This is a genomic window from Moritella sp. PE36 (assembly GCF_000170855.1).
GTDB lineage: Bacteria > Pseudomonadota > Gammaproteobacteria > Enterobacterales > Moritellaceae > Moritella.
In genome coordinates this window covers 1-57,671 of sequence record NZ_ABCQ01000006.1, presented here as the reverse complement: position 1 = coordinate 57,671, position 57,671 = coordinate 1, and the positions used below count along the sequence as shown (strand labels likewise).

Genomic DNA, 57,671 nt, shown 5'->3' with positions numbered 1-57,671 from the left:
TTATAGCCGTTATTATCAGCCAATCCCAATGGTATTACGTGGTTATGGCGCCGGTTCAGAGGTGACTGCAGCAGGTGTATTTGCCGATGTATTACGTACCCTTAACTGGAAGCAGGAGGTTTAATGATGAGTCTTGTCGCATATGCTCCGGCATCTATCGGTAACGTAAGTGTAGGGTTTGATGTACTGGGTGCTGCGTTAGCACCGATTGATGGCACTTTGGTTGGCGATCGCGTTTATATCGCCGCGACCGAGGGTGAGTTCACATTAGCATCTAGTGGTCGCTTTGCCCATAAACTGCCGGATGATTACCGTGAAAATATTATTTATGACTGCTATTTAAGTTATGCCAAAGCATTAGAAAAACGTGGCTTAACGATTAAGTCACTGCACATGGAACTGGAAAAGAACCTGCCAATTGGTAGTGGTCTGGGTTCGAGTGCTGCATCGATTGTGGCGGGTTTAGAAGCGTTAAATGCATTCCATGATAACGAACTTGATGACAACGAAATGGTGTTGTTAATGGGGGAATTAGAAGGCCAACTCAGTGGCAGTGTCCATTATGATAATGTCGCGCCGTGTGCGCTGGGTGGTTTGCAATTAATGCTCGAAGCCAATGGTGTTGTTAGTCAGTCTATACCTTGCTTCGATGAATGGTATTGGGTCGTTGCTTATCCAGGCACCAGTATTTCGACAGCAGCTGCGCGTGAAATTTTACCAACTGAATACAGCCGTGCCGATTGTTTAACTTATGGCCGCAACTTGGCTGGGTTCATCCACGCTTGTTATAGCAAACAACAAGATCTTGCCGCAGCAATGCTAAAAGACGTGATTGCAGAACCGTATCGTGCGCAGTTGATTCCAAAGTTTGATGAAGTGCGTGACTATGCCAAAGAGTTGGGTGCATTAGCAACGGGTATTTCCGGCTCCGGACCAACGGTATTTAACGTGATGACTGACTTAGCGCAAGCTGAAAAATTACAAACCTGGTTAGAAGCTAACTTTATCCAAAACGGTGATGGTTTCTGCCACATCTGTAAACTGGATAAACAAGGCGCACGTATCGTCGGTACGGCGCTGTAATAAGCACAAATAATGTTTTAGGGAATGAACAACAATGAAATTATATAGCATTAAAGATCACGCAGAGACCGTTAGCTTTGCACAAGCAGTAAAGCAAGGGTTGGGTAAAAATCAAGGCCTGTTCTTTCCGAGCGAAATTAACCCGATTGACGATATCGATGCCTTACTAGAGATGAACCTAGTGGATCGTAGCCGTGTTATTTTACAATCACTGATTGGTGATGAATTTAGCGAACAAGAATTACATGACATTGTTGCAACTGCGTTTAACTTCCCTGCGCCAGTGACAAAAATAAATGACAAAATTAGCGCATTAGAGTTATTCCACGGTCCGACGTTAGCATTTAAAGATTTTGGTGGTCGTTTCATGGCCCAGTGTCTGTCGCGTCTAAGCTTTGATAAAAAAGGCAATGGCGACAAAATTACTATTTTAACGGCGACATCGGGTGATACCGGTGCTGCGGTTGCGCATGCCTTTTATGGTATGGACAATATCGACGTTGTGGTGATGTATCCAAAAGGTAAGATCAGCTTCTTGCAAGAACAGATGTTCTGTACGCTCGGCGGTAATATCCGCACCATCGCAATTGACGGTGATTTTGATGCCTGCCAGGCATTAATGAAGCGCTCTTTTGATGATGAAGAATTGCGTAAGGAAATTGGCCTTAACTCAGCGAATTCCATTAACATCAGCCGTCTAATGGCGCAGATCTGTTATTACTTCGAAGCATTCGCACAACTGCCAAAAGCGCAGCGCGCACAAACAGTAGTGTCAGTGCCAAGTGGTAACTTTGGTAACCTAACTGCAGGTCTATTAGCAAAAACATTAGGCCTACCGGTTAAACGCTTTATTGCCGCAACCAATATTAATGATACGGTGCCGCGTTATTTAGCAAGCGGTGAGTGGGATCCAAAAGCAACCCAAGCAACGCTATCTAATGCGATGGATGTCAGTGTACCAAGCAACTGGCCACGTATCGAAGAACTGGCGCGTGTTAAAGGTTGGGACTTATCTGAGTTAGCGTCTGATTTCTTATCAGATGAAGATACCAAGCAAGCCGTTGCCGCGTTAGATGAACAAGGTTACTTATGTGAACCCCATGGTGCGATTGCCTATGACCGTTTAACTGCACAACTGAGCGAAGATGAATTCGGTTTATTCCTTTGTACTGCGCACCCTGCGAAGTTCAAAGAATCAGTTGAAGAGATCCTAGGTCGCGATATTGGTTTGCCACAAGAATTGGCTGATTGTGCCGACAAGCCAAATTTATCGATTGATATGGCCAATGATTTTGCCGCATTACGTGCATTCTTGATGGCGTAGTCTAGTCTTAATTACGCGTTCTCACATTTGTGAATATGCCTTGTTTTTATGTCCTCATTGGTGGCATGAGAACAAGGTATTTTTTTGTCCTTATTTTAGGGTCGAGTTAGCGATGAGGTTAAGTTATTAAGCTTAATTTTAGGACTTAAACGCTAAGATTACTAAAGGTTATGTTATTTCAGCACTGCAATATCAGTAAATAGCGCTTGAATATCTCCCATAACAGGGGTAGCGTTGCTCACTCGAACTAAAATAATAATCTCGATTCAAAATAAGGCACTTATGGGTAAGGTATTAAAAGATCTGCTTGGACAGTTAACGTTAGAAACCATTGAAGAAGGAATTTATCGTGGCCAAAGTCAAGATTTAGGGTTTGGCGCAGTATTTGGCGGTCAAGTAATGGGACAAGCATTATCGGCAGCGAAAGAAACCGTTTCAGCCGATCGTAAGGTGCATTCTTTCCATTCTTACTTCCTGCGTGCTGGTGATGTTAAAAAGCCGATTGTTTATGAAGTCGAAAATATTCGCGATGGCGGTTCAATTACCACCCGTCGTATTCGCGCAATCCAAAATGGCAAAGCTATTTTCTACATGACGGCGTCTTATCAGGTTGAACGTGAAGGTTACGACCACCAAGATGAAATGCCAGATGTGCCGCCACCGGAAGAGCTGATGTCAGAGCAAGACCATGTATTATCACTGCGTGATGAATTACCCGATGACATTTGTGCCAAATTTGTTTGTGAAAGACCGATTGAAATGCGCCCTGTGCATTATCTTGATCCACTTAATGAAGAGAAGTCTGCGCCTGAGCGTTATATTTGGTTTAAAGCCAATGGCCAAATGCCAGACGATGCCCGTATTCATAAGTACTTATTAGCATATGCGTCAGATTTTTGTTTCTTACCAACCGCATTACAACCACATGGTAAAGGCTTTATGAGTCCCAACATGCAAGTGGTGACCATCGACCATTCAATGTGGTTTCACCGCGATTTCCGTATGGATGACTGGTTATTATATGCGGTAGATAGCTCGAGTGCGTCTGGTGGTCGCGGACTGGTACGTGGTCGATTCTTTACCCGTGATGGCAAAATGGTCGCAACAACAATGCAAGAAGGGTTAATTCGTAATCGAGAGATCGCTTAATTACGTACTTAATTACGTAATAGGACAGCATTTCGCTTGAAAGTACCGAAATGTTGTTTTATTACGAAAATTTGTGGCCGGGATCATGCTTTCCTGAAAATTATATACATTTCCTATCCCAACATATTCGCTTATGCCTAATTTTAATCTACAATGAAGTTCGTTTCTTGTTACTAGGTATTCACCCCCTATTATGTCAGTTAGAGTTGCTATTAATGGTTATGGACGAATTGGACGCAGTGTTGTTCGAGCGTTGTATGAAAGTAACCGTCAGGATGAAATTAAGATCGTTGTTATTAACGAGCTAGCAGAGCCTGAAGCGATCGCGCATTTAACTCAGTATGACTCGACTCATGGCCGTTTTCCCTTCCCAGTACAGCTGGGCGATAACATATTACAAATCAAAAATGATTGTATTCATTTAGTCCGTCATCCCGAACTTGCTGATTTACCTTGGCGGGAACATGATATTGATATCGTACTCGATTGTACTGGTATCTATGGTACGAGAGCGGATGCCGAAGCACATATTGCTGCGGGCGCTAAAAAAGTCATCTTTTCCCATCCGGCCAGCGCCGATGTTGATGCGACCGTGGTATATGGTATTAACCATACCGAATTAACCGGTGATGAAACTTATATTTCTGGTGCATCTTGTACAACTAATTGCATGATACCAGTGATCAGTATCTTGGATGCCGCCTTTGATATCAAATGTGGCACGATCACCACGATCCATTCGGCAATGAATGATCAACCCGTCATTGACTCTTATCATACTGATTTGCGCCGTACCCGTGCTGCGAGTCATTCTATTATTCCGGTTGATACTAAATTAGCCGCAGGTATAGAACGTATTTTACCTAAATTTGCCAATAAATTTGAAGCCATTGCGGTACGAGTGCCAACGCTTAACGTGACGGCGATGGATCTGAGCATCACAGTCGATAAAAGCGTCACCATCCAAGATATTAATGATTGCTTACACGCGGCGGCTGAAACTGAATTACGCGGTATCTTGGGTTATACCGAGGCTCCACTGGTATCAATAGACTTTAATCATGATCCACGCTCTAGCATTATTGATGGTACTCAAACTCGAGTCAGCGATGGTCATTTAGTCAAATTATTAGTCTGGTGTGATAACGAATGGGGCTTTGCCAATCGTTTACTTGATACCACGTATTACGTCGCTACATTAGCGAAAATGACGTGAAATAAATCGAATTGAATTGAATTAAAAATAATTTTATAAAATTGATAGATTTAAGGATTAAACAATGAATATTATTAAAATGACAGATCTTGATCTTGCAGGTCAACGTGTATTAATTCGTGCTGACTTAAACGTACCGGTTAAAGATGGCAAAGTAACATCAGACGCACGTATCCGTGCATCACTACCAACAATCAAATTAGCATTGGCTGCAGGCGCAAAAGTGATGGTTACATCACATCTTGGCCGTCCAACTGAAGGTGAATTCGCTCAAGAGTTCTCATTAGAGCCAGTGGTAAACTACCTTAAAGAAGCGTTAGAAAATAACGTTGTTCTAGCACGTGATTACTTAGACGGCATCGAGCTGAACGTCGGTGAGTTAGTGGTACTAGAAAATGTTCGCTTTAACAAAGGCGAAAAGAAAAACGAAGACGCATTATCAAAAGCATACGCAAATCTATGTGACGTATTCGTAATGGACGCATTTGGTACCGCTCACCGTGCACAAGCATCAACATACGGTGTTGGTATGTTTGCGCCAATCGCCTGTTCTGGTCCGCTACTTTCTGCAGAACTTGAAGCGCTAGGTAAAGCAATGGACAAACCAGCTCGTCCATTCCTCGCTATTGTAGGTGGTTCTAAAGTATCAACTAAATTAACAGTGCTTGATTCATTATCAACAATTGCTGATCAGCTAGTCGTTGGTGGTGGTATTGCCAATACATTCATCGCAGCACAAGGTCATAACGTCGGTAAATCACTGTGCGAGCATGATCTAATTGATACCGCTAAAGCATTAATGGCGAAATGTGATATCCCGGTAGCAACCGATGTATTAGTGGCGACTGAGTTCTCTGAAACGGCTGAAGCGACATTGAAACCCGCATCAGAAGTAAATGATGACGAAATGATCTTCGATTTAGGTCCAGATTCTGCAAATCAACTTGCAGAGATGATCAAAGCAGCGAAAACAATTATCTGGAATGGCCCTGTTGGCGTATTTGAATTTGCTAACTTCGCTAAAGGTACTGAAATCATTGGTCGTGCTATTGCAGAAAGCGACGCATTCTCTATCGCTGGTGGCGGTGACACATTAGCAGCTATCGATCAATTCGGTCTGGCTGATGGTATTTCTTATATCTCTACTGGTGGCGGTGCGTTCCTTGAGTTTGTCGAAGGTAAAGTACTACCAGCAGTTGCTATGTTAGAAGAACGTGCGAAAAACGCGTAATTAATAGTTAACTTTTAACTGTTAATAAAAATAAATAATAATGAATCGTTGTTTTGCTGCTACGGCTATCACTATAGATTAACGGTAGCGGCAAAAAATATTTTAAAAATTCGTGCTGAATGATTCAGTACTTAAATATGTAAACAATAAGGCTAATATTATGTCTAAGATCTTTGATGTTGTAAAACCAGGTGTTGTAACAGGCGATGACGTGCAAAAAGTTTTTGCAATCGCAAAAGCAAACAACTTCGCATTACCTGCTGTGAACATGGTAAGCACTGATTCAATCAACGGTACATTAGAAGCTGCTGCAAAATGTAACTCACCAGTGATCATCCAGTTCTCACACGGTGGCGCTGCATTCTTCGCTGGTAAAGGTATTGGTCTTGAAGGTCACGGCGGTTCTATCATGGGCGCTATCGCCGGTGCTAAATACGTACACGTTATGGCTGAATCTTATGGTGTTCCAGTTATCATCCATACAGATCACGCGGCTAAGAAACTACTACCTTGGATCGACGGACTACTAGACGCTGGTGAAGAATTCTTCGCACAAACTGGTAAGCCACTATTCAGCTCACACATGTTAGATCTTTCTGAAGAATCACTAGAAGAAAACATCGCGACTTGTGGTGAATACCTAGCGCGCATGTCTAAAATGGACATGACTATCGAAATCGAACTAGGTTGTACTGGTGGTGAAGAAGATGGCGTAGATAACTCTGATATGGACGCATCTGAGCTTTACACTTCTCCAGAAGACGTTGCATATGCTTACGAAAAACTAACGGCAATCAGCCCTCGTTTCACTATCGCTGCCTCTTTCGGTAACGTACACGGTGTATACAAGCCAGGTAACGTTGTGCTTACGCCAACTATCCTACGTGATTCACAAGCATACGTTTCAGAGAAATTTGGCCTACCAGCTAACTCGCTAAACTTCGTATTCCACGGTGGTTCAGGTTCAAGCGAAGCTGAAATCCAAGAATCAATCGGTTACGGTGTTATCAAAATGAACATCGATACTGATACACAGTGGGCAACTTGGGAAGGTATCAAGAACTACTACGAAGGTAAAAAAGAATTCCTTCAAGGTCAAATTGGTAACCCAACTGGCGCTGATGCTCCAAACAAGAAACATTATGATCCACGTGTATGGTTACGCGCCGGTCAAACAAGTTTAGTAGCTCGTTTAGAACAAGCTCACAAAGACCTAAACTGTGTAGACGTACTTTAATTTATAAGTTCGACGATTTATCCTTGCGATAGATCGCGTTGCTAAAGATTAATAAATGAAAAACCTGCTAATTTAGCAGGTTTTTTTTATTTATGATTAAACTATATATTCAGCGTAATCCGCGTAGCCTACTTCTGTACCACCGTACATCGTTGTCGGGTCCACCTCATTGAATGTCCAATCATGTTTAATGCGAGCGGGCAAATCTGGGTTGGCAATAAATGGACGGCCAAACCCAAAAATATCACCGTAACCGAGGTTAAGGATATGCTTGGCTTTTTCTACCGAGTACTTACCTGCATACATGATGATGCCAGTAAATGTGTTACGTACATCTTGATAGAAAGCGTCAGGTAAATCAGGGGCATTATCCCAATCCGCTTCTGCTAATGACAGGTAACCAATACCGATATTTTCGATTGTTTTAATTGCTTCGATATACGTTTCATGTGGATTATCTTCAACTAAGCCAAGATAAACGCGTACATCGTCAGTGCTGGAAAACAGTGGCGCAAATCGAACACCGACATTTTCTTTTCCTACTTCATCGGCTACTGCCTGCGTGATTTCTTTTAAGAAGCGTAAACGATTTTCTAAACTACCACCGTATTCATCGGACCGTTTATTACTGTGCTCCGAGATGAATTGATTCACTAAGTAACCGTTCGCACAATGTAATTCAACCCCATCAAAACCAGCTTTCATGGCATTCTTCGCGGCTTGTGCATACAGCGTAACAAGTTCTTTTACTTCCGCGGTTGATAGCTCACGTGGCATGCTTGGGTCTGCCAATGCACCTTCACCTGGCGCTGTTTCAATGAACACTTTCACGTTATCCGCTAGAATAGCTGATGGTGCGACGGGCGCTGCGCCACCGGGTTGTAAACTGGTATGGGAAACACGGCCGACATGCCACAGTTGAGCAAAGATAATGCCGCCTGCATCATGTACAGATTTGGTTACTTTTTTCCAACCTTCTACTTGCTCATCAGAGTAAATTCCCGGTGTCCAAGCGTAACCCTGACCACGCGGTTCAATCTGAGTGCCTTCGGTTACCATAAACCCAGCTGACGCGCGCTGAGTGTAATACTTAGCCATTAATTCATTCGGAATATTGTTCGGTTGTGTACTGCGTGAACGTGTTAATGGTGGCATTACAATGCGGTTTTTTAACACGTGAGCGCCTAATTTGGTTGGCGTGAATAATACGTCATTTTTCATCATGGTCTTTATCTCGTGAGTGGCTTATGAGTTGAACTATATCGCCGCTTAGGTACAATGAAAATCAAGTGAAGTGTGTATGAGAAACAAATATGGCTGATATCAGTAAGCTGGAAATAAAACAATTAAGGGTACTTGCTGCATTATTACAGTTACATAGCTTAACGAAAGCGGCTGTGAAGCTCGGTATCACTCAGCAAGCGGTGAGTGAGCAATTGAAAAAACTGCGGGATATATTCCAAGATCGGCTATTTATTCGTGGCAGTCATGGCGTGGTACCCACCCCAAAAGCGCAAGAATTAGCCCCCAAAATCCAACAGATATTAATGGCCATTGGTGAATTAACTGAATTAGCAGAGTTCGATCCGCAACGATTAAATGGGGTATATAAAATCAGTGCTTCGGATTATGCGATGCGCGTTATTTTACCTTCTTTATTAGTGCAGATCAGACAACATGCCCCGCATTTAAAAATCATCATTCGTCGCTTTGAATCGGATAATTTAATTCAATTAATGGCCACCGGTGAGATTGATTTAGCGTTAACCTTTCCCGCGTTTATTCCGATAACCTGTCCGTCGATGCTGCTGTATGAAGAGCGTCATGTGTGTGTGGCAGCGAAGGCGGTTGCCAGTGAATATCAGGGACTGAGTTTAAAAGAGATTGCCGCAGCGCCACAATTGGTGATTTCACCTTCGCGAGCGACGCTAAAGGGATCGGCAGACGAATGGTTCGCGGCAAAGGGTTTTCAGCGTAATATTATTATGTCACTGCCGAGTTTTTCAGCCGCGCCAGATTGCATTGAGGCGATGGGGGTATTGGCATTTTTACCATCCCGTATGTTACCCAATGACAAATTAGTGGAAGTCGTATTACCTGAGCCATTACCCAATTTTGAGGTTGTAGCGGCATGGCATCAACGCTCGAATCAAACTCAGATCCATCAATGGATCACGGGTTTACTGCGTGAGTTATATCCACAAAAATAAGCCCTATCTCAAACGGATGTTGCCAAACAAGTCGGAATTAGACAAGACACGGTTTCTAAATTCGAACTGCATGTCGCTCCTCGAGGTGAAGGTTTATCATCAGATTCGGAAGATGCTAAAGGTGGTGTCGCTTGGAAAAAGGAGTGATAAATGGATAATTTGAATGTAGCAATGAATTATTGGAAGTCACTTTAGGCGGATTGCAGTCATCCTTTTAATTGTTAATTCATACTTGTATCATTTTACAAAATGATATCATGGGAGCCTTACCTATAACTGAATAACTTAAGGATAAGTATGATGTACAAGGAAATTAGAACGTTTAAATCCCATGAATTATTATTTAGTAAAGATGAAACAGTTCGTATTTTAAAATTCATATTTAAACCGTCTGAGTATGAGGCTATCGATAGCCTTGAGATAACTGTTCGAGTCAGAAATTTTGCTCAAGGGCTATTAATTGAAGCCATTGATGCATCATATGCGATGGGTTTTGTTCACGCTTTATTCAAAGCTTCTGCTAATCCTACAAGTGGAATTGTCAGTTTACTTAAAAAATTTGGAAAGGATGCCGCATCTCATTGGTTTAAACATGTCCAAGCATCAGACTTACAAAATATAAAAGTATATCAGCATATACTTGATAGTATCGCTCTAAAATCAAAGCGATTTTTACATATTATGTTAGTACAAGTTGAAGATGATAGTCCGCTGAGAGTTGCAGCTATACATAATGCCCCATCTGGTAATTACGTAAAAGTATGGGGGTAATACTGTGATGAATAAAGTGTCTAAAGTTATTTTAACGTTTATCTTTACACTCGGAGCTAGTGTATTTGGTCTTGCTTTATATGCAATGGTGGGGATGTCAGCTTTTACATTAATTCAATGCAGTAGTGGTGAAGGTGGTATTTATATACCAAGTCGTGTTTGTGAATATTACCTTAAGGACTACCGTTTAAATCAAGATGATATTGAAGAATTATCAGTTGGTGGGTTAGATCCTATTTTGAACTTGGATAATGAAATTTTTAAATATGAACTGGCAACTGTACTAATAAATAAAGGTTTAGATGTTAATGGTATTAATTTCTATTATGCGGATGAAAAAATGGACTTAACACCTTTGCATGCAGCTATTATTGAGCAGGATGTGAAGCGAACTCAATTTTTAATTGAATCAGGGGCTAACATGGCTCTAACGAGCAATTCGTTAGGAAATAAGACTCCATTGCAGTACGCACATGTTTTATATCAAGAACAACAAACAGATGAACTGAATACAATCATCAACTTACTTACGCCTTGATTATTTATAATATAGTCCTAAATGTCTAAGCTCATTCTAGGGCGGGACTCTAGCAAAAAAGCCTGTCAGCGCAAACTGACAGGCTTTTTTATTCCTTCCCATATTAGCTATAAAAAGCTAAGGGGAGGGCTTCTATCTAGCGTAATAAACGCGAACGGATAGTACCGCTAATCGATTTAAGTTTTGCTAAACCACGTTCAGCATGTTCACTTTCAACATCAATAACCACATAACCAATATCGCCTGCAGTTTGTAGGTATTGACCCGAAATATTCACCCCTTCTTCAGCAAACGCTTGGGTGATCTGGTTTAAGATACCTGGTTGGTTCTGGTGAATATGCATCAGACGGCTTGAACCTGCATGGCCTGGTAGTGATACTTCAGGGAAGTTAACAGCAGACAGGGTTGAACCATTATCCGAATATTTAGTCAGTTTACCAGCCACTTCATAACCGATATTTTCTTGTGCTTCCTGGGTACTACCACCCACGTGTGGTGTTAGGATCACATTATCAAACTGGCGTAACGGCGAGATGAACTCGTCATTATTTGATGCTGGTTCGGTAGGGAATACATCAATTGCTGCACCCGATATTTTCTTGCTTGCCAGTGCTGAGACAAGCGCATCAATATCAACCACTGTGCCGCGTGAAGCATTAATGAAGATCGCGCCATCTTTCATTTGTGCGAATTCAACTTCACCCATCATCAGTTTGGTTTGTGGGGTTTCTGGTACGTGTAGCGAGATAATGTCAGACGTAGCTAATAAATCTTCCATGCTTGTGAGCTGCTCGGCATTACCCAGTGAAAGCTTGGTTTCAACGTCATAATACTTCACGCGCAGACCTAAGTTTTCAGCCAAAATACTTAATTGAATACCGATATGACCATAACCAATAATACCCAATTGTTTGCCACGTGCTTCGTAAGAGCCCGTTGCAGATTTTTGCCATTCGCCACGGTGTGCTTTCGCATTTTTCTCTGGAATACCGCGTAATAATAATAGGATTTCGCCGAGTACTAATTCAGCCACACTGCGGGTGTTCGAGAATGGTGCATTAAACACAGGGATCGCCGCTTTCTGAGCTGCAGCAAGATCAACCTGATTTGTACCAATACAAAAACAGCCAATACCAACCAATTTTTTTGCTGCTGCAATGACGTTTGCATTTAAATGAGTGCGGGAACGGATACCGACAAAATGCACATCTTTAATTTTTTCACACAGTTCTTCTTCACTTAATGCTGTCTTAATCGATTCGATATTGGTGTAACCGGCATTAGTGAACGTATCGACTGCACTTTGATGTAGTCCTTCAAGAAGTAATATCTTGATCTTATCTTTCTGAAGAGAGAGGTTGGTCATGTAAATTCCTTTATCACATATTTTGCAAATCGCACTAAATGATAAAGTAGCAGGTTTTATTTCATTAGTGAATATTTGTGACGAAAATCAAAGAAAATAGTTAATTTGTGATTTACAGCTACCTGATTTGTTTGATAATTGCAGAATTTGGATTATAAAAATGTTTATTTATCAAATAAAGTTGAATATAACTAATTGTTATACTTATATAATATGTTTTGTTTATATTCAGAAAGGAAGGGGACTGGTGTCGTTAGGTAACACCAGTTTTATATTATTACTTAGTTGTTTTCACGCCATTTTGTGTGCCAGTTAGCACAATGTCCGCGCCGCGAGCAGCGAATAGACCATTTGTTACTACGCCCACCAAGCCATTAATTGCAATTTCTAGTGCTTTCGGATCGGTGATCTGCATGTTGTATACATCCAGAATAATATTACCGTTATCAGTCACGACACCTTCACGGTAAACCGGATCACCACCGAGTTGAACTAACTCACGACCCACGTAAGAGCGGGCCATTGGGATCACTTCAACGGGTAATGGGAAATCACCTAATACGGCAACATTCTTAGTATCATCAATAATACACACGAATTGGTCTGCTACTGCAGCAACGATCTTTTCACGTGTTAGCGCTGCGCCACCACCTTTGATCATGTTGTTGTTGCTATCAATTTCGTCAGCCCCATCAACATAGATATCAAGGTGCGGGACACTGTTTAAATCAAATACTTCAATTCCCATTGCTTCTAAGCGCTTAGTTGATTCGATAGAACTTGAAACGGCACCTTTAATGTCTTCGCGAATAGTACCTAATGCATCAATAAAATGATTAACGGTTGAGCCGGTACCGACACCGACGATGCTATCTTTTTTAACATATTCTAATGCTGCCCAGCCTGCTGCTTTTTTTAATTCATCTTGAGTCATGTTATATCCATTATTATTGATTGGCTTGATACGGTGATCGACTTGTATTGTAAATTATCGATCTGATTATATACTTAAATTCCCCTAATATGCCAATGGGGTATGGCTAACAAAACGCTAATGTTCTGGATGGCGTAATTATTTCTTTAATCGGCATATCCCACGGCGCAATGGGTAAATTATCATGCTGTTGGCAGTCGTGGGCTAAACCCAGCACGTAAGGAGGCTGTTGATCGTGACGTACAAACTGATGCTGCGAAAAAGTACGATCATAATAACCGCCGCCCATGCCTAAACGATTACCGAATAAATCAAATGCGACTAACGGACTACACACCAGATCTAACGCCAGATACGGGATCACTTGAGTGACATTCAGTTGTGGTTCACTAATGCCGTATTTGTTTTTGATTAATGGCGTTGTCGCGGTAAGCCGGGTAAACAACAGTTGCTTGTGACTAAAGGGGTGTAAAATAGGAATGTAGACTTGTTTGCCTTGCTGCCAACACCAGTCAATAACCGCTTGGGTATCGAGTTCGCCATCGTTATGTAAATAAATAGCAATATGCTGGGCGGATTGAATATGCGGATGCTGACTAAACTGGTGAACCAAATCACGGCCTGCTTGTTGCTGCTGCTGGATTGAAAGCTGCTGGCGACGTTGACGTATTTGGTGTCTTATTGCGGTTCGGGTATTTGCTATTAGTGGGGGTAAATCAGACATAAACAAGATCCCATACTCGTTAAATTCGGTAATGGATTGATGTTAACACAAGAAGTGGGCCCCAGGGTGCGGCTACAAGGTTTAGTCCTGAACCAGAAGGTTCAGGTCGGCAATTCAAGCTGTTGCGTCAGGCTTCTCAGTACGAGCTGAGCTTGCACAATAGCAGCAGGAATGAATGCCTATAAAGTGTGATTATCGGCTCAGGGACATAACCCGCATACCAATCACCCCAGGGTTATTTGGTTATACTGTAGACGGTTCTTTATCAGTTTTATTATTGATTAAAGCGCGTTCAATGGTGTCTTGTAACAATTGAATACGATCATCTACGGTATTTGTATATTCTGTTGTTTTATGACGTTCTTGGCGAAGTTCATGGCAAAAATTTAACGCCGCCATTACAGCTAATTGCTCTAAATTCTTGATATTAGTCTTCGCTCGTATTTCTTCTAACTTATTGTTAAGTACAGCCGCTGTTTGATGAAGTTCATCAACATCTTCACTTGGACTGCCGACTTTAAAGTGGCGACCCAATATTGAAATATCAACCGCAGTTGTACTCATGTTTATACTCTAAGTTATCTGGCTACAAGGGCTATATCAAGCACCTTGGCTGATATGTCTGACCTGACTATATCTCGCAATTGTGAGCATTGCAAGGGCTTATCTAATTGAAATTTGGAGTTGCGGATCGAGATTAATCAACTTGCCCATAAATCCAACAGCTTAGTATTGATTTTAGCGGTTGGTATGGGTTAATCGGTATAAAATACGGGGATTTACGGGAATAAATAGACGTGACAGTTAACTATTTTACTCTAATTTACCGGGTGATTTGACCGCTATTACGTATGCATAGCGGCCATTGACAGTCTTACGCGTCAGTGACTGATGTTTATACGCCCGACGTGTTGGTCGCTAAAATGGGTTTTGCCAAGCTGTTATCGACGGCTTGCTGCGCATTGGTTGGTTCTGCGTTCGCTTGTTTTGCCAAACGTTTGTTTTTCGCTTCCACTTTTGCTAACCATAATAACGGCAGAATAATAAAGGCGGTGCCAATTGCCATGCCGATATCTGGAATTTCATCAAACCAGATAAGACCGACAACCACAGCGCCAATTAGACCACTGTATTCAGCACTGGCAATTTTACTTGCTTCGCCAGAACGATAAGCCAACACACAAAAACCGGCATAGATAAGGATAAACAGTGTCGACCCAGCCGCTGTTAATAGTGGGGCGAAATCCCACGGTTTACCTTCCCATACCACTAACCCGAGAGACGCCGGCATACCGACTAAATTGGTTAACAGTAAGGTTTGAAATACCGTTTGGTGTTTTGGCAGTTTACGGATCAATAAATTATTGGCTGCTAAGGTGAACGCAACAATCAGTGCCGCAATCGCAGCCCAGTCAAGTTGGGTTGGGCGGATGACGATTAGTACGCCAACAAAACCAAAAATTCCGGCAGCAACCGAGTGCACGGTTAATTTTTCTTGAAACCACAACATCGCCATGGGCAACATAATTAATGGCGCGGCATAAAAGATGGCATTGGCGGTTGCTAATGGCATGGCGTTAATGGCATAAACCATAAAAATGACACCTAATAGCCAAATATGGCCACGTACCGCATGCCACTTCAAGCCATCAACCAAACTCTTTCTACTGCTGGTTAAACAAAATGGGATAAGCAGCAGTACCGCAGTCAGTTGTCGGAAAAACACAAATTGATATACCGCGATATCTTCCGATAATGTCTTAATTAAGGCATCAGAAAAAACGGCAACAATGTTACCAATAATAAGCAAAATCATTGCTAAACCGACAGACATTTTAGGCATAGTGAATTCCAACTATAAAAATATAAAGTAATAAAAAGCATAAGTAGCAACATAAACAGTAAATAAGGCTGGTTAGTTGAAAGATAAAAGTGTGATGTGGCTAGCATATTCCAAATGCTGTGATGAAGTATAATGATAAATATATTTTTAGTATGAGCTGAGCTAATAATGAAACTCCCGCCGTTACGTGCGTTGCAATGTTTTGAAGCAGTCGCCCGTTTTAACAGTTTTTCCAAAGCGGCTGACCAGCTAAATATCACCCAAAGTGCGGTCAGTCATCAGGTACGTCAGTTAGAAGAGTATCTGGGGGAATCGATGTTCAACCGTAAAGGACGTACCTTGTCAATGACCGACATGGGCGAGCGTTATTACGAAGAAGTCAGTCAATCATTGGCGAATATCTCTACTGCCAGTCAGCAGATCCGAGAAGGTAAGTCCGGTAAGATCCGCTTAGCCTTATACAGCTCGTTGGCGGTAAAGTGGTTGATCCCGCGATTGGATAACTTACGTCAGCAATACCCCGAAATTGATTTATCATTAAATATGGTGGCGGATGAACCTGACTGCAGTGATCAAGTGGCGGATTGTTTTATTACCGTGAATCCACCGAAACGTAATTTTGTCAGTCAGTTTTTATATGCCGAGCGTTTATATCCGGTGTGCGGTAAAAAACTCTGGCAACAGATCCAAGATCAACCGCTACCAGATGCGTTATGGCAGCATCCCTTATTATCGGTACAGTCGGTTTATCCCGATAGTGCACTCGGAGAGGATTGGCAGCGTTGGTGTGAATTAGGGGGATTTACCCTACCGAAAACCGCCACCGTTCACTATTTTAGTCATATGTTAATGGCGGCGGAAGCGGCACGTTATGACCAAGGTATCACTTTGTTAAATCACTACTTAATGAATGATCAAGACCGGCAGCATAATCTGGTGCGGATCCCGATGCACGAGATCTTAACTGGAGACAACTTTTATTTTGTGTATAAAAAATCCCGCGCCAAGCAAACCGATATTGTTAAGTTAGGACGTTGGCTCAAACAGCAATGCTATGATCAAGAAGTTTACGGTTATGATCAAGATATAGATGGGCCAAAGTAAGGTCGGCACGCGTGACGAAAGTGATTAAGGACTGGGCAAATCGGACTCGCATTTGCTTGGCTATGGTCTTGATCTGGGCGAAATGCTAATATGATAGCAATTATTCTAAATACATTAATCTATTGGTAAGGTCCCCGCATGGATAAAGTTAAACTTCCTCTTTTTGCTGACGTGAATACGCAGCTACAACACAGTGATTTATTAGTACACCCTGCCGATGTGCACGGTGTTATCTGTGGTTTATTATGTGGTGGCGTTAAGCTAGACAATAAAGCCTGGTTAGAACCGTTTGATCAGCTTCTTAACGAAGGTTTAGGTATTCCAGAGTCATTGGAATCAGTATTCGCTGACATATATAACGGTAGCGAAGCTGCACTGGAAGACATGACGTTAGGTTTTGAATTGTTGATCCCAGATATGGATGAATCGTTAGAATCGCGTATGGAAGCATTAGCGGAATGGCTGCAAGGTTTCCTTGGTGGTTTTGGCATGGTGCATTCGACATCAACCAATGCCAGTGATGAGGTGAAAGAATTGATTGCTGACTTCGCCAGTATTGCGCAACTGGACCTTGATACCGAAGATGACAGTAACGAAGCGGAAGAAGCTTTTTACGAGATCGTTGAATATGTGCGTATGGGCGCCACGTATTGCTTCAATGAATTAAGTGACAGTGGTGAAATTAAAAAAATACCAGTACTGCACTAATTTATAAAAGACTCGTTTATAAAAGAAAAAGTTATAAAAGAAAAAGTTATAAAAGACTAATTCAATTAGTTTGATAAAAAATGATTTATCGCAAGCGTAATATAACCTTGGCTCGTTATGATATTAATACTGGCTGGCTAAGATTATATTGCGTGTATTAACGTTTACCTAAATGGAGACTTATCGACGCAATCGCAGCGATGAAGTCATAGGTAGGTTTAAGTGGATAGGACAAGGAGTGTTTTATGTCTTTAATAAACAAATTAACGGCGAAATTGAGTAAGAGAAAAAGTGCCTCTGCAGCTGTCGTTTGGCCAGAAACGGCGTTTACCCGCGAACAGCATGCAGTGCGTAATACTCAGTTTAGTCAAACTTACCATGCTTATACTAATCCACAGCAAGCCTTCGAATTTTGTCGTGCACAAGCCGATGAAGGCGTGGTTATGGCCCTGTATTTATTGGCCCTACAGTATGAACAAGGTGATGGTCAGCAAAACTATTTAAGCCAAGCGGTGAGTTGTTATCAACGTGCCGCCGATTGTGGCCACCCAGAGTCGTTATTTAATCTGGCGTTATTACAATTGCAGGGTCAATTAGGTAAACCAAATGCGGTATTGGCGTTTAGCTATTTTGAACAAGCGGCAGAACAGGGTCTAGTACAAGCGCAGTATAATCTGGCGAGTATGTTGGATCAGGGCTCCGGTTGTTTCCAAGATCAAACCGTTGCATTTAGCTGGTATAACAAAGCCGCGCAGCAAGGTTATACCCAAGCATGGCAGAACATTGCGGTAATGTATTACCGTGGTGAAGGTGTAAAAACCGATAAATTACAGGCGTATGCGTGGACATTATTAGCGGCAAAAGCCGGTGTCGACGAAGCGATTACCGCAGAACCCGAGATGACACAAGGGTTAAACTCGACCGAGATTTTGGTGGGTAAAGCGCAGTTTGATCACTTACAACAAGGCTTTTTAGCTTACCTACCAATCGAAACGCGATTTGAAGGTTAGCCTTATATAGTTTAAGACGCGGTCTGTATTGTTTGTAGTTGTGCGATTTTGTTATAGTGTCATCGTTTTTTAATTCCAATAACTTGTTAGGATCGAAATGTCAGTGGTTGAATATGATATTGCAATTGTGGGTGCCGGCATGGTCGGTGCGACACTTGCACACGCGGTAAGCCAAATACAACACCAAGATGGCCGTCAATTATCGATAGCGTTAATTGACGCCAATCCGCCAACGACCAGTAACCACCCTGGGTTTGACGCGCGTGTGATTGCATTATCTTATGGTTCACAGAAGATCTTAACTCAGTTTAAGCTGTGGCATAAGATCGCACCGACAGCAACAGCGATCAAACACATTCATGTTTCTGATCGTGGCCACTGGGGTATGACCCGTCTTGATCACAGCGAATACAACTTGCCCGCATTAGGCCAAGTGATCGAACTGCAAACCGCTGGGCATATATTCCAACAAGGTCTCGCTGAGATTAACAATATCAACTGGTATTGCCCAAATCAGTTAGTCAGCCTCGATCGTCAAGTTAATTATACCGACCTAACCCTCGATGATGGCCAGCAAATACGCTGCAAATTATTGGTCGGTGCCGATGGTAACAATTCAATGGTACGCCAGTTAACCAATGTACCAATTGAAGTGACTGATTTTGAACAAACAGCGATCATTGCCAATGTCACTACCAGTAAACTGCACGAAGGCAAAGCTTACGAGCGTTTTACTGACACCGGTCCGTTGGCGCTGTTACCAATGACAGATCAACGCAGTTCGTTAGTATGGTCAGTGCGCTCTGATGAAGTGGATGCGATCATGGCATTGAGTGATGAGGCGTTTTTATCGCGTTTACAGCAGCGTTTTGGCTATCGTTTAGGTAAGTTCACCAAAACCGGTCAACGTTTTTCGTATCCGCTGTTGTTAACCGAAGCGCTTGAGCCAACCCAACATCGTAGTGTGGTGGTTGGTAATGCGGCGCATGCATTACACCCGATTGCGGGTCAAGGTTATAACCTTGGCTTACGTGACGTGGCGGTATTACATTATCAAATTGAACAAGCCTTTTTAAACGACCAAGATGTCGGCAATCAAGCCGTCACCAAAGGCTACTGGCACAAGCGTAAAGGCGATCACCAAACCACGATTTGGATGACGACCTCGTTAGCAACTTTGTTTGCTAATAATTATGCACCGCTGGTGGCAGGTCGTAATTTAGCCCTACATACCATGGGTTATAAACCAGAATATAAACGCGCATTAGCACGTCAAGCACTTGGCGCGTTCAAGTTATTTTAAGCGCTTTTAGCGTTATTTTAACTATGTTAACTATTTCAAGAAATGAGAATTAGAATTAGGATGTTATATGCAATCTTATGATATTGCGGTTGTTGGTGGTGGCATGGTTGGTCTTGCTTTTGCTGCAGCATTAAAGGAAACCACCCTTAAGATCGTGGTTATCGAAGGTAATGAATTTGATCGCGAATTAGGTGAATTACCTGAATTACGTGTCAGTGCACTGAGTCGTGCCAGCCAAAACATATTACAAAATTTAGATGCCTGGACTGGTATCGAAAGCCGCCGTTATCAAGCGTACAACGCCATGCAAGTTTGGGATCGTAATGGCTTTGGGCATATCGAATTTGACGGCGACGGACTAATGACCGACACCTTAGGTCATTTAGTTGAAAACAAAGTGATCCAATTAGCGCTGTTAGAACAAATCGAAAAAGCCAGCAACATTACCTTATTAACCGGTACCCGTATTCGTAAATTAACCCGCAGCGATGATGCTGCTTGGTTAACCCTAGAAGATCAAGAACCCGTGTATGCGAAACTGATTGTTGGTGCCGATGGCGCTAATTCATGGACGCGTTCACAAGTGGATATTCCGCTGACCACCTGGGATTATAATCACCATGCTATCGTCGCGAATATCCGCACTGTTGAACCGCATCAATCTTGCGCGCGTCAGATCTTTAATCCAGAAGGCCCACTCGCGTTTTTACCGTTATGGCAACCGGATCTGTGTTCAATTGTGTGGTCATTACCACCAGATCGAGCCACCGAACTGTTAGCAATGGACGACGCTGAGTTCAACAAACAACTGACCGTGGCTTTTGATGGTCGTTTAGGACTGTGTAAAATTGAAGGCCAGCGTCAGGCATTCCCACTTAAAATGCGTTATGCCCGTAGCTTTGCTAGCGATCGCGTGGCATTGATTGGCGATGCGGCGCATACCATTCATCCATTAGCAGGGCAGGGCGTAAACCTTGGTTTGTTAGATGCGGCGAGTTTGGCGCAGTGTGTATTAGAAAATCACCTCGCCAACAAAGATATCGGCACCCATGCCCATCTGCGTAAATTTGAGCGCTGGCGTAAAGCCGAAGCGGCAGTGATGATCTCAAGCATGGAAGGCTTAAAGCGATTATTTAGTGGAGGTCATCCGGCGAAACGTATTTTCCGAGATATTGGCTTAACCTTATCCAATACATTACCTGGGCTAAAGCAAAGCTTTATTAAACGTGCCATGGGCTTGGATGGTGAGTTACCTGAACTGGCTAAATCAGACTATAAACGTTAAGCTGATCACAGGTAATTGTTAATATAGTGTAATTAATCAAGCTGTATAATCACACGAATAATGAGAATAACTAATGTAAACACCCTGTTTACATTAGTTATAGTAATGTTTGTGGCTGTCATTTCAAACTTTTTACCAGCTTAATCATTGTTAATATAGCTCATATTTGGTAAAATCAACTGCCCAACCTAGTTTTTTTGTGATCAACAACGTCATTATCCCTCTCAGATAACTTTTTAAGCTATTATAGTGTTAGCCTCATTCGCATTGTCGTTCGTTTAACCATTAGATTTTCTATCCCTTAAATTATTTTTAACGAATGCTGTCTAGGGGTATAATCGAATTATTATCATGTAATAGGCTTTACATGAAAAACAACAAAGCAATTTTACTTGATCCCAAAGTCTTGATTAATAACTGTCAATTAAAGGAATTATAGAATGGCTCAACAAACAGTACTGTTCCCGAAGCACGTAGAAGCAGGGGCAAAAATGGTGGACTTTCATGGTTGGGATATGCCAATCAATTACGGTTCCCAGATTGCTGAACATAATGCTGTCCGCGAAGATGCGGGTATGTTCGATGTGTCACACATGACCATCGTTGATATCAAAGGCGCTGACGCTAAGTCGTTCTTACGTTATTTACTTGCCAATGATGTGGCAAAATTAACTGTTTCTGGTAAAGCTCTATATACCGGAATGTTACAACAAGATGGTGGGGTTATTGATGACCTTATCGTTTACTTCTTCAATGATGAATACTACCGCCTAGTGGTTAACTCAGCGACTCGTGTTAAAGATTTAGCATGGGTAAACAAACAAGCTGCAGAATTCGCCGTTGAAGTGACTGAATTACCTGAACTGTCAATGATTGCAGTACAGGGCCCGAAAGCCAAAGAAAAAGCCGCTACTGTATTCACCGCTGAGCAAAACGCCGCGGTTGAAGGCATGAAGCCATTCTTTGGTGTTCAATCGGGTAGTTTGTTTATTGCTACAACGGGTTATACCGGTGAAGCAGGTTATGAAATCGTTGTTCCACAAGACCAAGCTTGCGATTTATGGCAGAAACTTGTGGACGCAGGTGTACAACCAGCAGGTCTAGGCGCACGTGACACACTACGTCTAGAAGCCGGCATGAACCTTTATGGTTTAGATATGGATGAAACTGTATCGCCGCTAGCCGCTAACATGGGCTGGACAATTGCTTGGGAACCACAAGATCGTGACTTTATCGGTCGCGCAGCGCTAACTGCTCAAAAAGCAGAAGGTACTGACAAGCTTGTTGGTTTAGTACTTGAAGCGAAAGGTGTATTACGAACTGGTCAAAAAGTCGTATTCACTAACGCAGCAGGCGAAGCATGTGAAGGCGTTATCACCAGTGGTAGCTTCTCACCAACACTGGGTTTTAGTATTGCATTTGCACGCGTACCAGCATCAATCGGTGAAACGGCTGAAGTTGAAATGCGTAAAAAGCTTGTTACTGTCGCAGTAACTAAACCCGCGTTCGTTCGTAATGGTAAAAAACTAGTTTAGTGCTACGTTTGATTTAACTGAAAATTGTATTACGTCAGCTGAATTGCAGCTTTTTCTTTTATAAGAAATTGTATCAGTGCTATTTATAAGGGATTGCATAAGTTCCATTAAAAGGAACAGCAATCATTCTGTTGGTAGAAATCGCAGTTCAGTGTCTACAGCGTTACCAAATTAAAACATAATCATTTAAGTAAAAGACAAAAGGAAGTTTCAACAATGAGTAATATCCCAGCTGAATTAAAATATGCATCTTCACACGAATGGGTTCGTAACGAAGGTGACGGTACTTACACTGTCGGTATTTCTGACCATGCGCAAGGCCTTTTAGGTGACATGGTATTCATTGATTTACCAGACGTAGGTGATGAAATCACTGCTGGCGAAGATTGCGCAGTAGGCGAATCTGTTAAAGCGGCATCAGACATCTACGCACCAATCAGTGGTGAAGTTGTCGCAATCAATGAAGAATTAGAAGACTCGCCAGAGTTAGTAAACTCGGATGCATTCGGCGAAGGCTGGTTGTTCCGCGTTAAAGCGTCTGACGAAAGCGAACTCGCAGCGCTACTTGACGCGGCTGGTTATGCTGAGTCAATCGAAGACTAATTGTTGTTGAAACCCTGAGCTAGCCTCGGGGTTTTTTTTAATTTGTAATAGTAAAAATACAGGGAATTGCATGAAAACCCATACCCCACTTGCCCAGTTAGAGCAGATTGATAATTTCGCCCGTCGCCACATCGGCCCTTGCGAAGCAGAAACTAAAGCCATGTTAACGAAAGTTGGCGCAGACTCTTTAGAAGACCTTATTCAACAAACAGTACCAAGCTCAATCCTATTGGCAGAAGATATTGTTGCTGGCCATCAGTTATCTGAAGTTGCCGCACTGCAAGAATTAAAAGCCATCGCAGCAAAGAACACAGTAAATAAAAGCTACATTGGTATGGGCTATTACGGTACCAACGTGCCGAATGTTATCCTACGTAACGTATTCGAAAATCCAGGCTGGTACACGGCATATACGCCTTACCAACCAGAAATTGCTCAAGGTCGTTTAGAAGCATTACTAAACTTCCAAACCATGACGTGTGATCTAACCGGCATGGACTTAGCAAGCGCATCATTACTTGACGAAGCAACAGCAGCAGCTGAAGCAATGGCAATGTGTAAGCGTGTTTCTAAAAACAAAAAATGTGATAACTTCTTTATCGCCGACAGCGTACACCCACAAGTAGCTGACGTGATGATCGAACGTGCGGAGCACTTCGGTTTCACTATTATTCAAGGCCCTGCAGAAACAGCGCCTGAGCATGACTTGTTTGGTGCGGTACTACAGTATCCTGGCACGAACGGCGAACTGACTGACATTAGCGGCATCATTGCGGCAATCCAAGCGAAAAAAGGTGTGGTTGCAGTTGGTTCTGATCTACTGGCTCTAACACGCGTTAAATCACCGGCTGAACTGGGTGCTGACATGGCATTTGGTAGTTCACAACGCTTTGGTGTACCAATGGGTTATGGCGGTCCACATGCGGCATTCTTCGCAACTTGTGACAAACATAAACGTTCTATGCCGGGTCGTATCATTGGTGTTTCTAAAGACACCCATGGTAAACCTGCACTACGTATGGCAATGCAAACGCGCGAGCAACACATCCGCCGCGAAAAAGCGAACTCAAACATTTGTACTGCACAGGTATTACTAGCGAACATGGCTGGTTTCTACGCAACGTATCACGGTCCAGAAGGCCTGAAAGATATTGCTAAGCGTGTACACCGTTTCACTGATTTATTAGCAGCGGGTGTTGTTAAAGGCGGTCTAAGCCTAGTCAACAATACGTGGTTCGATACCATCACAGTTAAACTAGACAACGAGTTGCTGGATAACAAAGAGAAAGTTGTTACGCGCGCATTAGCAGCGGGCATTAACTTCCGTCTTGACGCTGAACATCAAGTGGGTATCAGCATCGATGAAACGATCACGCAAGCAGATCTAGCAACATTATTCGACGTACTACTGGGCGATGACCACGGTATCTCGATTGATGCACTAGAAGCTGAACTAGCAGCAACCGGTAGCACGTCTATCCCCGCTGAACTTGAGCGTGAATCTGCATTCCTAACTCACCCAGTATTTAATACTCACCATTCTGAAACAGAAATGATGCGTTATATTAAATCACTGGAAAATAAAGATTTAGCCCTTAACCATTCAATGATTTCATTAGGTTCTTGTACCATGAAACTGAATGCAGTTGCCGAAATGATCCCAGTAACCTGGCCTGAATTTAGCAACATGCACCCGTTCTGTCCTGCAGATCAAGCTGTTGGTTATAAAGTGATGATTGACCTGTTAGAAGACTGGTTAATTAGCATCACAGGTTACGATTCAATTTGTATGCAACCTAACTCGGGTGCTCAAGGTGAATACGCTGGTCTACTAGCAATTCACAAATACCATGAGTCGAAAGGCGAATCTCACCGTAACATCTGTCTGATCCCTAGCTCTGCGCACGGTACTAACCCTGCATCAGCGCAAATGGCGGGTCTGAAAGTTGTAGTAACTAAGTGTGATGAAAACGGTAACGTTGACGTTGAAGACTTACGTGCTAAAGCGATTGAGCTGAAAGACAACCTTTCTTGCATCATGATCACGTACCCATCGACACACGGTGTATACGAAGAAACGATTAAAGAAATCTGTCAGATCATTCATGACAATGGCGGCCAAGTTTATATGGACGGCGCGAACATGAATGCACAGGTAGCATTAACATCTCCGGGCTCTATGGGTTCTGATGTTTCTCACCTTAACTTACACAAAACATTCGCTATCCCACACGGTGGCGGTGGTCCAGGTATGGGTCCTATCGGCGTTAAAGCACACCTTGCACCCTTTGTTGCTGGTCACGCGGTTGCTGACACTGGTAAAGAAAGCCGTCACAACGGTGCGGTATCTGCTGCACCGTTCGGTAGCGCAAGCATCTTACCTATTACGTGGATGTACATCAACATGTTAGGTACAGCAGGTCTGAAAGCGTCTACACAGACAGCTATCTTAAATGCTAACTACCTAGCTCAAAACTTAGACCCACTGTTCCCAGTGCTTTATAAAGGCCGTAATGATCGTGTTGCCCACGAGTGCATCATTGATTTACGCCCACTTAAAGAAATTACGGGTATCACCGAGTCTGATGTGGCTAAACGTCTAATGGATTATGGTTTCCACGCGCCAACAATGAGCTTCCCAGTAGCGGGTACGCTGATGATTGAGCCAACTGAATCAGAATCTAAAGCGGAATTAGATCGCTTCATCGAAGCAATGACCAGCATTCGTGCTGAGATTGCGAAAGTTGAATCGGGTGAGTGGACTGCAGAACAAAGCCCACTTCATAACGCACCACACACACTGGCTGATATTGTTGACGCTAACTGGGATCGTGCTTATGACCGTGAAACTGCGGTTTACCCTGCACCTTACGTGAAGAAAGACAAGTTCTGGCCTACAGTAAACCGCATCGATGATGTGTATGGCGACCGTAACTTATTCTGCTCATGTCCTCCAATTGAAGCGTATAACGACTAATTTTGGTGAATTTAGCGTGTAACAGCGTTAAAACATGAAGTGATAAGAGCGAGTCCTGCGAAAGTAGGGCTCGCTTTTTTGTTGGCTGAAATCATGTTTTCTATGGTTCGTTAACGCTGCTTTAGTGTGATTTTTAAATGAAATGAAAACTAGGGGGTTATTCCTTATTCGACTAAAATCAAGTGATCAGCATGACGAATATTAAAGAGAATTCCCATGAATAAGATCGCTATTTTAACGCTAATAGCCTGCCTACCGTTGGCGGTTTCAGACTTATCTGCAAATAATAAATCACACAAAAAAAACAGTCCTGAATCGATAGTGACATGTGCAGCTGGGAATGGTGACACCTTATCCATTATATCAGTCCCTGATACTTTCGATATGGGGCATTGTAAAGCATTTTTAGATACATGCGCTCCTTGCATTATCTCTCTAGAGAATCAAGGTTGCCAAGTGATTGACGCTAAGTTGTCACATATCCCACGTTCAAATGACGGTGTACCTATCACTGCGACGACCTACTTATTGTCTTGTGTTGACCCTTAATTAGAAGCACATTAAGCTTGAAGTGATAAGAGCGAGTTCTGCGAAAGCGGAACTCGCTTTTTTATTGGATTGGAAATGATATTAGGGGCGGGGGGGAGTTGAAACCCAGTTAGCCATTGTAAATATAAGCAGACTCGTATTATCCAATAAGCTACTTATTCTATCTATTTAACGTCGCCATTCTGCCGCCGTTTTTAATCAGAAATTAAAATTTTATACAGTGTTATTTGTTTATTTCTCAGTTTGTTATTAAACAGTCATTTTTTACTTGCCCCAAATTAAAATGCTAATAGAATCAGTTGTATATTTTTATTATTTAATAAATGACAGGACATGAAATTTCTCCAAATAGATTTTTTGGGGACATCGCGTGATACCGACATAAGCATTTAGGAGAATTAAAATGGAAAAGCAGAATCTAGAGGAACTTCAATCGGAGTTGGTTGAAAAAGAGAAAATTTCACAAGCAATGCATGCCGGATTAGCGGCATTTAGTTTTACTTGTTTACTTCGCCTGGTAACTCTTCCTAGTGATTCTTTATTAGTAATTATATCATCTTGTCTTTTTACAGTTTCTTCAGCTGCATTCTTGCAAATTGTAATTTCAAAATATCATGTGTTGCATCAAGTGAAAAGTATACACATTGGGCACGTACTCGTTTCTGAAGACTCTTTAAAGCACCCTCAATTGATTGGCTCAATATGTTTAGTTTTAGGTTTCTTGTTAATGCTACTTTATATTTCAGTATTCACATGCATCATTGGGATTGTGGCGTTGTATTTTTCGAGTAAGCACCAAGGTAAATTCAGGAAAGAAATGGGAAGATTGATTGGAGAAAAAGAATTAGATAAAGAAATATCTAGTAAATAAATTTATTTCAAGGCTCTATTTTATATTTTTAGGCCTCACAACTAATGATGTTTATGCCGCCATGTTGCCGCCATTACTTTTCTTTTGATGCGCTTTAGGTATCTGATTATTATCCCCTTTGCCAGCTAGAGGCAAAGGGGACTGCAACCCCGAGATAAGGGTTTCTAGACCCAGAAATAATTGGTGATTCTCTCGCTTGGCGAAGCATCACCGGATGCTATATTACATAACATGCGTTATGCGTAGTAGACATTAGCTCAAGTTAACTCGCGTAAACTAACTCATTAGTTACTATTCCATGTTCAGAGAATAAACTTGGATCAAGTGTATAAACGTACCCATTAGCTAAATTACCAGTAGTTGCAAACCGTATGGCAACATCTTTACACTTAGTGGTTGAGATATAGCAATAATGATTTATGTCACTATCGAATTGGTGTGCTCTAACTGCATTCCCTTCTGAACTACCGAAAGTATAACCCCCACCAAAACAAACGCCTTCTTGACCAAAGTAAACTGGCGCAGATGAACATTCTCCTTTAGGTAATATTTTTCCATCGTTATTTTTATCGTCAATGATTGACACGCCCCTATATAAATAATTAACCATGGTATAAACCCCCCTTAATTTCAAATCGTTAAAAACAGTTTGAATCTATTGTGTGATAATGTAAAGCTGTTGATTTTAAAGGGTTTTATTGACGGCGTGGTCAATTGTAGTATCAATCTGAAATTTAAATGATTAATTTCATATTTGCTCATTAAAAATTATATAAACTTAATCCTTAATCCTTAATCCTTAATCCTTAATCCTTAATCCTTAATCCTTAATCCTTAATCTTTAATCTTTAATCATTTTTTATTTAGGGGCTAAATCGTCCCTGTGCGGCCTATTGAACATAAAGGTGAAAACACGCAGAAGTGAAACATGCAACACTTGGTGATATTTCTCATTGGGAGTTTGATAGACGTTAGTTAAGTATTCACGGAATTTGGGGCAGGGCAATAGGGGTAATTTTAACGTCCCTGCTAACACACTAAAAATGGCTCACTGAGAGTGTCGGGATTGATGTGATTTATCAATCTTGGCGACACGAACAGTGAGGTTGCGCAGCTAAAGCTTACATCTCATTGGGATATTTGATGGTCGCTCTTCATAAAGAATCATGATGGATCATGGCAATCTTTAAATATGAATTTAGATGATTTTTTAAACGTAAAACGAGTACATTTTTGTTTTGAAAATAGCGGGTTCCACTCTGCGACTTTATCTAATGATAGATACCCGTATTTGTTATATGTATTCAGCATCTTATCGTAAATTCTAAGATCTTTTGAATGACCGTAATTATTATTTTTTTTAAACAAAGTGTACTAACCCTATTAAATAAATCTACGGTGCGACTTACATTTCATTACCACATTGAATATTAAAAACTATGCATGCATCCAGCCATCACCAATGTCATATGTTAGTTCGCTAGATTTCACGTAGCGAACCACAATCTTGTTCTGAATCTTACATAACATGCGTTATGCGTAGTGGGGTTAAAGACCTTTAATTAACTTGTATATTATGCAAGTCTAATTCTTACACTAAGATCCACAGCTGCTTTTTTTAGCCAAATGAAGCTTTAAAACTTCTCTTTTACCAGCAGTCTTATCCACTTGTTTTAATCCTGCACCACCGACAAACACTCCCATTTTTATATATTGCTCTAAAAAGTAAAGCTCTCCACTCTCAGCATTTATAGTCACTTCATTGTTAGAAAATTCAGATTCAGTTGAAATTGTATGAGCTTTATTCCCCTCTACTTCTTGGTAGAAAAACACTCCTGCCACAGTTCTTCCTACACACTCATCATCAATTAAAATATCTTTTTTTAACACTGATCCTACAAACGCATCTTTTCGATATACGTAAATAACTGAGTGATTTAAAGAAGGAGCATCAAAGCTTTTTGCAGCTCTAGTATTCTCATTTGATTCCATCGGCACTGAAGCGCAGCCCGATAAAAACATTGCTGTAACGACTGTTGCTAATAACACTTTTTTCATTAATTTCTCTTTTGAAATTTTAGAGGGCTAAACATGCTCTCGTGTAATGATGTAATGGACTCCTAATAGGAGGCGTTCTTGATCTAACGATAAAATCGTCGATATGCGGTCTATTGAAAATAAAGGTGATAACGCGCAAAGCGACTTCAGCTATTAAAACTGAATTGTCAGGCATGTTTGTTGTGCACCGGTTACTCACAAAAACGGTGGATAACTAAATCAGGTATTGAAGGTGAAGCTACGTGCCTGGAATAACACATGCTGGGAGTTAGTTCGCTATATTTCACGTAGCGAACCATTATTCTGACCTGATCTTACATAACGCACGTTATGCGTAGTGAGAGTATTTTAGATAATATTAATTATTCTTCAATTTAACTATGTGACCACAATTGCTACATTTAAAAATACTTATATAAAATAATTTTTGAAGCCAGCTTCGCTTTACTTTTTCTACTCGCCTATCATTGCAACATATCATTCTTATCCTACAAAAGTTAATCGGAGTCCCTGAATTGCTCTTGATGATAATGGATCTCATTTGTATTTGGTACGCTTTTTTTGTAGTTGGCTAGTTAATTGGACCTCCTAATGGGAGTTTTTTTAGATCTAGGGCTAAAATCGTCTCTGTGCGGCCTATTGAACATAAAGGTGATAATGCGCAGCCACACAAAGAACATAAAGCAGCATTCGATTAAAATGTCATGTTAGAGCTGTATTTTCTACAGTTTAATCCCTCAAATACACCTAATATCACCAAGATTATTTTGCACTATTTTGGTGAGTATCCATTTCAGCATTAATCTAACTAGAATCTTTATTATCTTTATTATCTTTATAAATTACTTTTATAATCGGCTAAGATGACGTAATTGCTTTGAATATATGAATAACTAAAAATTAGTGGTGCATTTGAGCGTATTCAACAAGGTTTAATGGAAGTAATTGAATTTGCTGAAGGCAATACCAAAGTAGCCACTGTGCATAAATTCCATATTTAGCTGACTTTATCCCAAGATCAAAAAAGCCTCCAAATAAGGAGGCTCATTTCAATTAACTACGACAGTTAAAGTATTATTATGCTTCAGCAGTTGCTAGTGCTTTAGTTACTTTTTTAGGTGTCGTTTTTAGTTCGCTAACCATCGTAGTAAGTAGGTCAATTTTGCTTTCTAATTCACTTAGTTTTGAACTTTGAACACCCGTAAAACGGCTAGTGATACTTTGTGCTTTAGTTTCAATTGATTCTAACGTGATTTTTTTAGCAAAGATTGCAGACGCTTTCTCTTTTAGCTTAGGCTCTACTTGCGTACCGCGCTCAACCAGAGATTCAAAAAGTTGCGTTGCTTTATCTGATGATTTTGATGCTTCATCAAGGATAGTGCCATAAACACCAAAACCAGCAGTGATAGATGTTTTCATCTTGGTTGTTTAGTTCTGTTATAACTCCATAAGCCATGACGTCCTTTAGACTAGACGTATTTTGTGTTGATGAATTTGTACAACCTAATAATAAAAAAGTGATCCCTAGAATAATAAATTTCATTAATAGCTTGGTGCCCCCCAAACGTCTTCAAATAATGCTATCGCATCAAAAGGTTGTTGGAATGTACTAATGCTATTTAGAATTTTCTTAGTTTCTGCTGGCAGGGCGTTGTATTGCATTTCTTTCACCAGTTTTCCTCCGCCAAACAGGATGTTGCGTACGGCATTAATTTTAACCGCGAGTTGCTGAGACTGTTCTTTTTCATTGAGCTCTTGTAGAACTAATAGTGATGCAGCTACTTCAGAAAGTTCAGGTTGCATGCATACTTCCCAAGCCTGTTTAGCTAAATAAGCGACAGCAATACTGTGCTCTTTTGGTATCACTTTAAGGGCGTCTTTTTCTGCTTGGGTGAACTGGGCTTTTGTTTCATGTTGTTTGCATATATCGACTTTAGCTTCGGCTAAGTTATATTGTGCGTCCAAGACTGATACTCCATATTCTGCTTCAGCAGACATGTTGGCGAAACATAAAGACGGCATCAAACATAAAAATAAATATTTACTTGGCATTTGGTTTACACCCCGCTTGCAGAGCATTCCAGAATTGATATTGTTTTGGGTTACTCGAATGTTTCATAGCCTGTTCCATCGCTTCTCTTTCAATTAGTGATAATGAGATTTTATCAAAACCACCCATGGCATCAAAAAATATCTCCCAGTTTGAAGTATGTACAGCGTATGATGTTTGACCCATATCAGAACTGATTGCTTTAAATGAGGAGTCTAATATATCAGCTACTTTATTTGAGGTTGCGCTGGCTATTCTTCCGGTGACAATTTTTGCTGTTCCTGCTGATGAGCTTGGCACAAATAAACCACCAACAATACTTAATAATTGGCCTATGCCAATGAACGACGTCCCTAATTTTGAGGAGTTTTGAAGTTCAGCTATACGTTCAAGCCCTTTGATACTCTCTTCGTCAAATTTTAAATCGATTATTGTCGGACATACTCTTGTCATCTTTGATCCTTGGCTCAAATAATACAAATATGAGATCAACCTTAGCATTTTTAAATTTAAGCTATGGATTAAAAAAGTATGACATTTATACCTGTTATGTTGGAAAGTATTTTCTCCTATCATTGACCATGACATGAAAACCGATCTACTGGTAAGTGACGGTAATAATTTTACCGGATCCAAGTCAAAACGGTGGAATCTCATGATGAATCCCATGTTGTGGAAAGTAAATGGGGTGATGCCAACTTTTTTTAAAAATACCGATTACGTGATTTATTTCTCTAGGCAAGAGAACTGGGGGGTATATCTTACAGCCCTTCAAGCAGCGAACTAAACGACTTAGCTCAGCTGGTAGCATTCGCTTTCACCAGCATCATAAGCCTAGCCAGTATCGTTTCGTTACTGTGTAGATAACAGGCTTTTTTTGAACTATGTTTGGCGTTAACAAGCCGATCGCGCCTTATCCAGAATAGCCAAATTTCTTGGCATCACAGTAACGACCATACCCAAAGGACGGAATGCTTTTTGTAAAATGGCTTCGGTATAATTGCCTTTTCCGTTTTCTATTTCAGAGAGCACTTTACGACAGATACCAACCATTTTGGCATAGTCGGCTTGGTTCACTGAAAATAGGTTTAACCTTAGGTATTTTAATGCTTCACCTTTGGTCATGGTGCTTTTTAACATATTAACCGTCACTTCAATCACTAAGGCTTCACGCTCTTCTCGGGATAAGTTAATGCGCTTGCTTACGATTGCATTTCTACCTGCTGAGTTCGTCTTTTTAACTTCTGTTGCGCTCATGCTAGTAGCCCCCATGCCACTGATTATCTGTAGTGTTAATCGCTCAGACATTGTTGTGTAGTATATTACTCAATTAATAAAATATTAGGCTATTAATGAGTATTATACAACTCATGAAGTGCTAGGTAATGTAATTTATGCGTTCTATGTCTATCAAAAATAGATTAAAGCGACGTTAGATAAATCAGCCCCAAGTCCTAAAGTCGATAGTACGACTAAGTAATGGCCAATAGAAATAGAGGGTTATCCTTGCTGTATATTCCGTAGAGTGGGTAGATATGGTCCGGTTCTTTCGGCTAGGAGAGTTTGTGAAATCTTTCGACGTTTCATTGCTAAGCGAACAGGTTTTCAAAATAGATAATTTGGTAAGGCTTAGGATCATCTTCAGCGGGGATCCCAAGATCAAAAAAGCCTCCAAATAAGGAGGCTCAATTCAATTAACCACAAAAGTTAAAGTATTATTATGTTTCAGCAGTTGCTAGTGCTTTAGTTTCAATTGATTCTAACGTGATTTTTTTAGTAAAAATTACAGACGTTTTCTCTTTTAGCTTCGGCTTAACTTGCGTCGCTGTATCTGATGATTTTACAATGTGTTGGTGAATATGCCTTTCGAATTAATGCCAATTTAAATCCTTATTTTAAATGTTCATTAAAGTGTTTTACACAAGGCTTGTTTCTCGATATAGAAACCTTTCTATGTCATTGTTTTAAGATTCTTCACATGTTAACTTTATATTATTACTACGTTTTTTATTGAGAAGGATTTTAAATAAAATGGCTAAATTTCTAAATACAAGCGCGACTAATTATTATCTTGAAGAATTAATCAAGGGGGCCTCTGAGCGCTTGGTTTTGATTAGTCCATATCTAAAGCTAAATGATCGCATCAAGGAGTTATTGGAAGATAAGAATCGATTAAAGATAGATGTTCGTATTGTATATGGTAAAAGCGAGTTACAGCCAAATGAAATTAATTGGTTAAAGGAACTCACTTTTATTAGAACTAGCTTTTGTAAAAACCTACATGCAAAGTGCTACCTCAACGAAGAATCATGCATTATCACAAGCCTCAATTTGTATGAATTTAGCCAAGTGAATAATAATGAAATGGGTATACATGTTTCTCGTAATGAAGATACAGAAATGTATAAGGATGCCTATGAAGAGGCTCAACGTATCATCCGTATTAGTGATGAAGTTCGAATTTCACTAGAAAAAATTTATCCTCAAGAATCACCAGACATTGAGCTCCGCGAAAATATTAGCGGGACTGATGTAGCAAAATTAACATCATCAAAACTAGCTAAGAAGTTAGGACTTAAAACATCCGATTTAATAGATCAATTAACTTCTGTAGGTTATTTATCTTTGGTTGATGATAAGCACTCACTTACAGATAAAGGTAAGAATGCTGGTGGTGAGTTCAAATATAGTAAGCGTTTTGGTGCCTATTTCATGTGGTCTGAAAATACAGTTGTTAACACTTAGGTTTAAGTCATATGGATACCTTGCTAAGTCTTTTATTTATCGCGTTGATGTTATTTGGAATTGGTTATCTATTTGGTCGATTCAAACAACATAATCATAACTATAATGTTGGAGAAAAGCGGGTAGCTGATTTACTGTCATTAAAGCTAGATCGTGAACAATATATTTATTGAATAATGTAACGCTGTCAGCTGGAAATGGAACCACTCAAATTGACCATATTGTTGTTTCTACAAAGGGAATATTTGTTATAGAAACCAAGCATTATTCGGGGTGGATTTTTGGGAACATTCAGTCAAAGGTCTGGAACCAAACCATTTATAAAAAGAAATCCTATTTTCAAAATCCGATGCATCAAAACTATAAGCATGTGAAAGTAATCCAGACTTTATTTGATTTTATGCCGGCGGATAACGTTATTAATGTTGTTGTATTTAGCGGTGATGCTGAATTTAAGACAAAGCGACCCGTTAACGTATTACTCTTGAATGAAATAGTTGAATACATAAAGCGATATGATGAAGATCTTATTTCACGAAATCGAATGGAATTTTGTGTAGGGCGTATTCAATGCCAGCGTTTACCTGAGACAAAAGAAACGGATAAAAATCACAAACTTTATTTATTATCTCAGCATGGAAACTAACCTGAAGGTAAGCGAAAGGGTCCAACCTAACAGCATCCTTGAAATGCTCTGGTGACAAATGTGAATATCATCGTATCAACAATTGATGCGTGATCCTGTATTCGCTGTCGCACCAGAATATTCCCGCTATTCATTATAGAATCACTCACTACATTACCCACATAGCTGACCTTATCGCAAGATCAAAAAAGCCTCCAAATAAGGAGGCTCATTTCAATTAACCACGACAGTTAAAGTATTATTATGCTTCAGCAGTTGCAGGTACTTTAGTTATTTTTTTAGGTGCAGTTTTTAGTTCGCTAACCATCGTAGTAAGTAGGTCAATTTTGCTTTCTAATTCACTTAGTTTTGAACCTTGAACACCCGTAAAACGGCTAGTGATACTTTGTGCTTTAGTTTCAATTGATTCTAACGTGATTTTTTTAGCAAAGATTGCAGACGCTTTCTCTTTTAGCTTAGGCTCTACTTGCGTACCGCGCTCAACCAGAGATTCAAAAAGTTGCGTTGCTTTATCTGATGATTTTGATGCTTGATCAAGGATAGTGCCATAAACACCAAAACCAGCAGTGACAGATGTTTTGGCAGTGTCTTTTGCGACAGTTAAGATAGTTTGTGCTTGGTTAAGTAATTTACTCATGATAATCACTCCTCGTTAAATAATTTGATTCAGGTTTGTTTCAACTGAGTTAATCATATTGGTTTTATTTAGAAAGGTAATACCAGAGTAAATCGATACATTTACAAGTACTTCTCAATGGGCAGTAATTGTAAAAAACCTGATTTAAAGCGTTGCCATTGGCTAGCCTCTGTAACGCTGCCTAAAAATTACTTAATCCAAGAGACTGACCAAGGTATCTATAACGTTGTCGTTCTGCGTAATATCATGCACCCTTCAACAAATTGGAAGCGAGTATGTTTACCTTTTTTCCTACCGCGTGATCAGTTCTTAATTTAGTTTAAATATTTTCTTTTATACGTTGATGATTTAGACAGCAGTACCATCGAAGGAATAATACAAATAAACCCTAAAGAAAAAATGATGCGGTTGAATTCTAATAATTGATAGGCCGAAAACAAGGTTATGATCAATAAAGAAATGATATGCAGTTTATGATAAAACTGATTATCTTTTGAAAATTTTGAGTAAGACCGAACAATCACGATGACTCCATAATACAAAAATAGAATGCTGAAGAATTTATATTCTACCTAGAGTCGTTATGCGCATTATCACCTTTGTATTCAATAGGCCATATATCAGCGATTTCATCTCTAGAGCAAAACCTCGAACTAGCAATCATAAGACAAAATCATTCCCGTAATAAAGAGTAAACATATAGCAAATATGTAATAAGAATGCCTATATTAAGATTACGCCATCGTGTGATGGTCGTAAGCGAGATCATTTCACCTCACCTTAATTGGCGTCAGTATCCAATACCCAGTTATACAATATGAAAATGCTAATCATAAACGTAAGGATAAATGTTATTTTTAAAAAAACCATGCAATGCCTCTTCTTCGTTCCAGATGTAAATTGATGCTTTACACCATAAATTGTATTTTTAGCTAATATAATCGCGAGTAATTCGGCTGCTTGTTTGCTTTTGTCTTGGGTCGTACCAGCTACGTTTGGAATAATGATTGGTGGGAATTAGTTCGCTATATTTTACGTAGCGAACCATAATCTTGTTCTTATCTTACATGGCATAATTCTTTTATTTTCTATGTAAGATATTGATTTATTGTTTGATTATTCCCGCGATTTTAGTTTGATCAACACCAATGATGCGGTTTAGTACACCAAGGACTGATGAGGTATCCGAAACTGTTGACTTAATTGTCACGATTTCAGAATTTTTTGGCGTTAATTCCATTGCTCGTTCTTGGGTGTCACCACCAGGGAACTGCATAAATAATACATTTACATTTTCTGCATGGGCATCAAACGTTGCGTCAGTTTGACGAATACCAGAACAACCAGACAAACCGATAACAAGAAAAGTCAGTACTAATAAATTTTTCATTTTAAACTCCTTAATAATATGTAGGATTATTATAGGTTTTTTAAAAAGTCCTATTCAATGTTTAAAATGTAAGCGTTTGTCGGGCTAAGCTAGTACAAATCTTTACATTCATAGATATATTTTTCCTTATAATCGAGAACACACCATCTCGATTTAGGAAAACCATGTTATGCGTTTTTTTACACTGAAGAACACTGCGATCTTATCGACCACTACCATTTTGTATTTAATTGGCAGTACCAATACCGCTCAAGCTAACAATGTAGTGAAGACGGTGAGTAACGGTGCACTGATTTTTGAGCTTGAGTTTGAAGATGAGCTACAACTAACGCATGGCAGGGCGTTGGTGTGGAGTGATGCCTTACAACAACCTTATATCGATGCCGCCAACCAGTGGTTAACGGCATTAGTTGGGGTCGAAGGTAAGTCACAGCACACTATACGCATGCGAATCGCGGTTGAAGAAATGAATGACGGTAATGGTTACGCGGGTCCTGATTCAGAAGAGCAAGTGGGTGAGTATGAGATACCAACGAGCGGGACGTTAGTTATCGGTAATCATACTTACGAACAAGGCTTTGATCAGGTCGAGTTTAAAGCCAATATCCTCCATGAAATGGGACATATCCTAGGTATCGGGTCGTACACCGAAGCGTTTACCGAATACAGTGAAGCATATCAAGGTAACGTATTGAAAGTGCCAAACAGTATGGCAGCGAAAAAGTATAATCAGATATACGGTAATACATATTTGTATGTGCCAATCAGTGATGACGGCGGTCACTTGTATGATTATGTGCTGCAAGAAGACAAAAAACGGGTATTGGATAACGGCCAAGTATTAGCGCCATTAACCCAAGAGTTTATGGCCAATGGCGTGGTTTTTGGTGCGGTGACGCTAGGGGTGTTAGATGATATTGGTTATGACGTTTCTTATCGTGGGGCGGAACGTTATCAGCCTTAATGTGAAACTGCAGGGCTGACAGCCTTTTCGATTAGATACAAACCACGCGTTCGCACTTTACCCCAAGATCAAAAAAGCCTCCAAATAAGGAGGCTCATTTCAATTAACCACAACAGTTAAACTATTATTATGCTTCAGCAGTTGCTGGTACTTTAGTTATTTTTTTAGGTGCAGTTTTTAGTTCGCGAACCATCGTAGTAAGTAGGTCAATTTTGCTTTCTAATTCACTTAGTTTTGAACCTTGAACACCCGTAAAACGGCTAGTGATACTTTGTGCTTTAGTTTCAATTGATTCTAACGTGATTTTTTTAGCAAAAATTGCAGACGTTTTCTCTTTCAGTTTAGGCTCTACTTGCGTACCGCGCTCAACCAGAGATTCAAAAAGTTGCGTTGCTTTATCTGATGATTTTGATGCTTGATCAAGGATAGTGCCATAAACGCCAAAACCAGCAGTGACAGATGTTTTGGCAGTGTCTTTTGCGACAGTTAAGATAGTTTGTGCTTGGTTAAGTAATTTACTCATGATAATCACTCCTCGTTAAATAATTTGATTAAGGTTTGTTTCAACTGAGTTAATCATATCGGTTTTATTTAGAAAGGTCATACCAGAGCAAATAAATATATTTATAATTTTATCTACAAATATTCCCAATGGGCAGTAATTGTAAACATATCATCAGGCACTGTTTGTATTAGGTAAATACCATGAACTTATAAGTTATCACAAAAGCGGATGGGACTTGCTTTACTTAATTTTCCAAGTTTAAGTTGCTCAATCTTTAACACGCTTCCTAACTGATCCTCTACTTCTAACTGACTTGTTAATTGAAGATCTGACATCCAGGCAAAACTATCTTTAAATACGCGTTCTGCTTGCAGATCTCGGCTTAGCATGTGATAGCCTTCTGGATAATGTTTAAAAATAATATCCTGATCAATCAACCTCATTTTTTGTAGCATCTCACAGGTCGGCTGTTTAGGGATAATCTCATCGTTTTCACCATATAAAACCAGCAGATCAACCGAAACATCTTTGGAGGCGAGCAATGCCGCGTCCATCAAATCGATGAGTCCGTAGATAGTATCAATACGTGCTGCTTTTATAATTTTATCATCTCGACCCATGGCTCTCAGCGCGGTTATATTATCCGTGGCCTGAATACCTAAGCCCTTTCCAGTAGGCGTCCAGTCTGGAACAGTATGCACAAGAATCCAAAGTAACAATGGCTGATACCATGGCTGTGTACTTCTCGCCCAGACAGCCGGTGCATACAAGATCACCCCTTGCACACCCTTATCTAAAACTAGACCGGAATCAGACATCGCAGTCAAAATAACAGCGCCACCCATACTTTCGCCAACCAGAAAAATGGGTAACTCTGGGTTTTGGGCATGAACGAGTTCAACAAATAATTGTAAATCTTTCTGCAAACGACCTGCTTCTGGCCATATACCAATCATTGCGGTATCACCAAAACCACGTTGATCATAGGCTACACACGCCATATTACGAAAAACATAATATTCACACATGGCTTTAAATGATTTGCTGTAATCATTGAAGCCATGTAAAGCAATCACAATGCCTTTAGGTGCTGAACGGGGCCAATAACGAGATACAGGTAAGCGATAACCATCATCAGAGATAAATTGGTTATGCGTTAATTTAGGCGGTTGACTTATACCAGAAGCAGGCTGAGTTTTTAGGGAACTGCACCCTGAAAAAAAGCTGACAGCAATAACAATGAAGACTAATCGATAAGGTATCTTATTCACTATATTTAATTTAACACTTCTACGCTTGAGTGCATTCATCTTAATGTCCTTAATCACTTTTACTTAATGATAGATCAAAGCGGCGTTAGTCCTACTAATCAAACCATTAGGTAAATACCAGCGCATCGGTCAACAGCAAGGGTGAATAACACTACAAGAAGTTTAGTTATCAAATTAAACGTAATACAATTTAATTTTTTAGCTATATATCACGTTTATTTCTGCCTGATATGGGTATCTTACTAAATTTTATTTAGTTGGAACTGTAGTATTTATGACAACAAAAATTATTCTGGATACCGACCCGGGCATTGACGATGCGATGGCAATCATTTTTGCCGAAGCGCACCCCGAAATAGAGCTTAAGGCCATAACCTGTGTTTATGGTAATGCCACCATAGAAAATGCCACTCATAACGCCCTTTTTCTAAAGCAAAAGTATAACTTGCAGGCTGATGTAGCCAAGGGCGCCGCGAAACCTATTGTTCGTCCGCCTGTTGGGGCTACGGTTGTGGTACATGGAGAGTCTGGTTTGGGCGATGTGCAAACACCTGCTGAATTATCCGTAGTGGCAGATCCGCGTCCTGCTTACCAATACATTATCGATGCCCTAAGGGCTGAACCCGGTGAAATTACACTGGTGGCCGTCGGTCCGCTGACCAATCTAGCGCTGGCGTTGGAGGCTGCTCCCGAAATTGTGTCTCTGGTGAAAGAAGTTGTGGTGATGGGCGGTGCATTTGGTGTTAACGATCACCGAGGCAATGTGACGCCCTATGCCGAGGCCAATATTCATGATGATCCCCACGCCGCAGATATGGTCTTTGGTGCATCTTGGCCCGTAGTGATCATAGGTCTGGATGTGACCGAGCAAAGCTTCTTTACCAAGGACTATCTTGATCGCCTCAGGGACGATGCTGGTGAAGTTGGTCAGTTTATCTGGGATATCAGCCGTTATTACTTAAAGTTCTATTCCGAGAAGGTTGGCTTAGAAGGCTGTCATGTGCATGATCCATCGGCCATCGCCTATGTGATAGATCCGTCTCTGTTTACCCTACGAGAAGGGCCTGTGCGTGTAGTCACCGATGGCCCAGCGGAAGGCATGACAATACAAAAATTCGATAAACGTGAGTATATGCACGATGAATGGGACAGTAATAAGCCACAACGGGTGGGTATCGCGGTAGAAGATGAGCGCTTGTTGTCACTTTATCGACAGACCATTATAAACTTCGGTCAAAAATAATAAATAGGCTGGGTGGGATTAGCATAATCCCGTCAATGAAAACTGTAGTGGCTAAGTAAAACTAGCCACAGAGTCGACACTTTTAGCTTGCTTTATAAGTACTTCTCAATTTATGCCAAGAGCTAAAGACAGGATTGAGTTCATAAAGAAAAACATAGAACCCTTTAATTCATTTATTAACAATAATATCGAAACATTATCAACGCTTTGATTTACTTCGCCAACTTTCCATATGGCGCAAATGATAATGACAATCATTATCATTTGTGTATAATCGGTGCACCATCTTTTATAAGAACATGATAATGAAAAAATACACAATATTAGTTTTATTCCTTGCTTTAGTCGGTTGTAATAAAGAGGTTGTACCAATTAATAGTACTGATACGGCGGAAGTACCTAACAAGGTGGAAGTACCTGACATATCAGTTATTAAGCTAACAACTGATCCTGAATTTAAAGTGAAAAAGGGAACTCGCCATGTAACCGATCAACTTACGTTTAACTTTGTTAAAACCATTAATGCCGATATTAAAGTTTATAACATAAATGATGTGGTAATTTTTGAAAAGACGGTTTCTACGCCTGAATCTGAGATTACTTTTAACATTGGTTCAACGTACAATGATACAAGACTTAAATATGGTAAATATTTTTATGAGATAAGTACTTCTTTACCTGACGGATCAGCAGAAAAAGTATTTAAGGGATCATTTGATAAAATTCTTCGTCCTATGGCCACATTTACAAACAAGATTTCAGATATTAGTATTTTTGGCGATACGCTCTATGTAGCTACTGGTGATATGATGACTGATGTAGAAGTTCGCTCCATTAATATAAAATCGGACGACATAAAGATATTGCCTATACCTGGGAAAGATCTACCTAAACCTATTTATGATATGACTAGAGTTGGTAATAAACTATATATAGGTGGTCGAAAAGATGAATGGATGGGAGGAAAGCTTCTTGTTGAATATGACTTGGATAGCGATATCGTATCCGACCTAGACAGTAGGTTATCATGCAAAACAAAGAATGATGATGAGTGTTCTGCTGTATTCAGTTTAGCTTATATGGAAGATCAGCTTTATATAGGGACTAGTGATGGATTATTTTCTCATAAAGATGACTTATTTTCTAAAATCACAGAGCATGGTCTAGATGAGTTTACAGACTTTAAATCTTTATTTGTTGATAGTCAGGATCGTATATGGGCGGGTTCTATGATAAAAGGTGGTATTTCTTATTATGCGCAAGGTTCTTGGACACCAATGACAGAGCTTAACTCCCAAATGCCTGCAGGTGGGATACTTGCTTTTTCTGAAGATAATAATAGAAATATTTACATGGCTAATAATATTAATGGATTAATAAAATATAATTCAGAATCTAATAACTTGAAGCAGTTTACACCTCATAATTCAGGCATTCTAGACCATAATTTAGTATCTGTTGCATATACTGACGGGATTATTGTTGGCTCACATGATTATGGTATTGCTAAATCTGAAGATGGCTCCGATTGGAAAGTAACTGATAGTAGCAATTCTTTGATGGTTCCAATCAAAACTGATGCTTGTGGTTTTAGCCCAGATTCTGCAGCTTGTAAAAAAGTGTTGGTAGTTGAACGTATTGTCGAAAATAAAGATGGCAGAGTTTTTGCTGCTATTGGTAAAGATATTTACGAATTATATTAATTAATCAAAGGATTCAATCTAACTGCATCCTCTAAATTCTCTGGTGCAAAATGTTAATATTTCATCGTATCGACAATTGATGCGTGTCCCTGTAGCACCAGAGTATTCCCGCCATTCATCATAAATAACGCGCAAACGTGTGACGTAACACATGGCTCATTTGTCCTTTTGGTAATTCAAATTCTGCGGGTTATACCGCTTTGCGAAATGCTTGTATGCTGTAACATTTGTCTTCAGCTAGAACTCTCCATACTAGAAAATAAAACCTGCGAAATTAAGGTATAGCAATTTCAATCAGGAATTGGTTTATGTTCACAGATATCATGATCCCGACTTCTTAATTGGGAAAAAAAAGGTACAGAATGCGTGTAGATAAATACCATGAAGAGCGGATAAAAAGGGTTTGTGATTACATTAATAATCACTTAGATGAAGATATGTCGCTGGAAAAACTGAGTATAGTTGCAATATGTTCTAAATATCATTTTCATCGTATCTTTAAATCCTTCATGGGGCTTAGCACTATTCAGTTTGTGCTGCTTGCCAGAATGAAGCGAGCTTCTTTTAGATTGGCATTCGAGCCTGAGAAAAGCATTATTGATATTGCTTACGAAGCAAATTTCGAAAGCCCTGAAGCATTCTCGCGTGCGTTTAGAAGAATATTCAAGCAATCACCTTCCCAATTTAGGAACAATCCAGAGTGGCAGTCGTGGCACTCTAAATATGAATCTGGACCACCAATAGTTGGAGAAAACATTGTGGACATAAAGGTTATTAATTTTGAAGAAAAGAAAGTTGCGCTCATAGAGCATAAAGGCGACCCTAAATTAGTTTTTGATACAACAGCAAAATTTATTGCGTGGAGAAAAGAAACAGGCTTATCTCCGATTAAAAAGAGTGACACTTTTGGTATTCCATATAACGATCCGAATGACACTCCAAGTGCCGAATATCGGTTTGATATTTGCGGTACGCATAACGGTGAAGTCCCTGATAATCAATATGGTGCAAAATCGGGTGTAATTCCGAGTGGTCGCTGTGCTGTTGCTCAACATAAAGGTAGTCATGATAAAATGAGTGATACAGTTTATTACTTGTATCAAACATGGTTACCAGATAGTGGTGAAGAGCTGCGTGATTTCCCTTGTTTTTTCCACTACTTGAATTTTGTGCATGAAGTGGATGAGTGTGAATTGGTAACAGATATCTACTTGCCTATTAAATAGTGTTTCGTATTTGGTAATTTTTAAAACTAGAGGTTATCTGTTAGTGTCGTCTATGTTACGCCACGTGGACCTGCACTCGTATTATTAAATGTACTTGCTAAAGAACCTCAAGTAGTGATCTGCGCACGGTCTTAATTTACCAAATGTTGCTGTAGTAATCTGCAATTCTAATAAGCCTTTCGCGCGAACAAAAAAGCCTCCAAATAAGGAGGCTCATTTCAATTAACCACAAAAGTTAAAGTATTATTATGCTTCAGCAGTTACTAGTGCTTTAGTTATTTTTTTAGGTGTAGTTTTTAGTTCGCTAACCATCGTAGTAAGTAGGTCAATTTTGCTTTCTAATTCACTTAGTTTTGCACCTTGAACACCCGTAAAACGGCTAGTGATACTTTGTGCTTTAGTTTCAACTGATTTTAACGTAATTTTTTTAGCAAAAATTGCAGACATTTGCTCTTTCAGTTTAGGCTCTACTTGCGTACCGCGCTCAACCAGAGATTCAAAAAGTTTTGTCGCTTTATCTGATGATTTTGATGCTTCATCAAGGATAGTGCCATAAACACCAAAACCAGCAGTGATAGATGTTTTGGCAGTATCTTTTGCGACAGTGTAAATAGTTTGTGCTTGGTTAAGTAAGTTACTCATGATAATCACTCCTCGTTAAATAATTTATATTAATGTTTGTTCCAACTGAGTTAATCATATTGGTTTTATTTAGAAAGGTAATACCAGAGCAAATAAATACATTGACACTGATGAGTAGCCGTTTATCAGTGTCGTACTGTTCTCATTAATTATTTCATCATATAGGAGAAAATATGAGTAAAAATATTATTCTCTGTTTAGATGACTCATGGAACAAACCAGACGCAGAGCTACAACTAAGTTGCAATCGATTTACCAAGGACACAATTTGAACGATTGGGTTTAGACGTATCAAGATGCCAGCTTTCTCGCCATTTATTATCTATACAAACGCTTACAAAGTGATGATGGAATTGTCCTCATTTCATCATTAAAATCTCAGACCTCAAAAATATGAGTGTGTCGCGGTGTGGTTTAGATCATCTATCATTACGTTCCCCTCATTACCTGCTCGTGTTAGAAAATACCAAAAGAGTTAATTATGTTGAAGAGAATACTCGTTACCTTATGTGCTGTATCCCTTGTTGCTTGTGGCAGTGGTGGAGATACTACGACGAATCCCAATAAATCGGAAAATCCAGAAGCGATAAATGTGTCATTCCAAAATTTAAACGGGAATGTGATTGAGCTTGGTGATGAATTGAAGGGAGCATACACATTTTTTTCTGCCAGTATCCCAGTTGAAAAAGACGCATCGGATATATTTTGGGAGATAGACGGTAACTTAGTTCATAGAGGTGAGCGCTACCGTATTCCAAAGGATAATAATTATGTCGGCCTTGAAATACGTTTTTGCGTTAATCCGATCAACCAAGGGGACCGCTTAAAAGGCTATAAGACCTGCACGACACCATTACTTATCGATAGTAAATATGTACCAATGACGCCTAAAGTCTCAATTCCTAATGCAGCAACTAATAATACAGTTGGATCACCGCTTAATGTGTGGGTATTTGATAGCAGTGACTATTCAACGTCGATTCAGTGGTACCGCAATGACCAGCCTATTTTAGGCATAACTCAAGACCAATACCTATTAACGAATAATGATGAAGGTCAGGTAATTTCAGTTTGCGTGTTCGATAAAAAAACAAAAATTAAGTTAGCTTGCTCAAGTAAAACGAATGCTATCCAACCTCGGTTTGGTGAGCGACCAGACGTTGATTTGACGCCGCTACCTCGTGATATAGAGGTAGGACAAAGTTTATATTTAAATTATGATTTTTCAGACCGAGATGGTGATAAAGAAGATACCAGTAAAATATCGTTTAGCTGGTACCAAAATGGAACACGCATTGCAGCTACTCGCTCGTTAGCGCTTAAAGAAAGTATGGTCGGAACTAAGATAAAGGGTTGTGCGACAGCGTATGCTCAAACTGGGCGGCCTAAAAGCAGCGATCAAACGTGTACCGCTGAGGAAACAGTTTGGGCAGTGAAAGACTCAAAGCCACGTGCAATGGATGTTGCTATGGAGGGGGCGCGTTTTGGTGGGCATACCCTATCTGGTCAATACAAATACTTTGATTTAAATAATGATCCTCAAACCAGTAGTCAGTATGAATGGAGCATTATTAAAAATAACATTGATACCCTTGTTAGCCGAGATGAAAATTACACTCTGAAAATGAGCGATGAAGGTAAAGATAATAAAATTCGCTTCTGTGTTACACCTGTAAATGCAAAAGAGCAGGGGGACACAGAGTGTGTGACTCAAAATATGGCATGGTTTGAAGGGCATGGTGAATTTAAAGAAGGTGGTATTATTACGCCTGAATTAGTTGGTTATCCTGATTTTACACTCTCTTATTGGAAATCAGCATCAACAATGACGTCGATGATTATGGCGTTAGATTTTACAGATAATAAGGTGAACCCGTTGGCTATTGATGCAGCGAGTCCTAGTCTTAATAATTTCTATCCTATATCGCTGTGCGTTTCTGTTGACGATGGCGATGAAATTGAAAGTAAAGATGATATTTGTCGAGAAATGACGGTGAATGATAAGCTAAAAGGTGGGATGATTTTTGATTTGAAAGATACTCGTCGTGTAGGCATGAATTACAAGCGTGAAGTTTATGCCACTGTAGCGGGTAAAGAATATCGCATTCGCCGTCCTTATACATGGACTGAGTTTAAGGAATTGAATTTAGGTAACAAACCTGGATTCAATTCTGCTGAACCAAGTATTCTCCAAGAAGGACTCGGTACGGTAGAAGGCGTTAAAATGACGCCGATACAAGCTAACGATTTTTGTCTACGTTCTTATGGTGCTCCAGGGGTGATTAGCTCCGAGATTAATTTAAGTGACGGTGTTATACCTGGTGGTAAACATCAGTGGCCTATTTATCTTACGACTCAAGGGTACGTTACAAAAGAATCAAATGGACAATATGTTGTAGATTCGAATAAGTACATCCCCGCGGACATGGATAGAAAATATGCCTTTACATGCTTGGCCGTTGTTCATTAGTATTTATAAAATCTTTGCCTACCCTATCTTCTCACTATTGTAGGCAAAGTGTTGTGGCTAAGTAAAACTAGCCACAAGTTAGACTTCTAGCTTGCTTTACAAGTACTTCTCAATGGGCAGTAATTGTAAAAAACCTGATTTAAAGCGTTCCCACTGGCTAGTCTCTGGATCGCTTTCCCAACTTTCTGTACCTGAGTGCCAACGGAGTTCACCGTCATCTAAGTCCAGGCGCCAGCTGTTATCTTCGTGCATCGCCTGCTCAATATCATTAGCAAGACTTATCGCCACTGCTTGATTTTCAATAATTAAAATAGACTCTGTATTGAGATAGGTTGAACGTAAGTTGAAGTTAAAAGAACCGATAACAGCGACACGCCTGTCAAAAACAGCCGACTTGGCATGCAGACCGTAGGCCGCTATCGGCGCGCACTTGGACACGTCTTTAGTCGACGCTTCACACAGATTTGTATCTGGTTTTAACTCGAATAGCTGCATGCCGCTGTCAAGCATGTCCTCACGTCGTGCTGCGTAACCAGAATGATTAGCGATTAAGTCATTAGAGGCCTGTGAATTGGTGAGTGCTTTTACCTGCAGGCCTTTGTCGGTCAATGTCTGTAACGCGGCCAGTTGACGATCATCGAATATCAGATAGGCAGATTCCAATAATATCTCTTGCTCGGCCTGAGTAGCCAACTCGCCTAGTGTTGTAGCTGTTAGCTTGGGCTTGTTGGTATCACTGGCATCGATAGGGACTGGGCGGTCAAAAACAAAACGAGCTTGCACCCAAGATGATTGTTGCATTGAATCCTTTAACAAGCGTTTGGCAGTTTCATTTCCTGTTGGTAACGCGGGATAATGTTTGTAGTGGGGAACCTGCACCGCATCTAGCATAGTAAGCTCTACTGAAGGTTGATCGGTCAGTAAGTTAACAGGGTAAGACCAACGACTGTTCCAGTATTGTCCAAAGCTAGTTTGAATATCGTCTACCACCGGACCTGATACCAGTACATCACGATCACGAAAATTGATGTCATCAGAAAGGTCAAAATATTCATCGCCGATATTACGTCCCCCGACAATGGACAGAGCACCGTCGACGGTAAATGATTTATTGTGCATACGGCGATTTAGGCGAGAAAAATCACCCATAAAATTTAGCCACTTGGTTAATCCACGAGTGGGTATCGGATTAAATATGCGGATCTCTATTTGCGGATGACGATCAAGTGTCGCGAGCAGATCTTCTCGCTCGTTAAGATTGATATCATCAAGCATGACTCGCACCTTAACGCCGCGTTCGGCTGCTGCGATCAAGCGGCTTGCTAGGTAACTTCCCGACGCATCGCTGTTCCAAATGTAATACTGGATATCGATGCTGTGCTCTGCTGTTTCGATAAGTGCCAAGCGCTGAGCTAATGCATTCCAACCGCTATCCAGCAACAGAACTGCGCTCATTCCGGCTTGCTCTTGCTCAGGTCGAGTTTGTTGAGGTCTATGAGAGTCAATCAATGTGGACAATGAACTGGCAGGCTGTGTGACTAACGGCTCAGCAGGATGTTCGATCTCTTCGGGCAGTGACGCACACCCTGCGAGAATGGTGATTAAAAGTATGGTTACACTGATCCGTTGGAGCACAGGCATTGTTACACTTCCTTATATGTATTTAAGTAACCATATCACTAGGAATGATTTTCTGCTGATTTATTAGGTTGGAAATGGTATTAGGGGGGCGTTGAAGCCCAATCTGACGTTGTTAAGATAAGTTCTGCAATAACGCCTCAATAATCGTTTCCATTTTGATTATAAGCTGTTCAAAATATACACGCGTCTCGTCCTGTTTCAAATATTTAACATATTTTCAAGTATATGATTTTCAAGACTTAGTCTATTTGACTGCGGTTCAACCTAGAATGTAACACTGTTATATCAACTGTTTAACAAGTGGTGCGAAGAGTTGACTGCATGTTTACCCTTCTTGAGACGGTACACGTTGTAATGTATAAGCTTATCCTGAGAATCTAAGTTATAAATCCTATTAAAGTACTTTAAAAATATATAAACGGACTACATATGTTTGAAAACTTAAAATTTAAAACCAAATTACTCTCGGGTTACGGCCTCATATTATTGTTAATGCTCATGATCACAGGAATGGTGTTTGTCAGCGTAAAGTCATTAGTCAAAGATTTCGGTTGGGTAAATCATACTCATGGCGTATTAGCCGATGCGTCAAGTCTTGAAGCCGCCGCCGTGGATATGGAAACTGGCATGCGAGGTTATCTGCTTGCTGGTAAAAGTGAATTTTTAGCGCCCTATAACCAGGGAAATAAAACGTTTAACACTTTGCTCCTGAGCCTTTCCAATACCGTTTCGGATAACCCTGCACAAGTTAAGCTACTAAAAGAGATTTCTTCAACCATCAGTCAATGGCAAAGCAAGGTCACAGAGCCTGTTATTGCATTAAGAACTGAAATCGGCGATGCTAAATCCATGAATGATATGGCCGACACTATCAAAAAAGCGCAAGGGAAGCAGTTTTTTGATAAGTTCAGGGGACAATTACAAACCTTTATTGACCGTGAAAAAGTGTTGATGGAAACACGTCAGGCTAAAGCTAAAACCAGCGATGATATCAACGAGCTGAAACAGCTTAATAGCTGGGTTGAACACACTTATAAAGTGATTGCAACGGCACAAGCGATTGTGGCATCGGCGGTCGATATGGAAACCGGAATGCGTGGTTTTCTACTGGCCGGGCAAGCGCAATTTCTGGCTCCCTATACGGGAGGTAAAACACGTTTTTACAAGTTGATTGATGAGTTAACTCAAACGGTTTCTGACAATCCCGCGCAAGTCGTGTTATTAGGCGAAAGTAAAAAAACTATCGATGACTGGATAAGTCGCGTTGTTGAAACGCAAATTACCTTACGCCGTGAAATCGGTGACGCCAAAACAATGGATGACATGGCCGATCTTATCGGCCAAGCCAAAGGCAAAGTCTATTTTGATAAATTCCGGGAGCAAATAAACACCTTTAAAGAAAGAGAACGTCGCTTAATGGCAACGCGTATGGATTCATTGAAAAATACGGAATCCATTGTGATTAACAGTTCAATTTTTGGCACTCTATTTGCGATTATTCTTGGGGTAGGTATCGCATTATGGTTAACCCGTCATATTATGCGCCAGTTAGGTGGGGAGCCTGCTTACATTGCAGAAATTGCAAAGACTGTAGCCGCGGGTGATCTAACCATGAATTTAAAGGATGACGGGACTGCTGAAGGCATTTTTTATGAAATGAAAAATATGGTGGCGACGTTAAGAGAAAAAGCGAGTCTGGCCAAAAAAATAGCCGAGGGCGAACTTGATCAAAATATAACATTAGCGTCTAGCAAAGATTCGCTGGGTCTCGCGCTACAAGAAATGAGTGAAAACTTAAATAGCGTATTAGGACAAACGCAATGCGCGAGTGCCGAAATTTCTCAAGGCAGCAACAATGTTGCCTTAAGTAGCACTGCACTGTCGGAAGGAGCATCACTGCAAGCCGCGAGTTTGGAAAATATTTCGGTGTCATTAAATGAGCTAACCTCCCAAATTAATACCAATGCTGAAAATGCTGAGCTGGCTCGTCAACTTGCCGCACAAGCGCAAATAGAAGCGAGGGAAGGCAGCGATAAAATGGCTGAGATGGTAACGGCCATGAATGAAATCTCTGATTCAAGCAAAAGTATTTCTTCGTTTATCAGCACCATTGATGAAATTGCCGCTCAAACCAATCTACTGGCATTAAATGCGGCTATCGAAGCCGCTCGTGCAGGAGAGCAAGGGCGCGGGTTCGCCGTGGTTGCCGACGAAGTCCGTAATCTGGCTGCCAGAAGCACTGCTGCTGCCGAGGAAACATCAAAACTAATAGCTGGCTCTGTTGAAAAATCAGAAAAGGGTAGCCTGATTGCTAACGAAACCGCCAAAAGTTTGAATAGCATTTTTGAAAGTATCAAAAAAACGGCAGAACTTGTTGATGAAATTGCGAATGCAAGTAATGAACAAGCCACAGGCGCGGAGGTTATTAATCAAGGTTTGGTAGAAATTGATGGTGTTACTCAACAAAATAACGGTACCGCTCAAGAAAGTGCAGTGGCCGCAGAGCAATTATCACAACAAGCGGAGCAATTAGAAGTCTTGCTGTCACGTTTCAAACTCAGTGCTGTGACTTAAACGATAATCGTGCCAGTTAAGTCAGATAGTTATCCCGCCCTTACAGGTGCGCTATCTGACTATTTCAATTGTCAGTGAAATCACTCCGTAACGACGTTATATTTTGCAATATCTTGTTCGCTCATCCAAAGAATATCATCGGCTGGCGCAGCCTCTAAGGTATACCAGTAAAAATCGGTATTAATGTTCATCTCTTTGTAATAGTCCAGGTACTGAACATGCACTTCGTGATCGCGACTATAGTCAGTTGCAGCAAGGTCGCCACCACCCCACGAATGCACGCCAATCTTAGCGCCGGGTTCAATGGTGCGCTTAATACCGGCTAAAAACATGTCAGTTCCACCTGACGCGACCATACCATCAGCAGGAATATGAGTGGCAATACCGTGTTTTCTGATCTCCCGTGACGCGAGTAAATTAATTTCATCATCGATTGAGCCAGGCACGTTTTGCATCACCATTGTTGTAATTTGTGGCGACTGCTCAAGCAACGTTTTGATATCATCCAAGGTATCTGACGTAATAAGCCCATTCATATAAACAGTGTCTGCACTGTTATCACCGTCTTTAAAGGTAAAGCTTGCCGATTTATTCTCATCGTCATCATCAGGAAAAAGGTTTTCCATAATCTGATAGCCTAACGGGTTTTTACGCTGCAGTTGTGCTCGAGTAGTAATGTTAAACTCACCTGCAGGTCCTTTGTCATCGCCAAAATAGAGCTTAGCCAGGTTAAACACATAACTACCATATTTCAGGGCATTATTGTCTGACGCATGTTGATGTATTTCATCGTCATAACCGTCCTGATAGGCTTTACCAGGAATAAATAGGTTTTTAGATGTCGCTTCGGCATAGGCTGTTTGCAATTCAGAGTATGCAGCAGATAAATTATCTTCGGTTAATAGCGAGTAATAAACGACGAGGTACATCAATTCCAACTTGGTAGTTGATAGACCTGCGTTTTCTGCGGACGCTAATGTTTCATCCAGACCGTCTTGAACGGTATAAATAGCCTCGACCGGCAACAGTGATTGAAAGTAATCTATATTGTCGTCAAGCGCTTGTTCATTACTGACAATCAGCATCTTCACACCTGAGTTCAATAAACCCTGTTTTACATCAGCATCAAGTGAATCCATCACCAACTGGATATCAGCTAAGGCTCTGTCGTAAGACAATTTTTCAATATTCTTGGCCCCGTAAACCGCAATAGTGTCATCACTTTGTTCGGTGATGTATTCAAATACTTTGGCTTTATTCGAATCGACGCCGTTTCCTGATGATGTGTCGGAGACTGTGATCGCAAAGTTAATGGCATCATAATCGCCATCAGGTAATACCGTGGCCAGTGCGTAGGCGGGATTAGTTAAAAGGCTAAAAATCGCGGGGTCGGTTTGTTCAACAAGGTCTTTGGTATGGAGTTTCCACTCTTGGCTAATGTTGCTTAGGCGAGTCTCTTGCGCACCGAGAATGGACGTTAATGCCCAATAGGTATACTCAGTGACCATGCAGTCGTATTCACAGCTTTCATCGTCGTAGCGATACCAGGCCTGTTCAGGATAACTCGATGGAATGGTATCAAAGCGTCCACCACGGGCGATATCCATGGCATTGGCAATGTCACTCCCTGTTTTTTCGCCAAAAGCTGCTGGATATACGGCAGCATAGCCCGCATGGGTGATCAGGTGTAATACTTCTTCCAGAGTCGCGTCAAATTGGCCGCTATTAGTCCCCTTAGGATGTATTTCGCTGGCATATAGATCTTGAATAGCCATGTCATCGGATAACGTGAGTTGTCCTAACGCTCGGCCAAGTTCGTTCTCGGTGGTTCCAATCACGAGGGTGGCGCCTTTTTCAACCATTTTGGCGACAATGAGGTCATTGTCTGGGATGCCATCTTCATTGTTATCTAAATATTGCGCCATTACATTTGCCGCATGCATGATTTTTTCTTTCGGGGTTGCAGCGGTAGCACGGATCTGAATACCAAAAACGTTAGTTGCCTGAGGTAATGCCGCCGAAAGTTGCTTTTGAGCCTCGCTGGTCGTCGGTGTGGTTTTATCGCTTGTACTGTCATTACAACCGGCTAAGGTTGTAATGAGCAACGCCGCGAGCATGCTACTCGCCAACCGGGTATTGCTTAAATTCATCATTTTGCCTCTATCACTTGGGTAAAATTCAATGATGTTATTATTCAAGAAAAAGTGAGTGTTTGATGTAAGCGTATGTATGCTTTTGTAAGCGCTAATACAAACCCTTACAGTCCTAAATATATTATCCCTCTAATCGACCCCATCTTGATTTAGGGATACTAGGTTATGCGCTTTTTATACTGCAGAAATCTGTGATCTTATCTATTACTACTATTCTTTATTTATCTGGATGAACCAATACTACTCAAGCCAACAATGTCGTCAAAACAGTAACCTATGATTAACGGCATTAGTCGGGATTGAGGATAGGCAACAGCACCCATACGCATGAGAATAGCGGTTGCAGAAATGAATGACGGTAGTGGCTACACGGGTCCTGTTATTAGAATGTAACGTGGTGGTGTATTACGATTTAGAGGGACAATATATGCGAAAATTGTTGTTAAGTTTACTGTGTATGATGGTGAGCGCTTGTTCATTTACCAATTATGAGCAACTCGATAAATCAAATGCTGGATTTATCGAAGATTATTCGAAGCTTGAAAGGATTGAAACTAATGATGGTCTTAAGTCTTTTCGGTATGCAAGTGACAGAATTAAATCTGGCGTTTACGATAAAGTCATCATCGATCCGGTTGAGTTTTATCCACGTGAAGTCGCTTCCGAACAGCTGACTCAAGCATTATTTGACCAGACAAAATCTTATCTTAATAAAAGGCTTGTCGAGGTCATTTCTTTATCGATGGATGTTGTAGATAAACCTCAGGAAGGCACGATTAGATTGACACCTAGGATCACTGCAATTAAAACGAGTGCTGGAGATCTTAAGGTGAGGGAGCTTATTCCTATTGGTAGTGTTATTGCGTTGAGTAAAGAGGCGTTGGGCTATCGATACGAAAACGTGGATGTTTATATGGCATTTAAGGCGACCGATAGTATGGACGGTAGTCTTATTGGAAGCAGTATAAAACAAGGGAAAGGTGAAGAAATATCAGGGGCGAATGAAGTCGTTACGTTCGATAAAATTAAACCGTTATTAGAGGTTTGGATTAAGGATGCCAAGCATGTGTTTGAGAGTTTAGCTGCAGCCAATGCAAAAAAATATCAATTGTAGTGGCTAATTGATATTTCCGATGAGAGTGAGTTCGCGCTCTATGCTCGGCGGCCTTACTCGCTCGCACACAGATGTCTTTATCGGCGTGCTGCACGAGAATACACCCCATGCAAGTTAGCCGTTTATGTTATTGTATTGATAAGTTATTTCTAATAAAGAATATTAACGCTTTGTTGCTGTGAATGATGCATGTGATATACTTCACGTCACCACAATGCTGATGCTATTGGTGGGATGAGCGGTAGGGATAAGACTCAGAACAGTGATAACCAAATGTTATCGCATGGCTGTAATATGAATTTAAGTGTCGAGCAAAAATCATCTACGTCACAGAATATTTCAACTAACATATATCATCCTACTTCGCTTTGAAAATTTATTGCTCGAAAGAGCGGGTCTTGGAATGGGTAATTAGTGCCATTTTATCCCGAGTTCAGGTTACAAACTATATAAAAGGATGAATAGTAAGTGAAGTCTGTTCCATTACGTTGGTTGATTGTTGTCCCGTTTGTTGTGCTCACATTGATTGCCGGGATCACCCTGTATCTCGTTTCTACGATAACGATTGCGAATGTTGCGAACAGTGTCGGAATACAGTATATAAAAGAAGTTGAAGATCGCATTTACGGCCATGTTCGACATTTCACCGCGCCACTCAGCTCGATCGTCGATATTAATCGCAACGCCTTCTCTTATCGACCCGAATTACTTGATAGTTTAACCCCGCTGGCTAGCCGACTTTACGAACAAGCGATGCCTTATCCACATATGACGTTCATTTCTGTCGCCACGACGGATGGCCGCTACCTCTCTTCTACACGCAACCCTTTTAAGACAGAACACCATAGTGTCGCAGCGAACTTCGTCAATAAAACACTGACAATGGAAGGGTTTGAATATCATCCGGTTCGCCATATAGGCGATAAAATAGAAAAGGATCCGAGCTTTAGTTATGATCCGAGAACACGTCCATTTTATCAGGATGCGGTAAAAGCGCAGGGAATGGTGTGGAGCAAAATTCATCCTTATTACGGTTTTCCAACCCTGGGGATTGGTTTGTCTGGCCCTATATACGATCAGCAAGGCAAACTTCTGGGAATAACAGCGACAAGTGTCGCGCTAACTGAACTGGATGATTTTCTTGAGTCGATAGCATTGGTAGACAACGCTTATATTTTTCTAGCAGAGCGAGATGGCGCATTAATTGCGACGTCCAGCAAAGATGAGCTATATACCATTAGAAATGGAGTTACGACCAGAGTCAGTCTTGTGACTCACCCGGACAAAGTCTTCCAAATGGCAAGTAAGCAGTTAAAAAGTGGCGTATATAGCTTAGAGGTAGAGGGGGAAAAATTCTTGTACCATGTTCGCTCTATTTCGCTTGGATATGGAGAAACTTGGTTACTCGGCATTCTCATTCCAAGTTCTCATCATAAAATTGTATTAGCAGAGCACAATCAAGCCGCTCTCTTTATTACGCTGATATTGTTTGCGTGCATAGCGTTAGTTGGCTCGCTGATCGCTCGGTATATTGGCAAGCCAATTCAGCGACTTAATCAAGCCGCTAATGATAAAAATTTAGAAAGTATTCAAAAACTGCCTCAACCTTTGAGCGGTATTCTCGAAATTAATTCTCTTAGTCAGGGTTTGCATTTAATGGCGGACAACCTTGCTGATATTATGCAAAACCTAGATAAAAAAGTAGCGCAACGAACATCGCATTTAGAAGATGAAAACGAAAACTTGCTCGAGTGCTCCATTACTGATGAGCTAACAAAGTTGCATAACCGACGCGGATTAAATCAAGCCTTTGAGCGGACGTTTAAATACGCTCAGCAGCAAAACAAGTCAATTACATTTGTGTTATGCGATATCGACCACTTTAAGAGTGTCAATGACAAATTTGGCCACTCTGCCGGTGATCTTGCGCTTGTCGAAGTTGCAAAAATCTTGAAAAGTCATCTTAGGTCAACACAAGAAATAGTTGCTCGTTATGGTGGTGAAGAGTTTGCACTGGTATTTGTGGATACGGATCTTAATCATGTAATCGCAAGAATGAACAAAATACGCCAAGAGTTTGTTGCGAAACCTGTGTTTGATAACCAACACATCACGATGAGTTTTGGCATTACTTATATTGAGGAGGTTTCATCGACTTCACAGCAGATGCTGATTGATGTCACTGATGCAAAGCTCTATCGAGCAAAAAATAGTGGTCGTGATAAAATTGTTAGTTAAACCACGTTCGGAATGCTTTTTGTAAAATGGCTTCGGTATATTTCTATTTCAGAGAGCGCTTTACGACTGATTCAGAACTTAATTTGCTTCAACATTGGTATTAGCTTAGATAAATTACGTTATTGAAACGAGATAATAAGAAAAAATCGTTGCGACATGGCTGCCGCAACAAAAGCTATATTAGAAAATCATGTGCGCACATAATGCGATGACAGGTAGTGTAACCAGTGTACGTAGAATGAAGATCGCCATTAATTCAATGATGTTCACCGGGATCTTACTTGATAAGATCACCGAGCCTGTTTCTGACATGAAGATCAGCTGAGAGATAGACAAGGCTGCAATCACGAACTTAGTGATGTCGCTCTCGATGGTTGATGCGGCGATAATTGATGGTACGTACATATCTGTAAAACCAACCAATACCGTCTCTGCTGCAGCTTGTGCTTCAGGCAGGTTTAATAGATTTAAAAGTGGTACAAACGGTATACCTAACCAAGCAAATAACGGCGTTGTTTCAGCAATAATCAAACCCATGGTACCAACAGCCATGATCACGGGTAATACACCAAACATCATGTCTAATGAATTTTGTAGACCTTCTGTAACAGTCGATTTTACGCCTTTCACTTTACTCGCTCTTTCTAGTGCCAGTAGGTAGCCATATTTAGCTGCTGACATTGACTCAGGAATAAGTTCGCTATCAAGATCAGGTTTGCTACCGTCAATATAGGTGTCTTTTTTGTAGCTTAGCGGTGGCAGAAATTGAATAATCATTGCCGCGATAATGCCCGACAGACAAATTGTAGCGTAGAAAGGCACGAAATAAT

Annotated in this window: 50 protein-coding genes and 1 other RNA gene (1 of these 51 running past the window's edge); 30 read left to right on the top strand and 21 right to left on the bottom strand. The window is 40.6% G+C overall.

What is annotated here, in order from left to right; all coding sequences use genetic code 11:
- The 7 genes from thrA to fbaA form a co-directional block, all read left to right on the top strand.
- On the top strand, window positions 1-124 hold the final stretch of the coding sequence (gene thrA, locus PE36_RS05865; protein WP_006031044.1) for a bifunctional aspartate kinase/homoserine dehydrogenase I. 2,336 nt of this gene lie to the left of the window's left edge; the window shows 124 of its 2,460 coding nt (coding positions 2,337-2,460); the start codon falls outside the window, past its left edge; the stop codon is at window positions 122-124.
- Window positions 125-126: 2 nt separating this feature from the next.
- Window positions 127-1,083: a homoserine kinase gene (thrB, locus tag PE36_RS05860; RefSeq protein ID WP_043994063.1), complete on the top strand. Its 957-nt coding sequence runs from the start codon at window positions 127-129 to the stop codon at window positions 1,081-1,083.
- Between the two features lie 34 nt (window positions 1,084-1,117).
- The gene (gene thrC / locus PE36_RS05855) at window positions 1,118-2,407 is read left to right on the top strand and encodes a threonine synthase (protein ID WP_006031042.1); all 1,290 of its coding nucleotides are present in this window, start codon (window positions 1,118-1,120) and stop codon (window positions 2,405-2,407) included.
- Window positions 2,408-2,689: 282 nt separating this feature from the next.
- A complete protein-coding gene (gene tesB / locus PE36_RS05850; protein WP_006031041.1) occupies window positions 2,690-3,556 on the top strand; it encodes an acyl-CoA thioesterase II in 867 nt (288 codons plus the stop codon).
- 193 nt (window positions 3,557-3,749) lie between these two features.
- The gene (gene epd / locus PE36_RS05845) at window positions 3,750-4,772 is read left to right on the top strand and encodes an erythrose-4-phosphate dehydrogenase (protein WP_006031040.1); all 1,023 of its coding nucleotides are present in this window, start codon (window positions 3,750-3,752) and stop codon (window positions 4,770-4,772) included.
- Window positions 4,773-4,836: 64 nt separating this feature from the next.
- Window positions 4,837-6,003 carry a phosphoglycerate kinase gene (locus tag PE36_RS05840; protein ID WP_006031039.1) on the top strand — a complete coding sequence of 389 codons (1,167 nt, stop codon included), beginning with the start codon at window positions 4,837-4,839 and terminating at the stop codon, window positions 6,001-6,003.
- Window positions 6,004-6,163: 160 nt separating this feature from the next.
- On the top strand, window positions 6,164-7,240 hold the full coding sequence (fbaA, locus tag PE36_RS05835) for a class II fructose-bisphosphate aldolase (protein ID WP_006031038.1): 1,077 nt from the start codon (window positions 6,164-6,166) through the stop codon (window positions 7,238-7,240).
- A gap of 96 nt (window positions 7,241-7,336) precedes the next feature.
- On the opposite strand, the gene PE36_RS05830 is transcribed toward fbaA, so the two are convergent.
- Window positions 7,337-8,464 (bottom strand): alkene reductase, encoded by a 1,128-nt coding sequence (locus tag PE36_RS05830; RefSeq protein ID WP_006031037.1) that lies wholly within the window; start codon window positions 8,462-8,464, stop codon window positions 7,337-7,339.
- A gap of 89 nt (window positions 8,465-8,553) precedes the next feature.
- Here PE36_RS05830 and PE36_RS05825 point away from each other — a divergent pair, with 89 nt between their 5' ends.
- The 3 genes from PE36_RS05825 (at window position 8,554) to PE36_RS05815 (ending at window position 10,759) form a co-directional block, all read left to right on the top strand.
- Window positions 8,554-9,450, top strand: coding sequence for a LysR family transcriptional regulator (locus tag PE36_RS05825; RefSeq protein ID WP_006031036.1), 897 nt, complete (start codon window positions 8,554-8,556; stop codon window positions 9,448-9,450).
- Between the two features lie 297 nt (window positions 9,451-9,747).
- Window positions 9,748-10,221 (top strand): hypothetical protein, encoded by a 474-nt coding sequence (locus tag PE36_RS05820; protein ID WP_006031035.1) that lies wholly within the window; start codon window positions 9,748-9,750, stop codon window positions 10,219-10,221.
- 7 nt (window positions 10,222-10,228) lie between these two features.
- Complete coding sequence (locus tag PE36_RS05815) at window positions 10,229-10,759, top strand: ankyrin repeat domain-containing protein (RefSeq protein WP_006031034.1); 531 nt, start codon at window positions 10,229-10,231, stop codon at window positions 10,757-10,759.
- Between the two features lie 136 nt (window positions 10,760-10,895).
- Here PE36_RS05815 and serA read toward each other — a convergent pair whose 3' ends face one another.
- The 6 genes from serA to PE36_RS05790 form a co-directional block, all read right to left on the bottom strand.
- A complete protein-coding gene (serA, locus tag PE36_RS05810) occupies window positions 10,896-12,125 on the bottom strand; it encodes a phosphoglycerate dehydrogenase (RefSeq protein WP_006031033.1) in 1,230 nt (409 codons plus the stop codon).
- A 277-nt stretch (window positions 12,126-12,402) separates the two neighbouring features.
- Window positions 12,403-13,059, bottom strand: coding sequence for a ribose-5-phosphate isomerase RpiA (gene rpiA / locus PE36_RS05805; protein ID WP_006031032.1), 657 nt, complete (start codon window positions 13,057-13,059; stop codon window positions 12,403-12,405).
- A 106-nt stretch (window positions 13,060-13,165) separates the two neighbouring features.
- Window positions 13,166-13,783: a 5-formyltetrahydrofolate cyclo-ligase gene (locus PE36_RS05800; RefSeq protein WP_006031031.1), complete on the bottom strand. Its 618-nt coding sequence runs from the start codon at window positions 13,781-13,783 to the stop codon at window positions 13,166-13,168.
- Between the two features lie 54 nt (window positions 13,784-13,837).
- A non-coding RNA gene (gene ssrS, locus PE36_RS23940) (6S RNA) lies at window positions 13,838-14,022 on the bottom strand.
- Between the two features lie 4 nt (window positions 14,023-14,026).
- A complete protein-coding gene (gene zapA, locus PE36_RS05795) occupies window positions 14,027-14,347 on the bottom strand; it encodes a cell division protein ZapA (RefSeq protein WP_006031030.1) in 321 nt (106 codons plus the stop codon).
- 331 nt (window positions 14,348-14,678) lie between these two features.
- A complete protein-coding gene (locus tag PE36_RS05790; protein WP_006031029.1) occupies window positions 14,679-15,626 on the bottom strand; it encodes a DMT family transporter in 948 nt (315 codons plus the stop codon).
- Between the two features lie 168 nt (window positions 15,627-15,794).
- Here PE36_RS05790 and PE36_RS05785 point away from each other — a divergent pair, with 168 nt between their 5' ends.
- The 10 genes from PE36_RS05785 to PE36_RS05740 all read left to right on the top strand — a co-directional run bounded on the left by PE36_RS05785 (window position 15,795) and on the right by PE36_RS05740 (window position 27,571).
- Window positions 15,795-16,730 (top strand): LysR substrate-binding domain-containing protein, encoded by a 936-nt coding sequence (locus tag PE36_RS05785; RefSeq protein ID WP_006031028.1) that lies wholly within the window; start codon window positions 15,795-15,797, stop codon window positions 16,728-16,730.
- 138 nt (window positions 16,731-16,868) lie between these two features.
- Complete coding sequence (locus PE36_RS05780) at window positions 16,869-17,438, top strand: UPF0149 family protein (RefSeq protein WP_006031027.1); 570 nt, start codon at window positions 16,869-16,871, stop codon at window positions 17,436-17,438.
- 245 nt (window positions 17,439-17,683) lie between these two features.
- Complete coding sequence (locus tag PE36_RS05775; protein ID WP_006031026.1) at window positions 17,684-18,448, top strand: tetratricopeptide repeat protein; 765 nt, start codon at window positions 17,684-17,686, stop codon at window positions 18,446-18,448.
- Window positions 18,449-18,545: 97 nt separating this feature from the next.
- Window positions 18,546-19,751 (top strand): 2-octaprenyl-6-methoxyphenyl hydroxylase, encoded by a 1,206-nt coding sequence (ubiH, locus tag PE36_RS05770; RefSeq protein ID WP_006031025.1) that lies wholly within the window; start codon window positions 18,546-18,548, stop codon window positions 19,749-19,751.
- A gap of 67 nt (window positions 19,752-19,818) precedes the next feature.
- Window positions 19,819-21,036, top strand: a complete 1,218-nt coding sequence (locus PE36_RS05765) for an FAD-dependent 2-octaprenylphenol hydroxylase (RefSeq protein WP_006031024.1) — start codon at window positions 19,819-19,821, stop codon at window positions 21,034-21,036.
- Window positions 21,037-21,476: 440 nt separating this feature from the next.
- Window positions 21,477-22,571, top strand: a complete 1,095-nt coding sequence (gcvT, locus tag PE36_RS05760) for a glycine cleavage system aminomethyltransferase GcvT (RefSeq protein WP_006031023.1) — start codon at window positions 21,477-21,479, stop codon at window positions 22,569-22,571.
- 216 nt (window positions 22,572-22,787) lie between these two features.
- On the top strand, window positions 22,788-23,174 hold the full coding sequence (gene gcvH / locus PE36_RS05755) for a glycine cleavage system protein GcvH (protein ID WP_006031022.1): 387 nt from the start codon (window positions 22,788-22,790) through the stop codon (window positions 23,172-23,174).
- A gap of 70 nt (window positions 23,175-23,244) precedes the next feature.
- On the top strand, window positions 23,245-26,151 hold the full coding sequence (gcvP, locus tag PE36_RS05750; protein WP_006031021.1) for an aminomethyl-transferring glycine dehydrogenase: 2,907 nt from the start codon (window positions 23,245-23,247) through the stop codon (window positions 26,149-26,151).
- Window positions 26,152-26,367: 216 nt separating this feature from the next.
- A complete protein-coding gene (locus PE36_RS05745; protein ID WP_043994024.1) occupies window positions 26,368-26,700 on the top strand; it encodes a hypothetical protein in 333 nt (110 codons plus the stop codon).
- Between the two features lie 403 nt (window positions 26,701-27,103).
- Entirely contained in the window at window positions 27,104-27,571 is a 468-nt protein-coding gene (locus PE36_RS05740; protein ID WP_006031020.1) for a hypothetical protein, read from the top strand.
- Window positions 27,572-27,833: 262 nt separating this feature from the next.
- Here the strand turns inward: PE36_RS05740 and PE36_RS05735 are convergent, their stop codons facing one another.
- The 6 genes from PE36_RS05735 to PE36_RS05705 all read right to left on the bottom strand — a co-directional run bounded on the left by PE36_RS05735 (window position 27,834) and on the right by PE36_RS05705 (window position 32,936).
- A complete protein-coding gene (locus PE36_RS05735) occupies window positions 27,834-28,181 on the bottom strand; it encodes a hypothetical protein (RefSeq protein WP_006031019.1) in 348 nt (115 codons plus the stop codon).
- A gap of 986 nt (window positions 28,182-29,167) precedes the next feature.
- The gene (locus PE36_RS05730) at window positions 29,168-29,629 is read right to left on the bottom strand and encodes a DUF2846 domain-containing protein (RefSeq protein WP_006031018.1); all 462 of its coding nucleotides are present in this window, start codon (window positions 29,627-29,629) and stop codon (window positions 29,168-29,170) included.
- 1,077 nt (window positions 29,630-30,706) lie between these two features.
- Window positions 30,707-31,048: a hypothetical protein gene (locus PE36_RS05725; protein ID WP_006031016.1), complete on the bottom strand. Its 342-nt coding sequence runs from the start codon at window positions 31,046-31,048 to the stop codon at window positions 30,707-30,709.
- Window positions 31,049-31,171: 123 nt separating this feature from the next.
- The gene (locus PE36_RS05720) at window positions 31,172-31,681 is read right to left on the bottom strand and encodes a hypothetical protein (protein WP_006031015.1); all 510 of its coding nucleotides are present in this window, start codon (window positions 31,679-31,681) and stop codon (window positions 31,172-31,174) included.
- On the bottom strand, window positions 31,671-32,132 hold the full coding sequence (locus tag PE36_RS05715; RefSeq protein WP_006031014.1) for a hypothetical protein: 462 nt from the start codon (window positions 32,130-32,132) through the stop codon (window positions 31,671-31,673). The genes PE36_RS05720 and PE36_RS05715 overlap by 11 nt, the downstream gene beginning before the upstream one ends.
- Window positions 32,133-32,573: 441 nt before the next feature.
- Complete coding sequence (locus PE36_RS05705; RefSeq protein ID WP_052298057.1) at window positions 32,574-32,936, bottom strand: helix-turn-helix transcriptional regulator; 363 nt, start codon at window positions 32,934-32,936, stop codon at window positions 32,574-32,576.
- 774 nt (window positions 32,937-33,710) lie between these two features.
- Between PE36_RS05705 and PE36_RS05700 the strand changes: the two genes are divergently transcribed.
- A complete protein-coding gene (locus PE36_RS05700; RefSeq protein ID WP_006031011.1) occupies window positions 33,711-34,424 on the top strand; it encodes a phospholipase D family protein in 714 nt (237 codons plus the stop codon).
- 169 nt (window positions 34,425-34,593) lie between these two features.
- Complete coding sequence (locus tag PE36_RS05695; protein ID WP_006031009.1) at window positions 34,594-35,070, top strand: nuclease-related domain-containing protein; 477 nt, start codon at window positions 34,594-34,596, stop codon at window positions 35,068-35,070.
- Window positions 35,071-35,311: 241 nt separating this feature from the next.
- On the opposite strand, the gene PE36_RS05690 is transcribed toward PE36_RS05695, so the two are convergent.
- Entirely contained in the window at window positions 35,312-35,707 is a 396-nt protein-coding gene (locus PE36_RS05690) for a hypothetical protein (RefSeq protein WP_006031008.1), read from the bottom strand.
- A 1,105-nt stretch (window positions 35,708-36,812) separates the two neighbouring features.
- Window positions 36,813-37,097 (bottom strand): hypothetical protein, encoded by a 285-nt coding sequence (locus PE36_RS05675; protein ID WP_006031006.1) that lies wholly within the window; start codon window positions 37,095-37,097, stop codon window positions 36,813-36,815.
- A 169-nt stretch (window positions 37,098-37,266) separates the two neighbouring features.
- Here PE36_RS05675 and PE36_RS05670 point away from each other — a divergent pair, with 169 nt between their 5' ends.
- Window positions 37,267-38,061, top strand: a complete 795-nt coding sequence (locus PE36_RS05670; RefSeq protein WP_006031005.1) for a hypothetical protein — start codon at window positions 37,267-37,269, stop codon at window positions 38,059-38,061.
- A gap of 127 nt (window positions 38,062-38,188) precedes the next feature.
- Here PE36_RS05670 and PE36_RS05665 read toward each other — a convergent pair whose 3' ends face one another.
- Complete coding sequence (locus PE36_RS05665) at window positions 38,189-38,584, bottom strand: hypothetical protein (protein ID WP_006031004.1); 396 nt, start codon at window positions 38,582-38,584, stop codon at window positions 38,189-38,191.
- Between the two features lie 188 nt (window positions 38,585-38,772).
- Window positions 38,773-39,876: an alpha/beta fold hydrolase gene (locus PE36_RS05660; RefSeq protein ID WP_006031003.1), complete on the bottom strand. Its 1,104-nt coding sequence runs from the start codon at window positions 39,874-39,876 to the stop codon at window positions 38,773-38,775.
- Window positions 39,877-40,111: 235 nt separating this feature from the next.
- Between PE36_RS05660 and PE36_RS05655 the strand changes: the two genes are divergently transcribed.
- From PE36_RS05655 to PE36_RS05645, 3 genes are all read left to right on the top strand, one after another.
- On the top strand, window positions 40,112-41,080 hold the full coding sequence (locus tag PE36_RS05655) for a nucleoside hydrolase (RefSeq protein ID WP_006031002.1): 969 nt from the start codon (window positions 40,112-40,114) through the stop codon (window positions 41,078-41,080).
- Between the two features lie 305 nt (window positions 41,081-41,385).
- Window positions 41,386-42,783 carry a hypothetical protein gene (locus PE36_RS05650; protein ID WP_006031000.1) on the top strand — a complete coding sequence of 466 codons (1,398 nt, stop codon included), beginning with the start codon at window positions 41,386-41,388 and terminating at the stop codon, window positions 42,781-42,783.
- A 362-nt stretch (window positions 42,784-43,145) separates the two neighbouring features.
- Window positions 43,146-44,009 (top strand): GyrI-like domain-containing protein, encoded by an 864-nt coding sequence (locus PE36_RS05645; RefSeq protein WP_006030999.1) that lies wholly within the window; start codon window positions 43,146-43,148, stop codon window positions 44,007-44,009.
- A 246-nt stretch (window positions 44,010-44,255) separates the two neighbouring features.
- Here the strand turns inward: PE36_RS05645 and PE36_RS05640 are convergent, their stop codons facing one another.
- Window positions 44,256-44,651 carry a hypothetical protein gene (locus PE36_RS05640; protein ID WP_006030998.1) on the bottom strand — a complete coding sequence of 132 codons (396 nt, stop codon included), beginning with the start codon at window positions 44,649-44,651 and terminating at the stop codon, window positions 44,256-44,258.
- 481 nt (window positions 44,652-45,132) lie between these two features.
- Between PE36_RS05640 and PE36_RS05635 the strand changes: the two genes are divergently transcribed.
- Complete coding sequence (locus PE36_RS05635) at window positions 45,133-47,121, top strand: hypothetical protein (protein ID WP_006030997.1); 1,989 nt, start codon at window positions 45,133-45,135, stop codon at window positions 47,119-47,121.
- Between the two features lie 96 nt (window positions 47,122-47,217).
- Here the strand turns inward: PE36_RS05635 and PE36_RS05630 are convergent, their stop codons facing one another.
- Window positions 47,218-48,762: a phospholipase D family protein gene (locus PE36_RS05630; RefSeq protein WP_006030996.1), complete on the bottom strand. Its 1,545-nt coding sequence runs from the start codon at window positions 48,760-48,762 to the stop codon at window positions 47,218-47,220.
- Between the two features lie 429 nt (window positions 48,763-49,191).
- On the opposite strand from PE36_RS05630, the gene PE36_RS23680 reads away from it, so the two are divergent.
- Entirely contained in the window at window positions 49,192-51,336 is a 2,145-nt protein-coding gene (locus tag PE36_RS23680) for a CHASE3 domain-containing protein (RefSeq protein WP_006030995.1), read from the top strand.
- Between the two features lie 80 nt (window positions 51,337-51,416).
- Here PE36_RS23680 and PE36_RS24535 read toward each other — a convergent pair whose 3' ends face one another.
- Window positions 51,417-53,489, bottom strand: a complete 2,073-nt coding sequence (locus PE36_RS24535; protein WP_052298056.1) for a hypothetical protein — start codon at window positions 53,487-53,489, stop codon at window positions 51,417-51,419.
- 427 nt (window positions 53,490-53,916) lie between these two features.
- On the opposite strand from PE36_RS24535, the gene PE36_RS05615 reads away from it, so the two are divergent.
- Entirely contained in the window at window positions 53,917-54,603 is a 687-nt protein-coding gene (locus PE36_RS05615; protein ID WP_043994021.1) for a DUF3313 domain-containing protein, read from the top strand.
- A gap of 468 nt (window positions 54,604-55,071) precedes the next feature.
- Window positions 55,072-56,841, top strand: a complete 1,770-nt coding sequence (locus PE36_RS05610; protein WP_006030992.1) for a diguanylate cyclase — start codon at window positions 55,072-55,074, stop codon at window positions 56,839-56,841.
- A gap of 180 nt (window positions 56,842-57,021) precedes the next feature.
- On the opposite strand, the gene PE36_RS05605 is transcribed toward PE36_RS05610, so the two are convergent.
- Window positions 57,022-57,671 (bottom strand): YjiH family protein (locus tag PE36_RS05605; protein ID WP_006030991.1); only part of this gene is annotated, 650 nt, incomplete at its 5' end.

Bases quoted from the DNA above. Each gene is read 5' to 3' on its own strand.
- PE36_RS05790 (WP_006031029.1), bottom strand. From the start codon at position 15,626: ATGCCTAAAATGTCTGTCGGTTTAGCAATGATTTTGCTTATTATTGGT.
- thrC (WP_006031042.1), top strand. From the start codon at position 1,118: ATGAAATTATATAGCATTAAAGATCACGCAGAGACCGTTAGCTTTGCA.
- PE36_RS05740 (WP_006031020.1), top strand. From the start codon at position 27,104: ATGGAAAAGCAGAATCTAGAGGAACTTCAATCGGAGTTGGTTGAAAAA.
- gcvT (WP_006031023.1), top strand. From the start codon at position 21,477: ATGGCTCAACAAACAGTACTGTTCCCGAAGCACGTAGAAGCAGGGGCA.
- PE36_RS05840 (WP_006031039.1), top strand. From the start codon at position 4,837: ATGAATATTATTAAAATGACAGATCTTGATCTTGCAGGTCAACGTGTA.
- PE36_RS05640 (WP_006030998.1), bottom strand. From the start codon at position 44,651: ATGAGTAACTTACTTAACCAAGCACAAACTATTTACACTGTCGCAAAA.
- PE36_RS23680 (WP_006030995.1), top strand. From the start codon at position 49,192: ATGTTTGAAAACTTAAAATTTAAAACCAAATTACTCTCGGGTTACGGC.
- PE36_RS05785 (WP_006031028.1), top strand. From the start codon at position 15,795: ATGAAACTCCCGCCGTTACGTGCGTTGCAATGTTTTGAAGCAGTCGCC.
- PE36_RS05765 (WP_006031024.1), top strand. From the start codon at position 19,819: ATGCAATCTTATGATATTGCGGTTGTTGGTGGTGGCATGGTTGGTCTT.
- PE36_RS05645 (WP_006030999.1), top strand. From the start codon at position 43,146: ATGCGTGTAGATAAATACCATGAAGAGCGGATAAAAAGGGTTTGTGAT.
- serA (WP_006031033.1), bottom strand. From the start codon at position 12,125: ATGACCAACCTCTCTCTTCAGAAAGATAAGATCAAGATATTACTTCTT.
- PE36_RS24535 (WP_052298056.1), bottom strand. From the start codon at position 53,489: ATGATGAATTTAAGCAATACCCGGTTGGCGAGTAGCATGCTCGCGGCG.
- PE36_RS05730 (WP_006031018.1), bottom strand. From the start codon at position 29,629: ATGAAAAAAGTGTTATTAGCAACAGTCGTTACAGCAATGTTTTTATCG.
- gcvP (WP_006031021.1), top strand. From the start codon at position 23,245: ATGAAAACCCATACCCCACTTGCCCAGTTAGAGCAGATTGATAATTTC.
- PE36_RS05670 (WP_006031005.1), top strand. From the start codon at position 37,267: ATGCGTTTTTTTACACTGAAGAACACTGCGATCTTATCGACCACTACC.
- PE36_RS05780 (WP_006031027.1), top strand. From the start codon at position 16,869: ATGGATAAAGTTAAACTTCCTCTTTTTGCTGACGTGAATACGCAGCTA.
- thrB (WP_043994063.1), top strand. From the start codon at position 127: ATGAGTCTTGTCGCATATGCTCCGGCATCTATCGGTAACGTAAGTGTA.
- PE36_RS05660 (WP_006031003.1), bottom strand. From the start codon at position 39,876: ATGAATGCACTCAAGCGTAGAAGTGTTAAATTAAATATAGTGAATAAG.
- zapA (WP_006031030.1), bottom strand. From the start codon at position 14,347: ATGAGTACAACTGCGGTTGATATTTCAATATTGGGTCGCCACTTTAAA.
- gcvH (WP_006031022.1), top strand. From the start codon at position 22,788: ATGAGTAATATCCCAGCTGAATTAAAATATGCATCTTCACACGAATGG.
- tesB (WP_006031041.1), top strand. From the start codon at position 2,690: ATGGGTAAGGTATTAAAAGATCTGCTTGGACAGTTAACGTTAGAAACC.
- PE36_RS05690 (WP_006031008.1), bottom strand. From the start codon at position 35,707: ATGAGTAAATTACTTAACCAAGCACAAACTATCTTAACTGTCGCAAAA.
- PE36_RS05650 (WP_006031000.1), top strand. From the start codon at position 41,386: ATGAAAAAATACACAATATTAGTTTTATTCCTTGCTTTAGTCGGTTGT.
- PE36_RS05705 (WP_052298057.1), bottom strand. From the start codon at position 32,936: ATGAGCGCAACAGAAGTTAAAAAGACGAACTCAGCAGGTAGAAATGCA.
- ubiH (WP_006031025.1), top strand. From the start codon at position 18,546: ATGTCAGTGGTTGAATATGATATTGCAATTGTGGGTGCCGGCATGGTC.
- PE36_RS05820 (WP_006031035.1), top strand. From the start codon at position 9,748: ATGATGTACAAGGAAATTAGAACGTTTAAATCCCATGAATTATTATTT.
- PE36_RS05745 (WP_043994024.1), top strand. From the start codon at position 26,368: ATGAATAAGATCGCTATTTTAACGCTAATAGCCTGCCTACCGTTGGCG.
- PE36_RS05725 (WP_006031016.1), bottom strand. From the start codon at position 31,048: ATGAAAACATCTATCACTGCTGGTTTTGGTGTTTATGGCACTATCCTT.
- PE36_RS05675 (WP_006031006.1), bottom strand. From the start codon at position 37,097: ATGAAAAATTTATTAGTACTGACTTTTCTTGTTATCGGTTTGTCTGGT.
- PE36_RS05735 (WP_006031019.1), bottom strand. From the start codon at position 28,181: ATGGTTAATTATTTATATAGGGGCGTGTCAATCATTGACGATAAAAAT.
- PE36_RS05775 (WP_006031026.1), top strand. From the start codon at position 17,684: ATGTCTTTAATAAACAAATTAACGGCGAAATTGAGTAAGAGAAAAAGT.
- PE36_RS05800 (WP_006031031.1), bottom strand. From the start codon at position 13,783: ATGTCTGATTTACCCCCACTAATAGCAAATACCCGAACCGCAATAAGA.
- PE36_RS05815 (WP_006031034.1), top strand. From the start codon at position 10,229: ATGAATAAAGTGTCTAAAGTTATTTTAACGTTTATCTTTACACTCGGA.
- PE36_RS05665 (WP_006031004.1), bottom strand. From the start codon at position 38,584: ATGAGTAAATTACTTAACCAAGCACAAACTATCTTAACTGTCGCAAAA.
- PE36_RS05635 (WP_006030997.1), top strand. From the start codon at position 45,133: ATGTTGAAGAGAATACTCGTTACCTTATGTGCTGTATCCCTTGTTGCT.
- PE36_RS05630 (WP_006030996.1), bottom strand. From the start codon at position 48,762: ATGCCTGTGCTCCAACGGATCAGTGTAACCATACTTTTAATCACCATT.
- PE36_RS05700 (WP_006031011.1), top strand. From the start codon at position 33,711: ATGGCTAAATTTCTAAATACAAGCGCGACTAATTATTATCTTGAAGAA.
- PE36_RS05615 (WP_043994021.1), top strand. From the start codon at position 53,917: ATGCGAAAATTGTTGTTAAGTTTACTGTGTATGATGGTGAGCGCTTGT.
- rpiA (WP_006031032.1), bottom strand. From the start codon at position 13,059: ATGACTCAAGATGAATTAAAAAAAGCAGCAGGCTGGGCAGCATTAGAA.
- PE36_RS05655 (WP_006031002.1), top strand. From the start codon at position 40,112: ATGACAACAAAAATTATTCTGGATACCGACCCGGGCATTGACGATGCG.
- PE36_RS05825 (WP_006031036.1), top strand. From the start codon at position 8,554: ATGGCTGATATCAGTAAGCTGGAAATAAAACAATTAAGGGTACTTGCT.
- epd (WP_006031040.1), top strand. From the start codon at position 3,750: ATGTCAGTTAGAGTTGCTATTAATGGTTATGGACGAATTGGACGCAGT.
- PE36_RS05830 (WP_006031037.1), bottom strand. From the start codon at position 8,464: ATGATGAAAAATGACGTATTATTCACGCCAACCAAATTAGGCGCTCAC.
- PE36_RS05720 (WP_006031015.1), bottom strand. From the start codon at position 31,681: ATGCCAAGTAAATATTTATTTTTATGTTTGATGCCGTCTTTATGTTTC.
- fbaA (WP_006031038.1), top strand. From the start codon at position 6,164: ATGTCTAAGATCTTTGATGTTGTAAAACCAGGTGTTGTAACAGGCGAT.
- PE36_RS05715 (WP_006031014.1), bottom strand. From the start codon at position 32,132: ATGACAAGAGTATGTCCGACAATAATCGATTTAAAATTTGACGAAGAG.